Origin of the sequence: Pseudomonas sp. UBA5568, assembly GCF_002425525.1 — a bacterium.
In the GTDB taxonomy this organism is placed as follows: domain Bacteria; phylum Pseudomonadota; class Gammaproteobacteria; order Pseudomonadales; family Pseudomonadaceae; genus Aquipseudomonas; species Aquipseudomonas fulva.
Window position 1 is genome coordinate 225,668 of the sequence record NZ_DIMK01000054.1, and the last position, 43,655, is coordinate 269,322.

At 61.5% G+C, this 43,655-nt stretch carries 45 protein-coding genes, 1 pseudogene and 1 riboswitch (1 of these 47 cut by a window edge); of the genes and pseudogenes, 23 read left to right on the forward strand and 23 right to left on the reverse strand.

Features of this window, described 5'->3' with window-relative positions; translation table 11 throughout:
- A protein-coding gene (locus tag B2S33_RS18460; RefSeq protein ID WP_028687536.1) for an arsenic transporter crosses the window boundary here: on the forward strand, positions 1-229 show its end. 1,025 nt of this gene lie to the left of the window's left edge; only the last 229 of its 1,254 coding nucleotides appear in the window; the start codon falls outside the window, past its left edge; it ends in the stop codon at positions 227-229.
- A gap of 220 nt (positions 230-449) precedes the next feature.
- Complete coding sequence (locus B2S33_RS18465) at positions 450-755, forward strand: hypothetical protein (RefSeq protein ID WP_288650807.1); 306 nt, start codon at positions 450-452, stop codon at positions 753-755.
- A gap of 18 nt (positions 756-773) precedes the next feature.
- Here the strand turns inward: B2S33_RS18465 and B2S33_RS18470 are convergent, their stop codons facing one another.
- Complete coding sequence (locus B2S33_RS18470) at positions 774-2,396, reverse strand: ATP-binding response regulator (RefSeq protein WP_288650809.1); 1,623 nt, start codon at positions 2,394-2,396, stop codon at positions 774-776.
- Between the two features lie 115 nt (positions 2,397-2,511).
- Between B2S33_RS18470 and B2S33_RS18475 the strand changes: the two genes are divergently transcribed.
- Positions 2,512-3,126: a LuxR C-terminal-related transcriptional regulator gene (locus B2S33_RS18475; RefSeq protein ID WP_027915583.1), complete on the forward strand. Its 615-nt coding sequence runs from the start codon at positions 2,512-2,514 to the stop codon at positions 3,124-3,126.
- A 155-nt stretch (positions 3,127-3,281) separates the two neighbouring features.
- Entirely contained in the window at positions 3,282-3,452 is a 171-nt protein-coding gene (locus B2S33_RS18480; RefSeq protein WP_154665202.1) for a hypothetical protein, read from the forward strand.
- Between the two features lie 25 nt (positions 3,453-3,477).
- Here B2S33_RS18480 and B2S33_RS18485 read toward each other — a convergent pair whose 3' ends face one another.
- Together B2S33_RS18485 and B2S33_RS18490 are read right to left on the reverse strand one after the other, a co-directional pair.
- On the reverse strand, positions 3,478-3,747 hold the full coding sequence (locus tag B2S33_RS18485) for a DUF6555 family protein (protein ID WP_027915584.1): 270 nt from the start codon (positions 3,745-3,747) through the stop codon (positions 3,478-3,480).
- Positions 3,748-3,878: 131 nt separating this feature from the next.
- Positions 3,879-4,052, reverse strand: a pseudogene (locus B2S33_RS18490) (general stress protein); the annotation flags it as partial.
- Positions 4,053-4,371: 319 nt separating this feature from the next.
- Here B2S33_RS18490 and B2S33_RS18495 point away from each other — a divergent pair.
- Positions 4,372-8,511, forward strand: coding sequence for a CheR family methyltransferase (locus B2S33_RS18495; RefSeq protein WP_288650811.1), 4,140 nt, complete (start codon positions 4,372-4,374; stop codon positions 8,509-8,511).
- A gap of 90 nt (positions 8,512-8,601) precedes the next feature.
- Complete coding sequence (locus tag B2S33_RS18500) at positions 8,602-9,000, forward strand: NUDIX hydrolase (RefSeq protein ID WP_027915587.1); 399 nt, start codon at positions 8,602-8,604, stop codon at positions 8,998-9,000.
- 44 nt (positions 9,001-9,044) lie between these two features.
- Here the strand turns inward: B2S33_RS18500 and B2S33_RS18505 are convergent, their stop codons facing one another.
- Entirely contained in the window at positions 9,045-9,596 is a 552-nt protein-coding gene (locus tag B2S33_RS18505) for an ATP-dependent Clp protease proteolytic subunit (protein WP_027915588.1), read from the reverse strand.
- 186 nt (positions 9,597-9,782) lie between these two features.
- Between B2S33_RS18505 and B2S33_RS18510 the strand changes: the two genes are divergently transcribed.
- Genes B2S33_RS18510 through B2S33_RS18525 form a run of 4 tightly spaced genes read left to right on the forward strand, consistent with a single transcriptional unit; the run spans position 9,783 to position 13,634 of the window.
- Positions 9,783-10,700 (forward strand): DUF72 domain-containing protein, encoded by a 918-nt coding sequence (locus B2S33_RS18510; RefSeq protein WP_288650812.1) that lies wholly within the window; start codon positions 9,783-9,785, stop codon positions 10,698-10,700.
- The gene (locus tag B2S33_RS18515; protein ID WP_288650813.1) at positions 10,697-11,482 is read left to right on the forward strand and encodes an endonuclease/exonuclease/phosphatase family protein; all 786 of its coding nucleotides are present in this window, start codon (positions 10,697-10,699) and stop codon (positions 11,480-11,482) included. The genes B2S33_RS18510 and B2S33_RS18515 overlap by 4 nt, the downstream gene beginning before the upstream one ends.
- Positions 11,479-12,681 carry a cardiolipin synthase ClsB gene (clsB, locus tag B2S33_RS18520; protein WP_145279952.1) on the forward strand — a complete coding sequence of 401 codons (1,203 nt, stop codon included), beginning with the start codon at positions 11,479-11,481 and terminating at the stop codon, positions 12,679-12,681. The genes B2S33_RS18515 and clsB overlap by 4 nt, the downstream gene beginning before the upstream one ends.
- Complete coding sequence (locus B2S33_RS18525) at positions 12,681-13,634, forward strand: lysylphosphatidylglycerol synthase domain-containing protein (RefSeq protein WP_288650815.1); 954 nt, start codon at positions 12,681-12,683, stop codon at positions 13,632-13,634. Before clsB ends, B2S33_RS18525 begins: the two co-directional genes overlap by 1 nt.
- A 178-nt stretch (positions 13,635-13,812) precedes the next feature.
- On the opposite strand, the gene B2S33_RS18530 is transcribed toward B2S33_RS18525, so the two are convergent.
- Together B2S33_RS18530 and B2S33_RS18535 are read right to left on the reverse strand one after the other, a co-directional pair.
- Entirely contained in the window at positions 13,813-14,037 is a 225-nt protein-coding gene (locus B2S33_RS18530; protein ID WP_027915593.1) for a metallothionein, read from the reverse strand.
- Positions 14,038-14,039: 2 nt separating this feature from the next.
- The gene (locus B2S33_RS18535; RefSeq protein ID WP_288650816.1) at positions 14,040-14,498 is read right to left on the reverse strand and encodes a phosphotransferase system, HPr-related protein; all 459 of its coding nucleotides are present in this window, start codon (positions 14,496-14,498) and stop codon (positions 14,040-14,042) included.
- Positions 14,499-14,645: 147 nt separating this feature from the next.
- Between B2S33_RS18535 and ligD the strand changes: the two genes are divergently transcribed.
- Genes ligD through B2S33_RS18560 form a run of 5 tightly spaced genes read left to right on the forward strand, consistent with a single transcriptional unit; the run spans position 14,646 to position 20,268 of the window.
- A complete protein-coding gene (gene ligD / locus B2S33_RS18540) occupies positions 14,646-17,156 on the forward strand; it encodes a DNA ligase D (protein ID WP_288650818.1) in 2,511 nt (836 codons plus the stop codon).
- A 34-nt stretch (positions 17,157-17,190) separates the two neighbouring features.
- Positions 17,191-18,234, forward strand: coding sequence for an acyl-CoA dehydrogenase family protein (locus tag B2S33_RS18545; RefSeq protein ID WP_288650819.1), 1,044 nt, complete (start codon positions 17,191-17,193; stop codon positions 18,232-18,234).
- Positions 18,231-18,986, forward strand: coding sequence for a PIG-L deacetylase family protein (locus B2S33_RS18550; RefSeq protein ID WP_027915597.1), 756 nt, complete (start codon positions 18,231-18,233; stop codon positions 18,984-18,986). The genes B2S33_RS18545 and B2S33_RS18550 overlap by 4 nt, the downstream gene beginning before the upstream one ends.
- A gap of 11 nt (positions 18,987-18,997) precedes the next feature.
- Positions 18,998-19,597, forward strand: a complete 600-nt coding sequence (locus B2S33_RS18555; protein ID WP_027915598.1) for a class I SAM-dependent methyltransferase — start codon at positions 18,998-19,000, stop codon at positions 19,595-19,597.
- Entirely contained in the window at positions 19,594-20,268 is a 675-nt protein-coding gene (locus B2S33_RS18560; RefSeq protein WP_059184005.1) for a glycosyltransferase, read from the forward strand. The genes B2S33_RS18555 and B2S33_RS18560 overlap by 4 nt, the downstream gene beginning before the upstream one ends.
- A gap of 6 nt (positions 20,269-20,274) precedes the next feature.
- Here B2S33_RS18560 and B2S33_RS18565 read toward each other — a convergent pair whose 3' ends face one another.
- The 10 genes from B2S33_RS18565 to B2S33_RS18610 all read right to left on the reverse strand — a co-directional run bounded on the left by B2S33_RS18565 (position 20,275) and on the right by B2S33_RS18610 (position 28,709).
- Positions 20,275-21,135: a Ku protein gene (locus B2S33_RS18565; protein WP_288650821.1), complete on the reverse strand. Its 861-nt coding sequence runs from the start codon at positions 21,133-21,135 to the stop codon at positions 20,275-20,277.
- Between the two features lie 104 nt (positions 21,136-21,239).
- Complete coding sequence (locus B2S33_RS18570; RefSeq protein ID WP_027915601.1) at positions 21,240-21,827, reverse strand: nucleosidase; 588 nt, start codon at positions 21,825-21,827, stop codon at positions 21,240-21,242.
- Positions 21,828-22,046: 219 nt separating this feature from the next.
- On the reverse strand, positions 22,047-23,000 hold the full coding sequence (locus tag B2S33_RS18575; protein ID WP_288650822.1) for a class I SAM-dependent methyltransferase: 954 nt from the start codon (positions 22,998-23,000) through the stop codon (positions 22,047-22,049).
- Positions 23,000-24,346: an iron-containing redox enzyme family protein gene (locus B2S33_RS18580; protein WP_110606511.1), complete on the reverse strand. Its 1,347-nt coding sequence runs from the start codon at positions 24,344-24,346 to the stop codon at positions 23,000-23,002. The genes B2S33_RS18575 and B2S33_RS18580 overlap by 1 nt, the downstream gene beginning before the upstream one ends.
- A 21-nt stretch (positions 24,347-24,367) precedes the next feature.
- Complete coding sequence (locus B2S33_RS18585; RefSeq protein ID WP_028687524.1) at positions 24,368-24,565, reverse strand: hypothetical protein; 198 nt, start codon at positions 24,563-24,565, stop codon at positions 24,368-24,370.
- 60 nt (positions 24,566-24,625) lie between these two features.
- Positions 24,626-24,799: a general stress protein gene (locus tag B2S33_RS18590; protein WP_028687523.1), complete on the reverse strand. Its 174-nt coding sequence runs from the start codon at positions 24,797-24,799 to the stop codon at positions 24,626-24,628.
- A gap of 147 nt (positions 24,800-24,946) precedes the next feature.
- Entirely contained in the window at positions 24,947-26,230 is a 1,284-nt protein-coding gene (locus B2S33_RS18595) for an NTP/NDP exchange transporter (protein WP_288650825.1), read from the reverse strand.
- Between the two features lie 4 nt (positions 26,231-26,234).
- A complete protein-coding gene (locus B2S33_RS18600) occupies positions 26,235-27,143 on the reverse strand; it encodes an aldo/keto reductase (protein ID WP_027915607.1) in 909 nt (302 codons plus the stop codon).
- 82 nt (positions 27,144-27,225) lie between these two features.
- The gene (locus B2S33_RS18605; protein WP_027915608.1) at positions 27,226-28,113 is read right to left on the reverse strand and encodes a Dyp-type peroxidase; all 888 of its coding nucleotides are present in this window, start codon (positions 28,111-28,113) and stop codon (positions 27,226-27,228) included.
- 125 nt (positions 28,114-28,238) lie between these two features.
- Complete coding sequence (locus B2S33_RS18610) at positions 28,239-28,709, reverse strand: sterol desaturase family protein (protein WP_027915609.1); 471 nt, start codon at positions 28,707-28,709, stop codon at positions 28,239-28,241.
- Between the two features lie 394 nt (positions 28,710-29,103).
- Here B2S33_RS18610 and B2S33_RS18615 point away from each other — a divergent pair, with 394 nt between their 5' ends.
- Complete coding sequence (locus tag B2S33_RS18615) at positions 29,104-29,799, forward strand: MgtC/SapB family protein (RefSeq protein ID WP_059184010.1); 696 nt, start codon at positions 29,104-29,106, stop codon at positions 29,797-29,799.
- Positions 29,800-29,817: 18 nt separating this feature from the next.
- On the opposite strand, the gene B2S33_RS18620 is transcribed toward B2S33_RS18615, so the two are convergent.
- On the reverse strand, positions 29,818-31,398 hold the full coding sequence (locus tag B2S33_RS18620) for a sensor domain-containing diguanylate cyclase (protein WP_280077821.1): 1,581 nt from the start codon (positions 31,396-31,398) through the stop codon (positions 29,818-29,820).
- Positions 31,399-31,538: 140 nt separating this feature from the next.
- Between B2S33_RS18620 and B2S33_RS18625 the strand changes: the two genes are divergently transcribed.
- On the forward strand, positions 31,539-32,039 hold the full coding sequence (locus B2S33_RS18625) for a DUF4142 domain-containing protein (protein WP_280077822.1): 501 nt from the start codon (positions 31,539-31,541) through the stop codon (positions 32,037-32,039).
- Between the two features lie 7 nt (positions 32,040-32,046).
- A complete protein-coding gene (locus B2S33_RS18630) occupies positions 32,047-32,316 on the forward strand; it encodes a hypothetical protein (protein ID WP_059184013.1) in 270 nt (89 codons plus the stop codon).
- A gap of 100 nt (positions 32,317-32,416) precedes the next feature.
- On the opposite strand, the gene B2S33_RS18635 is transcribed toward B2S33_RS18630, so the two are convergent.
- Both B2S33_RS18635 and B2S33_RS18640 read right to left on the reverse strand, forming a co-directional pair.
- Positions 32,417-32,587 (reverse strand): DUF6021 family protein, encoded by a 171-nt coding sequence (locus B2S33_RS18635; RefSeq protein ID WP_165919237.1) that lies wholly within the window; start codon positions 32,585-32,587, stop codon positions 32,417-32,419.
- 53 nt (positions 32,588-32,640) lie between these two features.
- Entirely contained in the window at positions 32,641-33,630 is a 990-nt protein-coding gene (locus B2S33_RS18640; protein ID WP_027915614.1) for a DNA-binding protein, read from the reverse strand.
- Positions 33,631-33,888: 258 nt separating this feature from the next.
- On the opposite strand from B2S33_RS18640, the gene B2S33_RS18645 reads away from it, so the two are divergent.
- The 3 genes from B2S33_RS18645 (at position 33,889) to B2S33_RS18655 (ending at position 36,536) form a co-directional block, all read left to right on the forward strand.
- Entirely contained in the window at positions 33,889-34,494 is a 606-nt protein-coding gene (locus B2S33_RS18645; protein ID WP_288650829.1) for a helix-turn-helix transcriptional regulator, read from the forward strand.
- Positions 34,495-34,596: 102 nt separating this feature from the next.
- Positions 34,597-35,592, forward strand: a complete 996-nt coding sequence (locus tag B2S33_RS18650; RefSeq protein ID WP_033695114.1) for a threonine/serine dehydratase — start codon at positions 34,597-34,599, stop codon at positions 35,590-35,592.
- A complete protein-coding gene (locus B2S33_RS18655) occupies positions 35,589-36,536 on the forward strand; it encodes an ornithine cyclodeaminase family protein (RefSeq protein ID WP_288650831.1) in 948 nt (315 codons plus the stop codon). The genes B2S33_RS18650 and B2S33_RS18655 overlap by 4 nt, the downstream gene beginning before the upstream one ends.
- Positions 36,537-36,547: 11 nt before the next feature.
- On the opposite strand, the gene codA is transcribed toward B2S33_RS18655, so the two are convergent.
- From codA to B2S33_RS18670, 3 genes are all read right to left on the reverse strand, one after another.
- Complete coding sequence (codA, locus tag B2S33_RS18660) at positions 36,548-37,789, reverse strand: cytosine deaminase (RefSeq protein WP_027915618.1); 1,242 nt, start codon at positions 37,787-37,789, stop codon at positions 36,548-36,550.
- A gap of 139 nt (positions 37,790-37,928) precedes the next feature.
- On the reverse strand, positions 37,929-38,591 hold the full coding sequence (tenA, locus tag B2S33_RS18665) for a thiaminase II (protein WP_049695966.1): 663 nt from the start codon (positions 38,589-38,591) through the stop codon (positions 37,929-37,931).
- Positions 38,588-39,235, reverse strand: coding sequence for a TenA family protein (locus B2S33_RS18670; protein WP_027915620.1), 648 nt, complete (start codon positions 39,233-39,235; stop codon positions 38,588-38,590). The genes tenA and B2S33_RS18670 overlap by 4 nt, the downstream gene beginning before the upstream one ends.
- A gap of 82 nt (positions 39,236-39,317) precedes the next feature.
- A riboswitch (TPP riboswitch) is annotated at positions 39,318-39,434 on the reverse strand.
- A gap of 134 nt (positions 39,435-39,568) precedes the next feature.
- Between B2S33_RS18670 and B2S33_RS18675 the strand changes: the two genes are divergently transcribed.
- Positions 39,569-41,656: a putative bifunctional diguanylate cyclase/phosphodiesterase gene (locus B2S33_RS18675; RefSeq protein ID WP_288650834.1), complete on the forward strand. Its 2,088-nt coding sequence runs from the start codon at positions 39,569-39,571 to the stop codon at positions 41,654-41,656.
- A 62-nt stretch (positions 41,657-41,718) separates the two neighbouring features.
- Complete coding sequence (locus tag B2S33_RS18680; RefSeq protein WP_146251883.1) at positions 41,719-42,705, forward strand: site-specific integrase; 987 nt, start codon at positions 41,719-41,721, stop codon at positions 42,703-42,705.
- An 18-nt stretch (positions 42,706-42,723) separates the two neighbouring features.
- Here B2S33_RS18680 and B2S33_RS18685 read toward each other — a convergent pair.
- Positions 42,724-43,655, reverse strand: a 932-nt coding sequence (locus B2S33_RS18685; protein ID WP_288650837.1) for a glycerate kinase, incomplete at its 5' end; no start/stop codon positions are given.

Sequence of the window (43,655 nt, forward strand, 5' to 3'; positions counted from 1 at the left end):
CGGCTCCATGGTCGATATCGCCCACCTCCCTCGGCAAACTACCGCCGCGTTGCTGATTGGGGTCGACCTAGGTCCGAACTTGTCCATTACCGGATCCCTTGCAACCTTGCTCTGGCTGGTGGCGATTCGACGTGAAGGCGAGTCTGTCAGCGCCTGGCAATTTCTGCGCCTGGGGCTGCTGGTCATGCCGCCAGCTCTAGCCGCAGCGCTGTTGGCCCTTATGGTCTGACGCTCAACTGAGCATCCGATCACTGCTCGCCGCTGCGCACGCGCTGTCTAGGTCGGCACCCGCGAGGAAGGTGGCAAAGTGATCGCGAAGCGCAGGTGCCCAGTTTGCCCTTCAGGGTTAGGCGGCCGAGGGTGACCACTTGGCCGCTCTCGGAATGTTCCAGGACGGTATCCTTGATGCCGAGCCGCCATAGCACCAGCATGAAGGAGCGCAAGTCGACGTGAGGCGACCCCTGCTCGACCTGCTGATCGCCATTACCGGGGCTCTATTGGCCATGGCCGGCTGCCAAACGGTCAAGCCGTCTGATGACACCCTGAAGAAGCGTACCGAGTTCGTGCTCAACACCAAAGTGTCGAAAGTGGAAGATGTGCGCAGCGACAGCACCATCACCTACTACACCGCCACGACTGGCAAAGGGCGGTTCGAATGCCAGATGCCCAGTGGTGCACTTGTCGCTGCGGCGGGCATGGGCATTTATCAACCCACCCCCAGCTGCGTGAAAGAAGGCCAGACCGGCCGCCTGTGACCAGGGCTGCGGCCGCTTTCAACAGGGAGGCAATGTGGGCTCACCACAGAGCGTGCGCAGCATGGCTCGCAATTCGGCCGGGCGCACAGGCTTGGACAGCACTGCGATATCGCGACCCTGTACCGCGTCCTGTATTCGGTCCGGATCATGCCCCGTCATGATCAAGGCTGGTACAGCCCAGCCCCGCTCGCTGCGCAGCCGCTCGATGCAATCGACTCCGGTGGCGTCCTGGCCAAGGTCATAGTCGGCAACGATGACGTCACAGTCCTCATTCGAAGCGGCAGCAGAACTGTGCCCATCCACTTCGCACCCCCAGCGCTGCAACAGGGCCGACGTTGCCCTGAGCACGTTATGGTCGTCTTCTATCAGGCAGACTCGCAGGCCGCTGAGCAAACCTGCAGCGGCAAGCTCGTTCTCAGGCGCTGGCACTGTAGGTTGAGGCGTTATCTGCGCGAACCCCTTCAGGCTCACGGTAGTGCCGTGGCCGGGTCGAGATTGCAGGTGCACCTGCACGTCCATCAGCCGTGCAAGCCGACGAACGATCGACAGGCCCAATCCGACGCCCTCGACGTCCTTGTCGCGCACTTGCCTGACCCGGTAGAACTCCTCGAACACCAGCGTCTGGTGTGCAGGTTCGATGCCTCGCCCCTGATCACAGACCATGATGGCAAGACCTCCCTGGCAGCGTCGGACACCCATCAACAGTGGCCGTCCCGGTGCGTACTTGAGGCTGTTGGAAAGGACGTTCTGGACCATAGTCGTCAATATGCCGCGGTCTGCACGCGTCCAGTAGGCACAAGGCCGCACCCGTATTTCCACCCCCGCCCAGCGAGCAGCCTCGGCGTGCTCACGCGCAAGGGTCTCGAGAAAATCGCCCAGGGCAAAGGGCTCATGGCGCGGCTGCACACGCCCGTTGTCCAAGGTGTACAGGTCCAGAATCGAACGAAACAGCTGGGACACATTCAGCAGCGATCGATCAATGCTGTCCACCAGCCTGCGTTCCTCCTCGCCCAGCCGCGCCTCGCGCAGGCAAGCGGTGAACAGACTGATGGAGTGAATGGGTTGGCGCAGGTCGTGACTCGCCTGGGCCAGAAAGCGGGACTTCTCGAGATTGGCTGCAGCGGCCTGCTCCGAAGCTCGGCGCGTGCGTTCGAGCAGCAAGTGCGCATAGACGGGGATCACGGTGCTAGTGGTCAGCAACATCAGCACCAGAAAAGGGTTGGCCTGCCAGTAAGGCGTCAGTTGGTACACCGCAACCAAGGCGATCAGCGCCAGCCCGGTCGCGATGGCCAGGTACCGGGAGCCGAAACGCATGCCGTTGCCCAGGTTGACCCACACCATCACGGCATACAGGGGCAGCGCCGCCTCACCGCCGACTACCAGGCCGAAGCAGGTGCCTGTGTAGTCGTGCACCATGCCCAGCACCCGGCGCCACGGATAGTGCCCCGGCCAGCGTGCGATGGCCTGGCGCAGAAGCACCGATACCAGGAGAAAGACGACAATGTAGACGACCACCGGCACGTAGAGCGCAGCAGAGCGGTCCAGCAGAAAGACCAGCATCGCCACATAGGCGAAGGCGCAACTGCCAACGACCAGACGCAAGTTCGCTTGATCGAGCTCGTTGTTTTTATCCAGGGCCATGGCCAGAATCCTTTTCATCAGGCGGCTTTGCTCCCGTGACGGGGCGGCACGCACTTGCCAGGGCTGCTACGTTAACATGGCCCGATCGACCTGCGGCCAAAGGGAGTTGCCAAGCGTGACCAGTCGAATAATCGTGGCGGACGACCATCCGCTTTTCAGGGAAGCCATGGTGCGTACCGTCTACCGTGTGCTGCCAAGCGCCCATGTAGCTGAGGCCGGCAGCCTGGATGAGGTACTGCAGCTTGCCAGCGTCGGCGAGGCCCTCGACACCTTGATCCTTGACCTGCGTTTTCCGGGCCTGGATTCCGTCAGCCGCCTCGCCCAGCTCAAACGCCAACTGCCGCGCACGACCTTGATCGTCGTCTCGATGGTGGATGATCCGGTCATCATCGACCAAGTCATGGCTTGCGGCGTTGATGGTTTCATCGGCAAAAGCCTGAGCGCCGAGCAAATGGGCGCTGCGATCCTTGCCGTTCGAGCCGGAGAAGTGTTGGTGCGCTTCGCGCCCTCAGGGCTGCTGCCGGTCGCCAATGCCGACTCGGGTACCGAGCACCTGACTCAACGCCAACAAGACGTGCTGCGCTTGATCGCTCAGGGCAAGACCAACAAGGAGATAGCCAAGGCCTTGGATATCTCGCCCTTCACGGTGCGCATCCACGTTTCGTCACTGCTCAAGGCACTTAATGTCAGCTCGCGCACCGCTGCTGCCGTCAAGTACTCGGCCGGGTAGCACCGTTGGTCAGACCTGCGCTTGCCTAGACGGACTTCTACGCGTGCGGTGGTGCTCTGAACAAGTGAGAGGCCTGGCAATGGCTGTGCCCCTCACTCCTGTGTTGGCCCGCCGTCAGGGCGGGCCTTTTTTTAGAACCAGCGGAGGCGCGCGCAATGATGCAGAAACTGATGATGGGGGGCGGCAATGTCCAGGACGACTGGCCCGAGCTTGAGCAAGAGCAGCGCAATGATAAGGTCGATGACCCGGACACTGATCCCGGTCTGACCGATGAAGACCAGGATCGGCCAGGCGTGCCTGCCAGCGATCCCGAGGCGGGTGCGTGATCGGTTGATGATGCAGGCTGCGCAATCAGGCGGTGGTGGCAGGGTCTTCCAGGGACTGCCCAGGCTTGCTGCCTGATAGGCGCCAGGTCACGTCCGTGACGCCGTAGCGTTCGGCCATGGGCCGGCTGACCTTGCGGATTTTCTCGCGCCCGAATTTCGGAATGATGCCAATGCCTGCATCGCAGCTCGCCCAGTGCCAGGCTTCGGCGTTATCCAGGCGTTCAAGACGAATGATGAAGGTGCGGGGCTCGCCATGGAGCCGATAATCGATGATGTACAACTGGGGACTAGGCATCGCTGCACCCTCCTCTTTTGCGTGGATGACCCTGCGATGGAGTGCAGCTCGGCGATAAAGATTCAATCGAATATGCGTCATTGCTCCCAAGGGGTGCCTGGCACAGCCTTTGGCAGGCACCCAGGATGAGTTCAGCCACGCGCTTCGTTCGTTGCACTACGCCCGCCGCCGTGGCTGTTCTGACCACCCTTACGGCCAGCCTGCGAAGCGCGCTCACGGTCATTGGCGAAGTTTCCACCTGAAACCTGACCCCCTTTCTGCCCAGCACGGGAGGCCTTTTCGCGGTCATTGGCGAAATTGCCCGGGTTGGTTTCCTTGGTGCCGCCACGTTGACCGGTCGATTTTTGATCACGAGCCATATCGTTTCTCCTTGCGGTTCTGGAAGTGCGCATGGCACGAGGCCGCGCCCTTCATCAGAACCCGTGCGATGACAGGCTACTCAGTCCCAAGGCATGGATTGCAGATCGGTGGCGCGAATTGATTCTCTGGCCGAACACTTGCGGGCCAGCCATTAGCGCCTCGTAAAGGCGCTCGCGAATATCCTCGCGCGTTGCCTATAATGTCGCTCCTCCTGCCCCGCGACATGTCGATGGGCTGTCCGTCAGGTCTGTACAGGGCACCGCCATGAAGTCGACCGTTAACCAGCCCGCCGCGCCCCATCCTTCGAACCTGAGTCCTAGTCATCTCAATTTCCCGGTGGTGGGTATTGGTGCTTCTGCAGGGGGGATCGAAGCCATCTGTACCCTGTTCAGGCAGATGCCTGCCGACTCTGGCATGGCATTCGTCATCGTGCTGCACTTGTCTCCAGACCATCAGAGTGTCGCTGATCGAATCATTCAGGAGACCACCGGCATGCCGGTGAGCCAGGTAACGGCGCCGGTACCGATTGAACGCAACCATGTATACGTGATCTCCCCTGCCAATCGGCTGTCGACCAATGACGGCTATCTGCGTGTGGCACCCGCCAACAGGCGACGCGGTGACCATGTGGCGATCGACCTGTTTTTCCGTGACTTGGCCGACGTACACAAGGACCATGCCTTTTGCGTGGTACTGTCCGGCACCGGCGCAGACGGCGCCGTAGGGTTGGCGCGCGTCAAGGAGCAAGGCGGCGTCACTTTGGTGCAAAGCCCGGATGATGCCCAGTATGACAGCATGCCCAGGGCGGCCATCGAAACCGGGCTGGTCGACGTTGTGCTCCCGGCGGCAGAGCTTGCCCAAAAGCTGATGGAGCTGTGGCATAACGCACGGCAGGTCAACCTCCCACGCATCGAGGATGACAGCCTGCCGCCTGCGCTGGGTACCCGGGCGGGCGACCCGGAGTCATGCGAACCTTTGCTGGAAGAGATCCTGCTGCAACTGCGTAGTGCTACCGGGCATGACTTCCAGCACTACAAGCGCGCCACCGTGCTACGACGGATTGAGCGGCGCCTGCATGTCACGGGGCAGGCCGACCTGCGGGCTTACCTGCACTACCTCGAAAACCACAAGGAGGAATCCGCCGACTTACTAGCGGACATGCTCATAGGCGTCACCAATTTTTTCCGCGACCGTGAAGCGTTCGAAGCCTTGGAACGAATTGTCATGCCCCAACTGGTGGGCGAGCCGGACTCGGCTGACAACCCGGCAGAGATTCGCATCTGGTCCGCCGGCTGCTCGACAGGAGAGGAGTCCTACAGCCTGGCCATGCTGACATGCGAGCAGTTGGCCGTGGACCAACGTGCCAATAACGTACAGGTGTTCGCCACCGATCTTGACGAGCGCGCCATTGGCCATGCCCGCACGGGTTTGTATCCAGAGTCCATCATCACCGACGTGCCGCCATCGCGGCTGCGCCAGTTCTTCGTCAAGGAAGACCAGCATTATCGAGTACGCAAGGAAATACGCGAGAAAGTGCTTTTTGCGCGGCATAACCTGCTGTCCGATCCGCCCTTCTCGCAATTGGGCTTGATCGTCTGTCGCAATCTGCTGATTTACCTGGACCGCGAAATCCAGCGTGACATCCTGCGCATGTTCCATTTCGCCCTGCGCCCGGGTGGGTACCTGTTCCTGGGCTCGTCCGAATCGGCAGAGCTGGCTGGCGAGCTGTTTGCAGTGGTGGACAAGCGTAATCGCATCTACCGGGCGCGCGAGGTCGCCGGTGCCGGCACGCGTCCGGGGCGTCAGCTGCAAGGGGGTGATCTAGGCGCTCTGAAGCAGCCGGCCACCGCCAAAAGCAGAGCCCAGCGCAAGCCCTCCTATGCAGAGGTGCACCACCGCGCACTGGCGCGCCGAACCCCGCCGAGCCTGATCATCGACGGTGAGGGTACCATCCTTCATCTGAGTGAAGGGGTCGGGCGCTTCATGCAACTGGGCAGCGGTGAATTGAGCCGTAACTTGCTCAACCTGGTACTGCCCAGCCTGCGACTGGCGCTTCGCAGCACCCTGTTCCAGGCCCGCCAGGGCACCCATGCGGTCACCTCTCGCCCTGTGGACCTGGGCGAGGATGACCAGCGCTGCCAGGTAGAGATTACGGTGCAACCGCATAAGGATGAGCAGACAGCCGGCGAATACCTGCTGGTAGTGTTCGAAGAGCGCGCGCCCGATCCGTCATTGCCCTTGGTCGGTGCCATTCGCCAGACCGACAGCATGGTGCTGAACAACCTGGAGCGAGAGTTGCAGCGCACGCGCTTGCAATTGCAGGAGACCATCGAGCAGTCGGAGATCTCCAGTGAAGAGCTCACCGCCTCCAATGAAGAGATGCAGACCATCAACGAAGAGCTTCGCTCGGCCAGCGAAGAACTTGAAACCAGCAAGGAAGAGCTGCAGTCGATCAACGAAGAACTGTTGACCGTCAACTACGAGCTCAAGAACAAGGTCGAGGAGACCGACAAGGTCAATGACTACCTGCGCAACTTGATTGCCAGCACTGACATCGCCGCCGTGTTCGTCGACCGCAACCTGCACATTCGCTGGTTCACCCCGCGTGCGACCGACCTGTTCAACATGCTGCCGGTGGACACAGGCCGCTCTCTGCTCGACATCACTCATCGCTTGGATTACCCCGCTCTGGCAGATGATGCGCGTGCCGTGGTCAATGGCGAGCACATCATCGAGCGCGAAATCGGAGGCCAGGCCTACCACTGGCACCTGGCCAGGTTGCTGCCCTATCGCTCAAGCGAACAGAAGATCGACGGGGCCGTGCTTACCTTTATCGACATCAGCAAGAGCCGCGCGGCCGAGGAGCGTCTGCGACTTGGCGAGGAACGCATGCGAGTAGTCGCTGAAAGTACCCACGAATTCGCCATCATCCTGTTGGATGAGCAGGGCTTGATCACTGATTGGAACACAGGCGCCACATTGATCTTCGGCCATGAAAAGGCCGATGTGGTGGGCCGGCATTACCAGCTCATCTTTACCGAGGAAGATCGCCAGCACGGCATTCCCGAGCAGGAGTTGCAAAGGGCGCGCACCAACGGCCGTAGCCAGGATGAGCGCTGGCACATGCGCAATGACGATAGCCGCTTCTATGCCAGCGGTGAGATCTCGCGCTTGAAAGGCAATTCATTGCGTGGTTTCGTGAAGATCGCTCGTGACTTGACCGGGCACAAGCGCCTGCACGATGAACAGAGCAAGCAATTGGCCGAGTCGCAAAGCAGCAGCCACATGAAGGATGAGTTTTTTGCCATCATGTCCCACGAGCTCAAACACCCGCTCAACCTGATCCAGCTCAACGCCGAGATCCTGCGTCGTCTGCCTTCGATCGCCCACATCGCCGCTGCGAGCAAGGCGGTAGCCACCATTCGCGAGGCTGTCGCCAGCCAGGCGCGCATCATCGACGATCTCCTGGACGTGGCCCGTATCCGTACCGGCAAGCTCAAGCTCAAGACCGAAGCAGTAGACGTGGCTGCCATCGTCGAGGGTATCCATGGGGTTGTCGTCAGCGAGCAGCCTGACTCGGCAGTGGTGCTGGAGCTGCCTGCTGACCGTCTACCGCTGTTCATCGACGGGGATAGCACACGCTTGGAGCAAGTGATCTGGAACCTGCTCAACAACGCCCTGAAGTTCAGCCCGCCCGGTAGCGCCATTCGGTTGTCGCTCAGCCACGATGACACGCAGGTGTCGCTCAGCGTGATAGACCAGGGCATTGGCCTCACGGCAGACAGCCTGGAGCACATTTTCGATCTGTTCAGCCAGGCAGCGTCGCCGCTCGGGCACGCGGCTCGAGAGGGTCTGGGAATAGGGTTGTCGCTGGTCCGTCAGTTAGTGGAGGCCCATGGCGGAAGCGTAAGCGCGTACTCCGCAGGCCTCGGTCAAGGCTGTACGTTCACCGTCACTCTGCCCTTGTCCCAGAGTGGTAGAGGTGAGCAGCTTGCCTGCCAGCAACCTGAACGCATGGGTCGCCTTGATGGCTTGCACGTGCTGCTGGTGGACGACTCGCCCGAAGTGCTCGACGTCATGCAACAGCTCCTGGAAATGGAATGTGCGCAGGTAAGCGCATTCGCTGACCCGCGCCAGGCGCTCGAGGTCGCCAGGGACACGAAGTACGACGTCATTCTGTCGGACATCGGCATGCCAGTCATGGACGGCCATGCACTGATAAAGGCCCTGCGAAACATGAAGCACCTGCAGCACACGCCGGCCATCGCCCTGACTGGCTATGGGGCGAGCGCCGATCAGCACCGGTCGAAGCAATCAGGCTTTGATCGCCACCTGAACAAGCCCGTCGGCTATGACGAATTGGTAGAGGCCATCGAAAGCCTGCACGATTCGGTTCTCTACTGACCGTTCGTCGGTGAATTGTTACAGTTTTATGACTTTTTTACGGTTCTCGGCGACTAATTCCTCATAGGAATGTGATTCGCCGGAGTACCCATGAAATCTGCCAAGCCCCGCGCAACCATTATCTGTCGGCATGGCAAACACGCTCATAAATGGCTATGGGTTCGCAAGCAAAACGCCCCTTGGACGCTGCCAGGTGGCAAAGTTGAGCCTGGTGAGACGCCGCTTGAGGCGGCCCAGCGTGAATTGCTGGAGGAGACAGGTCTGCAGGCCCACAATTTCACGCTGCTGATGCGCCACGAGACGCCCCAGCGCATGCACTATGTCTTCGAGGCCGAGTTTGATGAAGCGCCCCAGCCTTGCGCCTTGCATGAGATCGCTGACTTTCAGTTCGCGCATTTCGAACACGTCAGCACGCTCAAGCAAGACATCAGGAAGTTGATTCGCTCGTTGCTCGAGTGTGACGCGGCTACTGCGGCGTCTGTTCGCTGACGCCCTCCTCGACTGGCTGCTATCTGGAGTACAGGCGTGCCGCTTTAGGCGTGCACGCTCCATTGACAGTCGCCCGCCTCAATCGGCAAATCGTCGATCGCATGAATCATCCCGCTGTCCAGAGCTTCTTGTGGGCCAAGGATCCGTGGGGCCGCCATCAGGTAGCGGGGCACGTCAAGCGCCTGCGCCGCGCCTTCCGTGCGCTGAGCCACAATTTGGGCGTACAGACGCAAGTCATAATCCAAGCTCATTGCATATTCGGCCATCCGAGAGTGGTCGATGGAACCGTGCAGCGTCCAGTGGAAGGGATGGAACAGGAACTTGCTGTAGGTGCACGCGGTGCGGCGCTCGCCGGCCAGAAACAGGATGTTGCCCATCGACTCGACCGTGCCAAGGTTATGCGTGTGCACAGTGACAGGCAAAGTCCGCAGGTAGTTGTACAAGGTAAACCCGTAGCTGCACTCGCCGCCCATGGTGGCGACATTCAGCTGCACCACCTCGGCCCCCTGGTTCACAGCCTTGGTACAGGTGTTGATCAGGTTGCCGCAGGTAGAAGAATTGATAGGGCCGGTGAAATGGATGATGTGTCTGGCCATGCGCACCTCCAAGAAGTGTCGATACAGAGCGTCGGTCACCACCCTGCCTGTCTAAAAATGGAATCGAGCTCATCTGCAAAGTTCAATTCCACCCCCGGCCACCGCCATTGATCAACTGCGCCTGAACCCTCCTGCCACTGCGCTGGTCGCAATGGTGAATGGAATGGAGATGCGATAGGAGGCAGCGTGAGCGAGGTACGCATTGGCATTTCAGGATGGCGATACGGCCCTTGGCGCAGGGATTTCTACCCCAAGGGCCTGCGCCAGGATGACGAACTGGCCTTCGCATCGAAGGCGGTCACGACCATCGAGATCAATGGCTCGTTCTACAGCCTGCAAACGCCCGAACGCTATCAAGCCTGGCATGACGCCACACCCGATGACTTCGTCTTCGCCGTCAAGGCACCGCGATACATCACCCACATCCGCAGACTCAAGGACATCGACACGCCATTGGCCAATTTCTTCGCATCCGGGCCGCTTCTTCTGGGCAACAAGCTCGGCCCGTTCTTATGGCAGTTCCCTGCCAACATGCGCTTCGACGCTGAGCGATTCGGTGCATTTCTGCAGCTGCTACCGCGTGACCGAGCCGCTGCCAAACGTAGCGCCAATGGCTGCGAGCAACGCCTGCAAGGTAACGGCGGTACGCAGATAAGCGGGAATGCACCCCTACGCCATGCGGTGGAAATACGTCACGAAAGCTTTCTGTGCGATCGCTTCGTGGAACTGCTGCGCCAGCACAACGTTGCCTTGGTGGTGGCCGACAGCGCGGGTAAGTGGCCTTACGTCGAAGACGTCACCGCAGACTTCATGTATATGCGCCTGCATGGCGATGTCGAACTCTATAGCAGCGGGTATACCGTCAGCGCGCTTCGCCGTTGGAAGAAACGTATCGAACAGTGGACTGAGGGAAGCCAGCCCGAAGACGCACATCTGATCGTACAAGGGCCGCCACCCCGGTGCCCAACGCGTGACGTGTACTGCTATTTCGATAACGATCAGAAAGTCCATGCCCCTTACGACGCGCGCCGACTGCTGGAAAAGATGCACTTGGACCACGAATTGATGACCGAGCCGGGCGCCGAGCCGGAGGTTAAGCTGTGAACCCTACACTCCCCGCGCCAAACTGCATCATCGACAAAATCACCGCCGTGCACCGCCTGAACGTGCTGACGCTCAACGTGCACAAAGGCTTCACCTTCTTCAACCGCCGCTTCATCCTGCCGGAGCTGCGCGATGCGGTACGGGCCACAGACGCCGACCTGGTGTTTCTCCAGGAAGTGCATGGCAGCCACAAGCAGCATGCGATCAGTCATCCCGCCTGGCCGGAGGCGCCCCAGTACGAGTTTCTGGCAGACAGCATGTGGCCGCAATTCGCCTATGGGCGCAACGCCGTCTACCCCCATGGCGATCACGGCAACGCCTTGCTCTCCAAATTCCCAATCGTAGGTTCAGAGAACCTCGACGTATCGGTCGAGGGAAACGAACAGCGAGGTCTGCTGCACTGTCAACTGGAGGTGCCGGGCCATGACGAGGTACATGCAATCTGTGTACACCTGGGGCTACGGGAGGCACACCGCCAGAAACAGGTGAGTTTGCTGTTCGAGTTGCTCGACCGCCTGCCTGCCAAGGCGCCCGTGATCATCGCCGGGGATTTCAATGACTGGCGTCTGAAGGCAGATGCCGTGTTGTCAGAGCGCCTGATTGAGGCATTTGGCGAGCGTTTCGGCTCGCCGGCCCGCAGTTTTCCCGCGCGCCTGCCGCTGCTTCGGCTCGACCGGATCTACGTGCGCAATGCCATGCCCCATGCTGCAAAGGTTTTATCCAACTATCCGTGGTCGCACCTGTCCGACCACGCCCCCTTGGCTGCGGAGATCAACGTGTGAAAAGACCTTGGGTCGATGGCAACAGCGTCGAGCTGTTGATCAATGGTGAGGCGTTCTACCCGCGAGTCTTCGAGGCCATGGGCCAGGCGCGCGATGAAATTCTCCTTGAGACATTCATCATCTACGAGGACAAGGTTGGCCATCAGTTGCAGCGTGCCCTGATCGAGGCAGCGCAACGCGGGGTTCGTGTCGAAGTGGTTGCCGATGGGTATGGCACCGCTGACCTGTCAGCTGAATTCATCGGAGCGATGACCGAAGCGGGGGTGAGGTTTCACTTGTTCGATCCCCAGCCTCGTCTGGCTGGCCTGCGCACCAACCTGTTCCGCCGCCTGCATCGCAAAATCGTCGTGATCGACGGGGAGCGTGCGTTCATTGGCGGCATCAACTATAGCGCCGATCATCTCGGCGACTATGGGCCGATGGCCAAGCAGGACTACGCCGTGGAGGTCACCGGTCCAGTGGTCGCCCAAGTGCATGCCGTGAGCCGTCGACTGATGTCGCCGGTGCTGGAGCCCCCAAGCGAGGTGCGCCCGGTTACCGACCCCACTGGCGACATCACCGCCGTGATGGTAGAGCGGGACAACGGCCAACGCAGCACAGCGATCGAAGCGTATTACCTCGAAGCCCTGCGTGGCGCTCGTAAGCGCATAGTGGTAGCCAATGCCTATTTTTTCCCAGGCTATCGCCTATTGCGCGAACTGCGTAACGCCGCGCGTCGAGGGGTTGAAGTGACCCTCATCATGCAAGGTGAGCCGGACATGTGGTGGGTGCGTACGCTGGCTCGCCTGCTCTACAACTACCTGCTTCGCGATGGGGTGCGGATCCATGAGTACTGCCGACGCCCCCTGCACGGCAAAGTCGCGCTGGTGGACGACGAATGGTCCACGGTCGGCTCGAGCAACCTCGACCCGCTGAGCCTGTCGTTCAACCTTGAAGCCAACCTGTTCATCCGCAGCCGCGCCTTCAACCAACAGCTCCACGACCATTTGCAGTCGCTGGCCAGCGAACAGTGCAAGACGGTCACCCTTGAGCGAATGATCCGCGGCTACTGGTGGCGGGCGCCGCTGATCTTCTTGAGCTTCCATGTCATACGTCACTTCCCGCGCATTGCCGGCTGGCTACCTGCGCATCGCAAGCGCCTGAAGACGCCAGGGCAAGCGGTGGAGACCCAAGGCAACCTGCACGGGGGCAACACCTGATGGAACGAAAACGTTGGCAAGTGTGGGCCAAGCGTCTGTTCACGGTCCTGTTCCTGATCCTGATCCCGGCGTTGTTGTTCACGCTGGCGCGCAACCTGGACTGGAACGAGGTACGTGAATCGCTGTTGACCTACAAGCCCGGCACATTGGCTGTCGGGTTGGTCATGGCACTGATGAGCTTCCTGATCTTCGCCAGCTATGACCTGTTGGCTCGTGCCTATACCGGTCACAAGTTGCCGGTGCGTCAAGTGCTGCCGATCGCTTTCGTGTGCTACGCCTTCAACCTCAATTTCACCACTTGGGTAGGCGGGGTCGCGTTGCGCTATCGGTTATATGTCAGGCTCGGGCTCGATACCCCCACCATCACACGCATCCTGACCTTGGGGCTATTGACCAATTGGATGGGCTACATGCTGCTGGCAGGCGGCGTGTTTGCAATGCGCCTGGTTGAGTTGCCGGCAAACTGGGCCGTCGGCACCACCGGGCTGCAGCTGATTGGCTTTGCGTTGCTGGCCATCTCGATCGGCTACCTGCTAGCCTGCGGTTTTGCCAAAAAACGCACTTGGCGCTGGCGCGAACATGAACTGACGTTACCCTCGCTGCGCCTTGCGCTATGCCAGGTGGCCTTGGGTGCCAGCAACTGGGCAATGATGGCGCTGCTGATCTTCTGGCTGCTGCCAGATCAGGCATTCTATCCCTCCATTCTGGGGGTGCTGTTGATCAGCTGCGTGGCCGGTGTAGTGGCCCACATACCGGCAGGGCTCGGGGTGCTGGAGACGGTATTCCTAGGCTTGCTCCAAGGACAGATTCCACAAGGCAGCCTGGTTGCAGCCCTATTGGCCTATCGAACCTTGTACTACCTGATACCGCTGGTGTTGGCGGTCATCACCTACCTCGTGCTGGAGAAGCGCGCCAAGGCCATGCGCCGGCAAGACTCGGCAGCACCAACGTGATTGATAGGTAAGTAGAGCAGGGATAGCGCAGATCCCGACTTAGCTCAGCTCCTTGGAGCGGTCTTGCCGGGGCGCCGGTGAGGCCGCGCCCACACACGGAAATTCGCTAGCTATCACAAACAATGCAAAGCAGGTTGAACAGGCCGGGTCTGCCCGAGCAGACCCGGCTCAATATCCCTCACGGCGAAATAGGATCGCTCGCAGGGAAAGTCTCATCCAGTGCATTGTCTACACTGGTTTCCTTCTTTTGCTCGACCTTGCCACAGGTACAGTCTGGCATGCGGCATGGCTCGCCGTTGCGGTGTCCGGTTGCACACGCTTCGCAACAGTAGGCCTTGCCATTCTGCGGCAAGGTGCTCACCGTGCAGGAACACTCGGTACAAGCGCAGCGTAATTCGCTCATGATCAGCTCCTTTCGTCTTCTTCAATTGCATCATCAGTCCACGGTTTCCCGTCAAGCGGGTTGGTGCGGGCCAGTTCTGCTTCGTCAAGGCCACGGCCGCCGCCGATTTCGATCGCGTCAACTTCGGTCAGGGCCTGATCGGCAGGGCCGCCATATCCAGGCTCATGAGGATCTCGGGCGCCGGTCTCATCCAGCAGCGTGTCCGGGCTCAGGTCGTCATCGGTGACGCCGTCCTCATGCAGGCTGTCGGTCAGTGCCTCGCCGCCGGTCAAGCCGCTCTGGCGCACCCGTTCCTCCGGAAACTCCTGCTCCACTTCACTTTCTGGCCGCTCATCACCTACCCGTCCCTGACGGTCATCAAGGCGATCACTGAAGTTCAGCTCATGCACGCTGCCCATTCGATCCTCGATGTCATCGATCTCGGTCGGGGTATAGGCTTTGGGTTCATCGTGTCTGGACATTACGCCTCTCCATCAGTTGGCTTACCCAAAGTCGACTGCTCTGCACCCAGGAAGATTCAGAGTTTTACGCGGCTACCGGCGGTTTTTTGAACTCCAGCGCTGTTCGCCACCTCCCAAGATCAAGACAGCGCAGGTTCCGGAGTTCCCATGGCCAAGCCCCTCGAGGAATACGCGCGCAAGCGCGATTTCAACGCCACGCCTGAGCCGAGCGGCAAATCCGGCCGCACCAAAGCGGCCCACGCATTACAGTTCTGCATTCAGAAGCATGACGCCAGCCATCTTCACTATGATTTCCGGCTGGAACTCGACGGCACGCTTAAAAGTTGGGCGATTCCAAAAGGCCCTTCCCTGGATCCGAAAGTCAAACGCCTGGCCGTGCATGTCGAAGACCATCCGCTCGATTACGCCACGTTCGAAGGCCATATTCCGGAAGGTCACTACGGTGGCGGCGATGTCATCGTCTGGGACCGTGGCGTCTGGGAGCCGGACGGTGATCCGCGTGAGGGGTACGAGAAAGGAAAGCTACGCTTTCGTCTGCAAGGCGAGAAGCTCGCTGGCATGTGGAACCTGTTCCGAACACGGCTGGCAGGCAAGAAAGAGCAGTGGATGCTGGTCAAGTCAAACGACAGCCAGGCCCGCAGTGAGGCGCAGTACTGTATCGTCGAGGAACAGCCCGACAGCGTGCTGAGCGACCGGACATTGACCCCCAAGCCTTCTGCGAAGACGGCCAAACGGGCTAAAAGTAAGCCTGCCCCGGCCAAGCAGGCCGCCAAGTCCAAGTCCAAGTCCGGTAAACTACCAGACCACCTACAGCCGCAGTTAGCCATGTTGGTCGATTCACCGCCTTCCGGGGAGTGGCGGTATGAGGTGAAGTACGACGGATATCGCATCCTTGCGCGCATTGAGGGCGATGATGTACGGCTCTACACCCGCAATGGTCATGACTGGAGCGCCAAAATGCCCGGCCAGGTCGCTGCGCTACGCGCATTAGGTGTGGACTCTGCGTGGCTCGATGGCGAGATGGTCGTCAATGACGATCAAGGGGTTGCAGATTTTCAGGCCCTGCAGAATGCATTCGATACCGCTCATGATGAACAAATTACCTATTACGTCTTCGACCTGCTGTTCCTGGGCGGCCAGGATCTACGCACCCTTCCCTTGCAGCAGCGACGCGACGCGTTGAAGCGTTTGCTCGAGCACAACACTGCGGACAACCTCAACTACTCCGCAGACTTCGACGAGCCGGTCGAAGCGTTGCTTGAAAGCGCCTGTACGCTGGGCCTTGAAGGCCTGATAGGTAAGCGCGCCGACAGCAGCTACACAGGCAAGCGCAGCGCCGACTGGATCAAACTCAAGTGCAAGCGGCGGCAAGAGTTCGTGGTAGTGGGCTATACCGACCCCAAGGGGAGCCGCAATGGGTTCGGCGCCTTGCTGTTGGCTCTGCACGAGGGCGACGGGGGCACGCTGCGTTACGCCGGCAAGGTCGGCACCGGCTTCAGTACCACCACTCTGGATACGCTGCACGCACGACTCGAACCCCTGCAGACCGCCAGCCCCCCTGTGGCCAACCCCCCCACTGGAGCCGAGGCCCGCGGTGTACATTGGCTCAAGCCCACCTTGCTGGCCGAGATCGCTTTTGCCCAGATGACGCGTGACGGTGTAGTACGCCACGCGGTATTTCACGGCTTGCGCGACGACAAGCCGGCCACTGCTATCGACCTGGAGCGCGCCATGCCGAGCAAGACCGTCCATAAGCGCAAGGCGGCCAAGGACACCGATACGCTGGGCGACCTGCGCCTGACCCACCCTGATCGCGTGATCGATCCCACCTCAGGCATGACCAAGCGCGACGTCGTCGAATACTACGCCCAGGTCAGCCAATGGATCTTGCCGCACCTCAAGCACCGGCCGGTTGCGCTCGTACGCGCGCCAGACGGCCTCGCCGGGGAACTGTTTTTCCAGAAGAACGCTGGTCAGCTGCACATTCCAAACGTGCGTACATACGACAAAGAGCAGGCCGGCCAAGCCGCCATGGTGATCAACCGCCCCGACACCTTGCTGGGCGCTGTGCAGATGAACATGCTCGAACTGCACACCTGGAACGCCACGGACACACACTTCGACCGGCCAGATCGTTTCGTGCTCGACCTGGATCCTGACCCGGCCCTGCCCTGGAAAGCGATGCTGGAGGCCACGCAGCTGACCTTGACCCTGCTGGACGAACTGGGTCTGAAGGTGTTCATCAAGACCAGCGGGGGCAAAGGTATCCACCTTGTTGTCCCGCTGACGAGAAAAGCGAGCTGGGACGACGTCAAGGATTTCAGTCACGCCATCGTCACCTACCTGGCAAAACTGTTCCCTGATCGGCTCACCGCGGTGTCCGGCCCCAAGAACCGTGTGGGCCGTATCTTCATCGACTACCTGCGCAATGGCAAAGGCGCCACCACGGTGTGTGCCTATTCGCTGCGTGCTCGCGAGGGCTTGCCGGTTTCAGTGCCCGTCTGGCGTGAAGAGCTGGCGCAGCTCAAGGGGGCCAACCAGTGGACCATCGCCACCGTTGGCGAGCGACTGGCCGATGCCCAGGACCCTTGGGCCGACATGAGCAAGACCCGTCAATCCATCACGGCGCGGATGCGCAAACAACTTGGCCTCACGTGATGGCCGACGTCTACCGCTACAGGGAGTTTCGCGCATGAGCATGCCTCAGGACCACGACCTCACCCCGTTGGACCGCTTGTTGCGCACGTACGAGGAGCGGCTGCAGCCCCTCAATGTCGATACCCAGTCACTCGAATTGATGAAAACCTTGCGGTCCCAGTGCCTGGACGTGCTACCGCGCCCGGGTCACGGCAGGACGCTGGAGCGCTGGCAGACGTTGTCGCGCGTGGCCGGCTGTGACCTGGCTTTGGCCAAGCTCTATGAGGGCCACACTGACGCTTTGGCGATTCTGGCCGAATGTGGCGCTGGCCATCTTGTAGGCGATGGGATCTGGGGTGTGTGGGCCGCAGAGCCGCCGGATGCTCGCGCCGTCGTTGCATCCAGAGACGGAGATTGCGTTCGCCTTGCCGGGAAGAAGGCGTGGTGTTCGGGCGCCTTGCAAATCGACCAGGCCTTGATCACCGCCTGGGACGAGTCGGGTCTACCGCAGCTGGTTGCCATCCGCTTGTCCAACCCAACCCTGGGTCTGAATATCGAGCACTGGCAGGCCGTAGGCATGGCAAGCACCGCCAGCGTCGAGGTCGAATTCAACGACACGCCGGGTATGCTGGTCGGTACGGCGGGCGAGTATTTATCAAGGCCTGGCTTCTGGCACGGCGGCGCGGGCATCGCCGCCTGTTGGTATGGGGCGGCCGAAGCGCTGGCCGACTACCTGCGCGAGCATTGCCGCAAGCCCAAACCGGACTCCCACGCCGATGCGCACCTGGGCGCCGTGGATGCCGCCCTGTGCGGCGCTCGGGCGGCATTACGTGAATGTGCCGCCTGGATCGATCGCAATCCAGGCGCCGATGCCAGTCTCATCGTGCAGCGCGTGCGCGCCCACGTCGAACACGCCGTGGAGCACGTCATGCGACATGTAGGCCGCGCGTTGGGCGCAACACCGTTTTGCCGTAATGCACACTTTGCGCGGTTGAGCGCTGACCTGCCAGTGTTCATTCGTCAGAGTCACGCCGAACGAGACCTTGCAGCACTCGGCGCGCAGATCGCACAGCTTTCTTCCGGAGCATGGCAGCTATGAGTGAAGACCTGATCCAGTCCAATGACGGCACGCCCTGGTCAGCGTGGCAGCACTCGGCCCACCTGGCCCGGGCCACCTGGGTCTCTGCCCAGCAGCTCTGCCCACCGGGTCGACGCCTGGTACTGATCGCCCCACATCCAGATGACGAGATTCTCATGGCCGGTGGTCTGCTGGCCGATTTTGCAGGGCGCGAAGAGGACCTGGTGCTGATCTCGGCGACCGACGGCGAAGGCAGCCATCCTGGCTCGACTCGCTGGACAGAGCATCGCCTGCGTCGCGACCGGCCGCAAGAAAGCCGCAAGGCCATCGAGCAGCTCGGGCTGGACCCCAAGCGCATCGATTGGCGCCGCCTGCACCTGAAGGACAGTCAACTGGCCAGGGAGGAAGCCTTTCTGGTTAGCCACCTGACTCAGCTGCTGCGCCCGGAAGATGTGCTGATGACAACCTGGCGCGGTGACGGCCACTGCGATCACGAGGCGGTAGGCCGGGCCGGCGCGCAGGCAGCGTTGGCGCGTAAGGCCCAGTTGGTGGAAGTCCCCGTATGGGCATGGCACTGGGGCCAACCCGAGGATCCACGTCTGCCCTGGGAACGTGCGCACCGCTTGCAACTCAATGAGGATCAGGTGGGGCGCAAGCGCAAAGCCATCGCTGCACACGTCAGCCAGTTCGAACCTGACGGTTGTACACCGCCGGTGCTACGCCCCAACTTGCTGGACTGCGTGCTACAGCCCTTCGAACTGGTCTTCTTGTAAAAGGATCTGCCATGAGTATCGATGCCCAATATTTTGCCGACCTGTATGCCGCCAATGAAGACCCTTGGGCTTTTCGTACCCGCTGGTATGAAAAACGCAAGCGCGACCTGGTCATGGCCAGCCTCCCCCGGCAGTGCTACGAGCGTGTGTTCGAGCCGGCCTGCGCCAATGGCGAACTCAGTGTGCTGCTCGCCGAGCGCTGTGCCGAGCTGGTGTGCCAGGACCTCGACCCGAAAGCCGTGGGCCTGGCCACTGATCGCCTGGCCGATATCCGCCACGCACGGGTAGAACGCGCTCGCCTGCCTGCCGACTGGCCGGGCGGGCGTTTCGATCTGATCGTGCTCAGCGAAGTGGGGTATTACCTTGATCCCACCGACTGGTTGCAGGTGATCGAGCAGTCTGTTGCCAGCCTGTCCTATGATGGAGGCCTGTTGGCGTGCCACTGGAAGCATCCAATCGCCGGGTGTCCGCAGGACGGGCGCGAGGTGCATCGGATGCTGTCCAAACACCTGCCGCTATACCCGGTGTTCTGCCACGACGAGGCCGACTTCATCATGGCCTACTGGTCCAACCAACCCAGCGTGGTAGACCTTGACGAGACGTGCGTATGATCGGCGTCGTCATTCCGGCACACAACGAGGCCCGGCGTCTGGGGCGATGCCTGAAGGCCGCCTCGGCTGCTGCCCAATACGCTGCGGCGGCAGGTCATCACGTCGCCATTCTGGTGGTTCTGGATCGCTGTACCGACGGCACCGCCGCCGTCGCACAGCGCCACGGAGCACACACCTTCGCGATCGAAGCTGGCAACGTCGGTATGGCCCGGCGCGCGGGTGCCGAATGGATGCTCGCGCGCGGTGCGACTTGGCTTGCCTGCACGGACGCAGACAGCCAGGTCCCTGCCCACTGGCTGACGGCACAGCTCGAATGCGGCGCTGAAGTCGTGTGCGGTACGGTCCACGTGAGCCACTGGCAGCCTTGGCAAACCGCTGCGTTGCGCAAACTCTATCTGAGCCGCTACGAGGCACGTGATGGTCATCGTCATATCCATGGCGCCAATCTCGGCGTGAGCGCACAGGCCTATCAGAGCGTCGACGGGTTCCAGCCTCTGGCGGCCCACGAGGATGTGCGTCTGGTCCGGGACCTGGAAGCGCTGGGGGTACCGATCAGTTGGTCAGCCGGGCACAGTGTGGCTACCAGCAGCCGACGCGAGTGTCGCGCACGCGAAGGGTTTGGCGATTACCTGGCCGGCCTGCAGGAGCACCTGCAGGCCAAGCACTTGTGACTGCCGTCAGGAAGCATTGCGCGTGCGTTTGGCGGGCCTCTTCGCTGCAGCAGGTTTCTTTTTGGAAGGCGCAGGGCCTTTGCCGCCGAGGCTGCGCTTGAGCAGCTCGGTGAGGTCGATGATATCTGCGCCCTTCTCGCCGCCGGTGTCCTCGCCTTTTTCCACCGTCTCGATCTTGCCCTTGCTGGCCTTTTCGGCAACCAGTTCCATGATCGTGTCTCGAAACGCGTCATGATACTCGTCCGGTGACCAGGTGCCGGCCATGTCTTCAACCAGACGTTTGGCCATATCCAGCTCTCGTTTGTCCACTTTGGCCTTGGTCACTGTAGTGTCCAGTTCGAGCGTGTCGAGCCCACGCACCTCATCTGGCCAGCGCAACGTGATCATCACCAGGGCCTCGTCCAGGGGCCGGATGAGTGCAAGGTGCTGGCGGGTGTGGAGTACGACTGTCGCCAAGGCCACTTTGCCGGTGGTAGCCAGCGTTTCGCGCAAGAGCGCGTAGACCTTGCCCCCACGCCGGTCAGGGCTCAGATAGTAAGGGGTATCGAAGTGCTGAAGGGGAATGTCCCCCGCATCCACGAACGAAAAGATGTCGATCGTCTGGGTGGCTTCCGGGCGCGCCTTGCGGATCTCCTGTTCACTGATCACCACATAGCGGCCCTTCTCGTACTCCACGCCCTTGACGATGTTTTCCTTGTCAATGTCCTTCCCAGTGACCTTGTTGATGCGCTTGTAGCCCACCGGGTCCATGCTGCGCTTGTCCAGCCAGTCGAAATCAACGCGTTCACTGCTGACGGCGGAATTGAGCGCCACGGGTATGTGTACCAAACCGAAACTGATGGCGCCTTTCCAGATTGCCCTGGCCATTGACATGCTCCCTGAGTGATCTGCTGATACCTCAAGTGACTGCGCTACTTGGGCAAAGGTTTAACCGCAGCGCTGGGTGGCTAACACAGCCATTGAACAGAAACTCAGCCAGGATTGAAGAGCACCCGCTTGAAGGCTTCGGCCGCCAAGTGCACCTGCACGGACCAGTCGCTGGCCGCATCACTCCCGGCATCGTCCGAGATGTATTTCAGACACACGAACGGGATGTTCTCGGAGCGTGCGATGAGCGCCAGCGCGTAGGCCTCCATGTCGACCACGTCATAAGGTGCATCACCGTGGCTGATCTCGAAGTTGTCCCCGGTGCCACAGGTTTCTACGGGTAAACCTGAAATGGCCAGCCCATGCTCGAGCACGACAGGGATGTCGGACAGCGGTGTTTCGTAGCGCGCAAACCCGAGGGGCGTGACGTCCATGTCACGCTGGACGAACCGTGTGCAGCACACCAGGCTGCCCTTACCATGCAGCCGACTGCCTGCCGAACCGAGATTGACGATGAGCCTGGGCCTGCGCGTGGTAACGGCGCGGGTAAGTGCAATCGCCGCGTTGACCTTGCCAATGCCGGTGAAGACCGTATTCATATGCCCGAACAAACCACCCGCCTCTGCCTCCAAGGCGAAGACGAACAGCGTGTCTTCAAGGGCTACACGTGGGAACAGCGGGGTCAGCATCATGGTTACGGTCCTTGGCACAACGGTGATGGATCCCGCTATTCTCATTGAACCGGTGGTGAAATCAAACACCTACGCACGAAGGCCGGACTGCCAAAGAGGCACCCGGCCAGAGTGCCCCTGCAAGCAGCGGTAAAGATGAAATGTGTGATGTGATACCGAACCCCGGAGACCGCTGTGCGCCCCATGGGGCACATCTGGATATCGCTCAATCCTGTACCATCACCGATTACGCGTAACCGTCAGTGCCACAGCCGCAATACGTTCGACTCGCTCATAGCCTGGCTCCAATAATTGCTCGCCGAACACGTCAGGGTCGATCTCTCGATAGACCCAGGAAAATTCAGGGCCGGCCAGTTGCTCGCGAACGCCTTCGAGCAAAGCGTCCTGCCCCTCAACGATGGCAACGCCGGTATAGAGCAACAGTGATCCTCCCACGGTCAGTCGCGCAAGGCTCTGCTCGATGATGCGACGCGACAAGTCAGCCCCAAGCGATCCTCCGCCATGACGATACGTGCGTTCCCCGTCATCAAGCATGTAGGGAGGATTGGCCACGATCAGGTCGAACTGACCCGTCACGTCCTGGAGAATATTGCTGTGTTGAACAGAGACATTACTGACGTCGGCGAGGGCTGTATTGACCGCAGTAAAACGCAATGCATTGGGATTGATGTCCACGGCGGTTACCTGTGCATGCTGCGCAGCCCGGGCGATCACCAATGCGCCCACCCCTGTGCCACAGCCGATGTCCACCGCACGCTCAATGCGCTTGAGGGTCGATTGCAGGTGATCCTGGATCACATGGGCGAAACGATAGCTGTCAGGGCCAAAGAACACCGCATCGCTGGCCTGCGTAGGGTAAGCCGAGTGCACCAGCATCACCCCGTCCAGGGTCGACCAACGGACGGTGCTGGCCAGCAGGTCTCGATGAGTGTTCACTACGCCGGCGGTTTTCATCAGGTCGAGCTCATCGTCCGACAGTATCGAGGCGGCAAACGGCCGACTCCAACCAAACACATCGCGGACGGTGCAGGCCTTCTCGGCGCCTGGCCGGGCGTTGACCAAAGCATGGGTTGCGGGTGTCACGCAGGTAAAATGATAACCATCGGCGCGAAGGCGCTTACCCAACTGGAGTAAGGCCTGGTCTGCGGCTGTCTGAGATGAATCGAGGGGCATCAGTGAGATCCTTCCTGGAGCAGGCCAGTGGCCTGTATGTAAGCCCGGGTCGCGACCAATCCTTCGGGCGTCGCATGTTTGTTGCCGGACATGGCACCGATCAGCGTATCCATGTCGTAGTCCGCAGTGCACGGCCGTCGATTACTCGACGTCTGGTCCTGCAATTGCAGGGCTGCCTCCCAGGTACCCGGTAGCACCCGGCGAATGCGCGATTGCGACCCTGCGGCGATCCAGTCGTGCCACAACTGCTTCTCGTAGGCGGTAAATACACCATACATGGGCGCGGTCGGCCCCTCGATCAGTTTCCACCAGCGGCTTTGCTCGGGAGCCTCGCCTCGGCGAATCCAGCCTTGGGCCTGCATGGCTTCAAGAAAGGCCGGCATGGCGCCTGGCTCGGCCAGCCACTGATTAATGGTGCGTTTTTGCAGACGGCAGTGGTCCGAATGCATGAACTGACCGAAATTGCGCTTGTGTTCCAGGGCCTGGAGCAGCTCTGCTTCCAAGTCGAAACGTGCGATGAGCGCAGGGGTGCTGATCCCCAGATCATTGAGCCGGTAGCCCCGACGGACGCGCTCATAAAAACCCGCCACGTCATCGGCCGGGCACAATTGGCGCAGCGCCTGGAGCGACAGATGGGCATGCCCGCTGGCGGCATTGTCGATGGTGACATGCAGCTGGAAGTAAAATCCGTCGATACCCAGCTCTGCCAATTCGTACGTTGTAATCAGCAGATGCAAAGGCGGCTGTTCATAGCCAAGGTTGTAGCCAATCACTTCGGGTAGATAGTCCTGGCCATACTCGCCGAGCGCCAATTGCAAGGATGCCTGCAAGTAGCGACCATCCTCCAGGTCCGGACGCTCCAGGCAGCCGAGCCGGCTCATCAGGCGCTGGTAGATTAATACATGGTTGCAGCGAGGATCACCGCTGCCCAGTTCTTCGAGGTACGTACGGATAAGACCGTGATAGCGTGGATCTTGCCATTCCCGCAAAGCACTGAACAGCCAGGCACCGTCTACAACCTTAGTGGGCTCAACTTGTTGCAGGAACCACAAGGCCTGGGCCCGGTTAGCAAAAAAGCGCCGCGGGCCGCCCTGCTTGCGCTGATCCAGATAGGCTTTGTAGCCCTCGGCCACACCGGCAGCGTGTTGCAAACTCCAGGCGTCGAGTTGCGCCGGATCATCTGGCAAGTCGTCAGGCATGTCCTGAGCTTGCTCCAATTGGGCATCAAGCCAGGCCCGGCTGCTGGTGTCATGGCCCTCGAGCAAGGCGTGGTAACGGTCCTTCAGGCTGGGGGCGACAGATGGGGCTTGGACCATCGCGGCGGTCTGGCGGGTCATGACCGTCATGGCATATTCCTCGTGCGCGTATTATTGATTGGCTTTCTGCCCTGTCATCGGCTCAGGGGCTGGCGCAGAACGGGGTGCAGCGTTTTCATCGGGTTTTTGCATCTGCAAGGACGGCTTGCTGGCATCGGAATCCTTGCCGGGGTGATTATTGTCGCGGTCAAAACAACCGCCGACGATGGTCAAGGCGCCCATCAGTGTGATCAGTGGGAATGTGCGCATGGCCGGCTCCTTGCTCGAGTAAACGCAGTGCCAGGCGGGCCTGGCACTGCAAGGCTTCACTTATGACTTGCCGCCTCTGCGGCCCGACTCGCTGGAGTGGCCAGCGTTTGCTTGGCCCCCCTTCTTGCCGGCTTCGGAAGCCTTCTCGCGGTCATTGGCGAAGTTGCCCGAATTTTTGCTACCGCCTTGGCTGCCCTGCTGGTTACCGCTACGGCTATTGTCTTTAGTGGCCATGATCTGAAACCTCTTATGACTTCGGAATGCACGGCGCCAATGCCGTACATGAATTGGGAGTCCGGACGTCCGCCAGGATTCGCATTATCGAGAAGGCTTCGGACAAACGGCGTTAAACAAGGGTATGCCCAATAGTTCGCGTCCCCGTCACCGGCCTGGCGTTTTGTCCCATCGGCCCTGCTGGCCACCTAGCCAATGACCGGTTGCGGCCCAGCTAACGGCGAGTGTCGCCCCGATCAACATGGCCACTTGTGGATGGTCCCCGATAAGGTCCAGGCCCCGCTTTATCCAACCGCTGACCGCGTCACCGCCTCGATACACCACGGTGTCGATGAAGTTCTTGGCCTTGTATTTGTCTTCGGCGCTGACCACCGTGAACAGCATCTCGCGTCCTGGCCGTACCAGGGCGTACTCGCCGGCACGCCGTACGACCATCACGATGACGAACAAAACGAAGACAGGTGACAAGGCCAAACATACGAACCCAGCGGCCATGACCAGGGGCACTGCGACCAGCAATACCCTCACACCCAGGCGTCGGGCGAGTCGACCGGTGAGAAACAGCTGCGTCAGAATAGCCAGTGCCTGAACGATTGCATCTATGGCGCCGAACACCTGCGTCTGGCGAGTGCGGTCGGTAAAGGTTTCACTGACGATGCGGGCCTGTTCGAAATAGAGGAATGTACTGACACTAGCCAGCAGCACGACGAACACGGCGATCCCGAGCAAATACGGCGTACGCATCACCGCCGCTGCGCCTGAAAACGGATTGCCACCCAGCGCGCGGCCTTCATGGGGGGCTTCGCGGGTCGGTAGAGGGTTAGTCGTACGCCAATGCTGCAACACCCAGGCGGCCAGTACGCTGCCCAGCAGCAGTATCGCCGCGAGCGTCAACAAACCGGGGTGTCCAAGAGGCGCCACCAGCAGTGTGCCGAGCAGCGGCCCGCTCAGCCCGCCCAGGCTTGCTCCTGCTGCCATTACACCGAACAGGCGCTTGCCTTGCTCGGTGCTGAACAGGTCGGCAAGCACACTCCAGGCCAGTGAGATACTCAGTAGATTGAATACCGACAACCAGATATAAAACGCTCGTGCCACCCAAGGCCCGTCGGGGTGGCGTGCCAGCAACGCGGCAAAGGCGAGCAAGTTGCAGATGAAGAAGCCATAGGTCCAAGGCAGTATGTACCGGCGTCGTACACGGGAGGCCAGCCAGCCAAACACAGGCAGGCATACCACAGTGGCGATGAAGGTACCGGTGAACAGCCATTGCAGGTTTTCGACACCACCGGCAACGCCCATGGTTTCACGTACGGGCCGCAGCATGAAATAACCCGTGAACAGCATGAAGAACAGCAGGCTGCCTGCCAGAACGGCTGGCGCCTCCCCGGGCCGCATGTCCAGCATCCGCTGCAGGCGCTGCCGCCACGTCACCATGATGTCAGGAGAACTGCTCGATGAGCGCTTGCTGCTGCGCTTGGGTCAGCAACGGGCCCTGCCCTGCCTTGAGCTGGTCCAGTTGACGGTCCAGTCGGCCAGTAGCCGGTATGACGGCGGTGACCGCCGGGTGGCTGAGGGCGAACTTCAGGAACAGCTGTGCCCAGCTACCGATGCCCTGCTCCTGTGCCCATTCTGGAAGCGCGCGGTCCTTGACCGTGGCGAACAGACGACCGTCATCGAAGGCGCGGTTGATCAGCACCGCCACACCCTTGTCACGGCACAGGGGAAGAAGCTCACGCGCAGCGCCGGGGGCATTGACCGCGTAGTTGATCTGGATGAAGTCCAGGGCCTGGCTGCGCACGATTGCGGCCACTTCATCGTGCCCAGCGTTCAGATAGTGGGTAATGCCCACATACCGCGTCTTGCCCTGTTGCTTGAGTTCACGTGCATAAGGTAACTGCTGCTGCCAGTCACGCAAGTTGTGCACCTGTAGCAGGTCCACGCTGTCCGTGCGCAGGCTGCGCAGCGTGCCGGCCCATTGGGCCTGGGCATCTGCGCGGCTGTTGGCGGCGATCTTGGTGGCAATGAAGCACTGGCGGTGCCACCCGCCTTCGTCGAGCAACTGCCCCAGGATACTGTCTGCTCCGCCATAATTGGGAGAGGTGTCGATCACCCGCCCGCCACCTGCGAAGAAGGCTTCAAGCGCTTGATACAGCTGCCGATAGTCCGCTGAGCCTGCCGCGACTTCGAAGCTGCCTGACGTGCCAGCGCCGATCACCGGCAGTCGCTCATCCGTTGACGGGATGGGGCGCGACAGCATGCTCGCCGGTGCAGCTGCGCTCAGCCAGGGACTGGCGGCCAGCAGACCGATCGCAGCGCCTGCACGTAGGACTTCCCGACGTCCATACATAGGAACTCTCCGGTAACACAGCGGAAATATCCAATGCTAGTTCTTCATAGACGCCTTGCGATCATCTTGTGTATCTGGATGTTTAACGCTCAGCCTGCAACAGCAGGCGCAGATCCACAACATCGTGCGTCATCGGCGGGCACCAGTAATAGCCTCCGGTTAGCGGGCGGGTGAACTGATACAGAGCATCGATCACACCGTCTTCCATCCCACTCATGCGGCGCAACTGGACCTCGAACGAGGTGAAAGACGTACCCAAGGCCACAAATGCCAGTCCCGCACCGCGGGTGTCAGCCCAGGAAACCGAGCGACGCACCATGAAAGCTTCGGGCGCGTAGCTTTCCTGGGCAGTACGCTTCACATGCGCTGACTCGGGCGCATCATCCAGCTCTTCGTTGTCGCTGAGGCGACGGCCGATGATGTTGTCCTGCACCTGCTGAGGCAGCGATTTGAAATACTGCATGTCGTGCTTCCACAGCTGAAATGCGGCGAAGCTCGACCCCTGCAACCCTGGCGCACCTTCACCCAGGATGGCGGCCTCGATGGCGTCATCGCCACTGGGGTTTTCCGTGCCGTCTTCGTAGCCGGTCAGATCCCGGCCGCCTTGGTGAAGGAAACCATCAACGTGATCAACCAGCGCGAACGCCGGGCTTAGAAGGCGCTCCAGCGCCTGGGCCTGCAGATACAGGTCCCCGCGTTCGTCACCCCGCAACCATAGCCACAGCGCGTGCTGGGTACTGGGGTTCTCGACCGCGGCGTCCAGCAGCGGGAACGGGGTCAGGCCTTCGACGTGAGCGTTCAGCGCTTTTGCCAACGGCGCGCCCACACCCAGTGTCACGCGCAGGCCGTCGACATGGCCCAGCAAGGCGTCTAACGCCGCAGGCACGGCCTCGGTTGACTCGATGGAAAAGAACAGGTGACGCGCGTGCACCGGCACGGGCGTGGCAAGCAGACCTTGCTGATACGACATGAAGAGCGAGTCCTGGGCTGAAAAGCGCGCATGCTACTGCGCAGACCCAGACAGTGCAATGTATGCCCGGATCGGTAGGATCGCGGGGGAACTCGCTCAGCTAAAGCGCCTGTGCGCGTGAGATCTCAGTGACCGGCGTCCCTGTTGCGCCGCAGCTCGCGCACCAGGCGCTTTAGCGGAGGTGCGTAGAAAAAACCGAACGACACACCACCCTCGCGCCCTTTGACGGCATGGTGCAACCGATGGGCGCGGTGTAAGCGCGTCAGGTAGCGCCCCACCGGGCGCATCTTGCGCGGCCAATGACGGTGAAAAAAGCCATCATGCGCAATCACGTACAGCGCGCCGTAAGCCGCCACCCCGCCTCCGACCCATTGCAATGGCGCGTGCCCGGCCTTGCCAACCGCCACCAGTGCCAGCGAAATGACCGCCAGTGCCAGCAGGTAAACGTCGTTGGTTTCAAGCACGCCCAGGTGGGGTTCGTGGTGCGAGCGATGTAGCCACCAGCCCCAGCCATGCATGATGTACTTGTGCGCCAAGGTGCCGACACCCTCCATGGCCACCAGTGTGCCCAGCAGGACGAGGATATTGAACAGCATGAATCAGCCCGCGACGGTCCGTAAAAAGCAAAAGGTTAACCATTGAACGTGGATTTTTCCATCGTACCCGCCGGCTTGTCAGGCTTTTCCGGATGAAGCCATTGTCATGTTTTTACCCTTGACCTGATCAAGGGTCGGGCTTATCGTCCGCGCCGCACTTTTGCATTCATCAACAGGAGCCCTGCATTGGACACTAGCCCCAGTCGCTTGCGACAGGCCCACGCAGCGCGCTAGCCAGTCAGTCTCCCATGCTGCCTGGCCGAGTTGCCAAGGTAGCCGATGCACAGCATCGCCCCCTCCTTTCCCGTGGTCCTTTCGCATCTCTGGTTGTTACCACCGCGCCCTCCTGAGTGATGGCGTTGAAGCGGGCCTGTGCCCGCGGAAGAGGTTTGTTATGGATTGGAACGTATTCTTGCTGCGTGTCAGCACCGCCCTGCTGCTAGGGGCCTTGATCGGCGCCGAGCGTCAACTGCGTCAGCGCTTGACTGGCCTGCGCACCAATGGCCTGGTCAGCACGGGTGCCTGCCTGTTCGTGCTGATGACCCAGACGGTCCCGGGCATGGCACCTACCGATGCCTCCCGGGTGGCGGCCTATGTGGTGTCGGGCATCGGTTTTCTGGGCGGCGGCGTCATCATGCGTGACGGCTTCAACGTGCGTGGGCTGAACACCGCCGCAACGCTATGGTGCACCGCGGCCATTGGCGTGTTGTGCAGCTTGGGGCTGCTGCTCGAAGCAACCTTGGGTGCAGTGGTCGTGCTGTGCGCCAACATCTTGCTGCGCGATATTGCCCAGCGCCTCGACCGCCAGGAGGTGGTGCCTGCCACGGAGGTGGAGCAGCAGTTCGAGGTGCGTATCGTCTGTCGAGCCCAGGATGAAATTCAGGTCCGCAGCTTGATGCTGCACAGCTTCGGCGAGACTCAACTGCGCCTGCAGTCCTTGCATAGCGAGGACTTGGCAGACCCGGCCCGGCTGGAGGTGCGCGCCCAGCTACTGGGTACCTCACAGGCGCCAGCCCAGTTGGAGCGGCTGGTCAGCCGGGTCAGCTTGGAGAAAGGCGTCAGTTCGGTACGTTGGCAACTTCAGGCGTGAGGCCAGTGCCTGCCGGGGCTAGGCCGGGCTGCCCGCATCCCCATGCCGTACTTCAGGATCAGCAACCGCGTAGCGGTCCCGGCCCTGGCGCTTGGCTTCATACAGGGCCGCATCTGCCGCTTCCAATAGCTGCTGCGCACTCTGTTCACTGCGCGCGGGTTCCGCCACCGCAATACCCGCACTGAATGAAACAATCCCAAGTGGGCTGCCCGCATGCACCATCATCTCCTTGCGCAGGGCTTGCTGCAGCGACTCGACAAACGCCTTCGCTCCCCGTACATCCGTGTCGGGCAACAGCAAGGTAAATTCCTCGCCCCCGTAGCGTACCGCCAGGTCTGCCGGACGCTGGGCAGCCTGGCGCAGCAGTTCGCCAACGCGCTGCAGGCACTGATCGCCTGCCCCATGTCCGTAACGGTCGTTGTAGGCCTTGAAGTGATCCAGGTCGAGCATCACCACGCACACTGGGTACGCCTGTCGTCGGGCACGGCGCAGCTCGGCCTCGAACACCGCGTCCAACCTGCGACGATTGCCCAACCCTGTCAGGCTGTCGGTCAAGGCGAGGGTCTTGAGCGTCTGGTGTGCCTGGTGCAGGGCGCGCTCGATCACGATGCGTTCGCGCACCTGGCGCAGGACCACCCAACCGAACAACGCAAGGACCATGACCAGCACCAGTAACACGAGCAGCGATTTGATCGCGTCCTGGCGCCAGGGGGCGATGATCGACTCGCGAGAAAGGCCCGCTTCGACCACCAGTGGGTAGCTGGCCAAGGCTCGGTAGGCATACAGGCGCGGCGTGCCGTCGACAACGGCTACCGCTTCGACCAACCCCTGGGGAGCGTATGGCAGGTGGTGTTTGAAAATGTCGCTGTTGGCCAGGTTGCGTTCAAGCAGCGGCTCGACGAATGGACGCCGCACCAAAATCGTACCGTCGCGCTTGGCCAACACCAGCGCACCTCGCTCGTCGATCTTGAATTCTCCGTAGTAACGCACGAACCAGTCGACCTTGATGGTGCCAAGCAGTACCCCCGCAAAACGTCCATCCGGGTAATTCAGACGCCTTGAAATAGGTACGATCAGGTCACCCGTCGAGCGGCTGCGCACCACTGCACCGATACGAATGGCGCTGTCAGGATGGTCGCGGTGATAGATGAAGTAATCACGGTCGCCATTGTTAGCAGCTGGTGGCGTTGCCGACCGGTCCGTGACGAGCCAGCGACCGTGGCTGTCGTAGATGAACAGGCCGTGAAGTTGCGGAATGATGCGTACTTGCTGGCTGAGCAGCCCATGCAGGCGCTTGCGATCCAAGTGCTCGAACCCATCGCCCTCCACCCGCTCCACCAGCGCCGCGCTGATTGAATCGACCTGGCGAATGGCGTCCTCGGCATGCTGTGCGGTGGCCTGGGCCAGATTGGTCACCATGTTCGCGGCATTGTGGAACGCGTCCCGGTAATCACGCCAGATTCGCCAGCCCTCTACGGCTGCGAACGTCGTCATGACCACCAACATGAACGCCAGCACCAGGCGAAACAGGGCCACCGCTCGCCCCTGGCCCGCCAGCGCAAGGGCTGTCTCTTCGTCGGTCTGCCTGGCGCTTCGCATGCACATCCCCTGCACGTTCTTCGTCAACGCAGTTGACCACTACCACACCCTGATGATGCAAAAAAGATGAAACCTTTGGCCTGCGCGCGCCCTCAACAGTACGCGACACTGATGTCGCGCCATCGTTTAAGGAGTGAAACATGAGCAATCTCTTCATCAAGCGCGTCGGCCTTTCCATGGTGCTGGGCATGGCTTCGGTTCACGCCTTTGCTGCTAGCTCGGACGACTTCGTAGACGCGGCTACCGAAGCCGGCATCGCAGAGATCGTGACCGGTAAGCTTGCCCTGGAAAAGAGCCAGAACACTGAGATCAAGACCTTTGCCCAGCATATGGTGACCGACCATACCAAGGCCAACCAGGAGCTGGCAGACATCGCGAAAAAGCTGGACATCTCGGTACCCGATGACGCGGCCATCACCGACAAAGTGAAGAAAGTGATTCTGGAATGGCGTGACGAGTCCTTCGACAAGTCCTACGTGAACAATCAAGTCGATGCTCACGAGAAAACCGTCGAACTGTTCAAGAAGGAAGCCGCTTCTTCGGACAAGGCTGAGCTCAAGGCATTCGCTGCCAAGACCTTGCCTACCCTTGAAAAGCACCTGGAAGAAGCCAAGGCACTGCAAACCCATCACGGCAAGTGAGGCAAGCATGAGTAACGACGCACTGAAAAGCGAAATTCTGACTCGACTCAACCATGCTCACCCTCATGGCCTGGGCAAGGAGCTGCTGGACAACTACCGCGGTGAAAAAGCCGTGGCCGGCATGCTGAAATCGCTGCAGGACGATGGCCTGATCCACGATGGTAGCGTAAGTGTCGATGCTGATCATGAGGTGACGCTCAACTACCCGATCAAGCTCTCGGCCAAGGGTGTCGAGGCGGCCAAGCAGGCTGAAGGGGACAAACAGGCGCAAGCCTGACGTTCACTGGTCACCGCCGACAAAGCCCGCCCTGATATGGACGCATCATGTAAAAGGCCCTGATCTTAGCGACCAGGGCCTTTTGTTTGGTACGTGTCTTTCAGGTGTTCTTCTCTACATCCCGTGGCGGTTTAGCGGGGCCTTGCGGGTCCACCTGAGGATCATCGAGGTCAGGAGAGTCAGGGTCAAAGCCAAGATCATCCGGTTTCTCGGCATCGTCAGTCGAGTGAGGCCCGTGCTGCGTGCCGTGGGTTGTGCCTTGTTCGCTCATGCGGTCTTCTCCAAATGGCTGTCTAGGGAAGAAAGCCGGTGCGCCAGAAAGTTTTATTTATCTTCGCCATCCCGTAGCTGGTCTTGACACAGGCGCAGCGACGCTTGGTTCTCGGCCAACGCCCGCTCCAGCGCTTCAAGCTTGAGCGCCTGGTCCCGACACGACGCCCTACTGTCCTCCAGCACTCTGGCCTGCACATCCAGTTGGCGGCGTAGCTCGTCGCTCCCCCCCTGGGCCTGCGCCAGCATCGTGCGCAAGCCTTGGATCTGGGCGTCGCGCTGCTCAAGCAGCTGCTCCTGAGCCCGCCGTTCGTTGCTCGCCTGGCGGTTCTCGCCCAGCAGGCGCTCGTTATCACGGTGCAGGCGAGTGAGCTCGTCTTGCTTGACGATCATGGCCTGCTGTAACTGCCGTACCTCGACCTGCATCTGCTGCAGTTGAGCCTCGTGACGACGCTGCTCGTGCTCGCGCTGCTCGCGGCTTGCAGTGCGGTAGTGCTCAAGCGCATCGCGGGCGTGCCGGTGCTTGTCTTCCAGGGATTTGACCTGCTCATCCTTATCTGCAAGGCGCACCTGCAGTTCCCCCAAGGACTGGTTGAGGCTGGCGCTGCGCAGCTGCTCAGCCTGCAGCGTACTGAGGGTGCTGCTGAGTTTCTCCGATTCCGCGCGCAAGGCGGCTGCATCGATTTCGTGCTGTTGTTCAGCCGCTGCAAGCGCTTGCTGGGCTTTCGCCAAGGCCACTTCGAGCGCTTCACGCTGCTCGGTGAACACGCTTTCAGCGCGCTCGATCACCAAGTCCGCTTCGTCTTGCAGCTGCGTCGCCAACTGCCCTACCAGGCGGCTTAGCACCTCGCTGATTGGCGCGCCGCCCTCGGAGGGCATTGGTTGCTGACCGTTGAGCTCCTTGAGGTAGCGGTGAATGGTGGTTTTCGAGCCCGTGTTGCCTAGCTCGATGCGGATGGCATCGATACTGGGGTTCTCCCCCCTTGCGATCAGTGCCTGCCTGGCCTGTTGCACAACCACCTTGTTGATCCCGCCACGTGCCATACGCGCTCCTACGATTTCGTAATGTTGTATGTACTATGTAATTACATACTGATTTTGTTAGTTATTAGCCGGAAACACAAGACCTAGCTAACATGGAATAATCACGGCTTATCGAATGTGATACCGATTTTCAGCCCATCTTGAGCGTAATCAGCGCAGGTTGGCGTACACCCTGTGCTCGCGTGCCATACGGCGCCTTGTGCGAGCGAGCTCCCAGGGCCACCATAAGCGCTTCCTAAAAATGCACAGTGGTCCCGCATGTCGCTCGAGAACTACCAGGCCATCGCCGAAAGCATCGCCCTGCTGCTATATCCACACGCTGAAGTCGTCGTCCATGACCTGCAGACCCAGACGGTGGTGCATATCGCCAACAACATCTCCAAGCGAAGCTTGGGTGATGACTCGGCGATCGCCGAGGATCTGGGCGACCTGCTCGGCGGTGCCAAGCTGGGCCCTTATGAAAAGTTGAACTGGAACGGTCAGAAGGTCCGCTCCATCAGTACGGTCTTGCGTGATGAGCAAGGTGACGCGCGGCACTTGTTGTGCATCAACCTAGACCTGTCGGTGCTTGAAAACGCCCGCCAAGCGTTGGAAGCGTTCTTTCAGATGGGGCGCTTGGTCGAGCAGCCCCAGGCGCTGTTTCGTGATGACTGGCAGGAGCGCATCAATACCTTCATGCATGGCTGGCTCAAGGCGCGCACGTTGTCTCTGCAGACACTGCAGATGAAGGACAAGCGCAGTCTTGTTCAGGCTTTGCACGCCGAAGGCGCATTCGAAGGCCGAACTGGCGTGGACTATGTGGCCAATGTGCTGAACATGGGACGTGCGACGGTTTACAAATACCTGAAGGCGCTCAAGGCATGACGAATTTGATGCCGAGGCCTGCTCCGCGCTAAAAGAAGTGTTTGCAAGACTATAGACAACAGGTCTACCGTAGACGAAAATTCCATACGGAACCTGAAACTCATGTCCAATCCTGCAACGCCAACCGTTTGCGAAACTGACCTCGATGCTCTGTTCGAGGCAATCAAGCATGCTCATGCCGCATTGCGGCCAGCCGTGAGCACTACCCCGCTGACGCGCAGCCAGCCTCTATCGGCAACGACTGGCGTGGACGTATGGCTCAAGTGCGAACACCTGCAACCCACAGGTTCCTTCAAGTTTCGCGGGGCCAGCAATAAAGTCAGGCTTTTGCCAGAAAGTGCACGTGAACACGGCGTCATCGCCGCCTCGTCCGGCAACCACGGCCAGGCGCTGGCCCTGGCCGGCAAGACCGCCGGGGTTCCGGTGACCCTCTACACCACCACGACGGCGTCCACCTATAAAGTCGAAGCCATGCGCAACCTCGGCGCTGAAGTGATCTGCCTGCCGACCGACCCCTTGAGCGCGGAACTGGAAGCGGCCAGGCAAGCCCAGGCCAAGGGTGTGCCTTTCGTATCGCCCTATAACGATCTGCAGGTGATCGCCGGCCAGGGCACCATCGGTATGGAGCTGTTCGAGCAGGCGCCGGACCTGGACGCCGTGTTCGTCGCGGTGGGGGGTGGCGGCATGATCGCCGGCATCGGCGCTGCCCTGCGTACCCTGGCACCGGGTGTCGATATCATCGGCTGCTGGCCCGAGAATGATCCAGCCCTCGAGCAGTCGCTCAAGGCCGGCAAGATCGTCGAGGTCCCTGCCAGCGCCACGCTGTCCGACGGCACGGCGGGCGGTGTCGAGCCCGGCGCCATCACCCTGCCCCTGTGCAAGGCCTTGCTCACCGACACCGTATTGGTCAGCGAAGCGCAAATACGCGCCGCCATGCGCGACATCGCCAGTAGCGAGCGCTGGATCATCGAAGGCGCGGCAGCTGTCGCCGTGGCCGCCATGAAAAAATGCGCGCACCGATACCAGGGCAAGCGTGTGGCCGTGGTGCTGTGTGGGCGTAACATCGCCTTGGATACCTTCCTCGAGGCCGTGAAATGAAGCTGATCGCCAAGCCCCAGATCCTGACGAGCCTGGACACCGAGCGAGCACTGAGGGCTATCGAAGAGGGTTTTATCGCCTATTCCGCTGGCAACGTCCAGGTACCGCCCGTGCAAGCATTCACCTTCGCCGAAACCAACGGGGATTGCTGCATCAAGTCAGCCTACAAAGCCGGCAGCCCCACGTTCACTGTCAAAGTGTCCACCGGCTTTTACGACAACCCGTCCAACGGCTTGCCGAGCAACGACGGGCTGATGATGGTCTTTTCGGCCCACACCGGCCAGCCGCTGGCCCTGCTCCAGGACCAAGGCTGGCTCACGGCGATGCGCACAGCACTGGCGGGGCGGATCGCGGCACGGCTGCTCGCGCCGTCTCAGGTCAAGGCCATCGGCATACTGGGCACAGGCATGCAGGCCAGGATGCAATTGGCGCAGTTGCGCAGCGTCACCGACTGCCGCCAGGTGATCGTCTGGGGGCGTCACGCCGAGGCACTAGGTGCTTACATCGCGATGGCGCGAGGACTTGGCTTTACCGTGCGCAGTACACTGGATGCCGCAGAACTGGCCGGCCTTGCCAATCTCATCGTTTGCACCACCCCTTCGCGCCAGCCGCTGTTGCAGGCGCACTGGATACAACCAGGCACTCACATTACCGCTGTGGGTGCGGACGGGCCTGGCAAGCAAGAGCTGGACCCTGCGCTGGTCGCCAGGGCCGACCGCGTGGTCGTCGACTCCGTCACTCAGTGCACCCAGTACGGCGAAGTGTCCCATGCGATCGCAAAAGGCCTGATCACAGCTAGCCAACTGGTCGAACTTGGAACGCTGCTGGCAAGCCGAGACCATGGCCGGGAGTCTGATGACCAGATCACGTTGGCCGACCTGACCGGCGTCGCCATCCAGGATGCGCAGATCGCCGATTGTGTGCTGGCGGCCATCGGCGCCTGAAAGCGCCGGGTTCAAAATTCGCGCTGTACCTGCGCAGGCCGGCGCCGCATCAGTACCTTTCCATTGCGCACCGACACCAGCGCGTGGCCTTGGCTGCGCACCATCTCGTAGTCGTCCGGAGCCGAGAGCAGCAGCAGGTTCGCAGGGCGACCGGTCTCGATGCCATAGCCCTCACCCAGGTTCAAGGCGCGCGCACTGTTGTCGGTGATCAGGTCCAGGCAGCGCTGCAGGTCCTGATAGCCCAGCATGTGACAAATGTGCAGGCCCGCCTCCAGTACTCGCAGGATATTGCCGTTACCCAAGGGGTACCACGGATCGACGATCGAGTCCTGGCCGAAGCACACGTTCATGCCCGCGCGGTCGAGTTCGGCTACGCGGGTGACCCCGCGACGCTTCGGATAGGTGTCAAAGCGCCCCTGCAGATGAATACTCTCCGTGGGGCATGACACGAAGTTGATGCCTGACAGCTTCAGCAGCCGAAACAGCTTCGAGCAGTAGGCATTGTCGTACGAACCCATGGCCACGGTGTGGCTGGCAGTCACCCTTGCCCCCATCTGCCGGACCCGAGCATGTTCGGCCAGTACCTCCAGGAATCGCGACTGCGGGTCGTCGGTCTCGTCGCAGTGCACGTCCACCAGGCAGCCAGTGCGTTCTGCCAAATCCATCAGGAACTGGATCGACGACACACCCTGCTCACGGGTGTTCTCGAAATGGGGAATGCCGCCAACCACATCGGCGCCGATGGCCACCGCCTCGGTCATCAATGCGCGGCCATCAGGGTAGGATTCAATACCCTCCTGAGGAAAGGCAACGATCTGAAGGTCAACGTGATCACGCACTTCATCGCGGACCTCGACCATGGCCTTGAGTGCCACCAGGCCGGGCTCGGTAACGTCCACATGCGTGCGCACATGCTGGATCCCATGATCGACCAGCATGTCCAGGGTGGTCTTGGCCCGGGTCTTGATGTCTTCATGGGTGGTGCTCTGCTTGCGCTGGGCCCAGCGCTCGATCCCCTCGAACAACGTGCCACTCATGTTCCACTCAGGCTGCCCGGCCGTCAGGGTCGCGTCGAGGTGGATGTGGGGCTCGACGAAAGGTGGTACCACCAGGTTCTGGCCGGCATCCAGGTCAGCGCCGGCCACGGGCAGCACGCCCGCGTCCTGCGCGGTGATCGCGCCAATACGCTGGCCCGCCAGCTCGATGCGAAACAGGCCAGGCTTGCCACGCAGCCGTGCATTGATGATGTTCATGCTGTCCTTCCTCGTCCTGGATCGTATTCGAGCGCTGCGGGCCAGTCGCGGCGTTCATCCGCACCCAGCCCTTGTGCACCACAGCTTGCCAGCCAATGGCGCACGGAGCCAGTGGCGATCCAGGCATGGGGCTGCCCCGTCACGCCATGTCCAGACCCATCTGCCAGAAATCGGCCTCGAGCCGCGAAGCTTGGGCAAAGATCGCGGCCAGTTCGGCAAACCGCTGATCCGTCATGCTGCGGGCCGCCAATGAATCCAGATGGGTGCGTGCAGCTGCTGCGACGGCCTGGTAGCCGGCACCGGCGTATTCGCCGATCCACTCGCGATAGGGGTGCTCGGCCAGGTTGCCGATACGTGCGGCCAGGGACTGCCCGATCTCGGCGTAGCCGATTACACAGGGCGCCAGCGCCACGTGCAGCTCCAGCAAGTCGCCAGCAGCACCGCAGTCCAGTACATACCGCGTGTAGGCCACGGTGGCCGGATGCTCGGGGGCGGCCTCGATGTCAGCCTGGCTCAGGCCCCAGCGTGCGCACAAACGCACGTGCAGGTCGGTTTCGTCGAGAATCGCTGCGAGCCCCGCCTGAGCGGCACGGATATCGGCGGGCCGCCTGCTTTTGTAAGCCGCCAGCGCCCAGGCGCGGGCAAACTGAATGAGGAAGAGATAGTCCTGCACCAGATAGGCCCGAAATGCGGCTTCACTCAACGTACCATCGCCCATCTGCTGCACGAATGCATGGTCCACGTAACTGTGCCACTGCGGTGCAGCGGCCTGCTTGAGCCGATCGAAAATGTCCATGTTCATTGAGCCTCCGGGTAGATGGCGTCGAAGAAGGCCAGCTCCAACGCCACGGTGCGCTGGTGAAAGTCTTGCGCCACGGCGGCCTGCTGAGGGCCGACGCGATCCAGTTCGGCGTGCAGGAACGCCACGAAAGCCTGGAAATCCGCATTGTCGTGCAGGGTAATCCATTCGGCGTGGATGAAGCGCGGCGGCAGGGGCTTGGGCGCGCGCAGCGCCCAGTCCAGGTAAAGGCCTTCGGCGACGTTCAGCACTGCCAGCGCTGCGGCATACGAGCGGGTGGCGGCCGCTTCGCGCATGATGGCCTTGAAGGCCGCCGTGGGCACCGTGTCCATCGGCGCTTCACGCTGCGCCGGGCTGACACCCAGCGCCTGGAACGCCCGCAGAAAGTAGGTGTTCTCCTCGCTGCTGATCATGCCCGCGAATCGCCCCAAGCGCAGGCGCGCCTCGAAGGTGTCGGCACTGGCAATGGCGGCGCCCAGCAGCATCAGGAAGCTGTCCAGAAAGCGATGATCCTGGACCAGGTAGTCGATCATGATCGGGTCAGGCAGGCTGCCGTCACACAGTTGAGTCACGAAACGATGGCCCGTGGCGGCGGCCCATGTCGCCTCGCTCTGGCGGCGCAGGGTCTGGGTGAAACCTTCGGTCATGGCGCTGTCCTTGGTGGAGGTGGCAGCGAGACCTGGACAATCGTCATGAATGGGGTCTCGCCTTGAGACCGGCAGAAAGGCAGGTGGAATTGCACCCCATCCCTTCGCCGGCATTATCCGGATCAGGTTCGAAGGGTCACCGCGCTGCACCAGGCTCAGCGGTTTCTCAGCCCGTTATCGGGCTCCCCTTGGTAGCGGCAAGGTATACCCGACTTGACCCGCGGCTGTCATCTTTCGTGCAGGCATCGCTACAGGCTATTTGCCATTAGTCATGGCCCTGTCATGTTGCTGTCGTAGTGTCCGGGCCTCACCCAAGGCCGGGAAACACTGCAATTGACACGACGTTCACTCTCGTCGGCGAGCCTGCTCAGGCCTCTGATCCTGCTGCTGTGCGCTGCCTCGTTGGCCTTTCTGTGGGGGGTGCATGTTGCGCAGAAATCCACTGCTCGGCAGGACGCCCTGATCAACCGTGGCAGCGAACATCAGCGGCTGGCCAACCTGCTTGCCGAGAACGTCAGCCAATTGCTCGACCGTGCCCAAGCAGTTACCGACGGCGCAGCGTGTGCGACCGCCTCCCAGGTACTCAGGCCCTCGCCTGAGCAATCCAAAGCATGCACTACGTCGGTTGCAGTGCACCTCGCCGCCCAGCCCTTGGCGCAATTGCTGCAAGAAGTGGAGCTGGGCGACTCGACCCGCGTGAGTGTGTGGCAGGCCGACGGCACGGAAAGCCTTCGCTTTGGCGATCGCGGCTTGGTGCCGATCACTGCTGCCTTGCAGCCGCCACTGCCAACTGACGGCCCCCCTGCGGGCGTGCTGACCCAGTACCTGGAAGGTGACGCTTACCAGAGCGTATTCAAGCGCCGGCCCGAGCATGGCTTTACCCTCATCATTGGCCAGCGCGAGAACGAGATCACCGGGGCCGTCGACGCGGCCTATGCCCGGCAGTTCTGGCTGACCCTTGGCATGACGCTGATGATCCTGGCCAGCCTGGCTTGGACCCTGCGCCTGCTGCGCAAGCGTCAGGACGCCTTCACGGCGCTGGAGCAAGCCCAGCACATCAACCAGCAGCTGATCGGGCGCTTGGAGGATGCACACCGGCGCAGCAGTCATGCCGCCGCCACCGATCATCTCAGCGGCCTGCACAACCGTCGTCAATTCGTCGAAGTGGCAGGTGCTGCGCTGATCCATCAGCGTGGCAGGCGGCAACTGATGGCCATCCTTTTCATCGACATGGACCGCTTCAAGTCCATCAACGATTCGCTAGGCCACAAGGTCGGTGACCTGCTGTTGCAGGCCGTGGCCGGCCGCATCCAGCGCTTGCTCGAACCCGGCGATGAAGCCTCGCGCTTTGGTGGCGATGAGTTTGTCGTGCTGCTCGCAGGCGAGCGCAGCGAGGAGCAGATCGATGCCTGGGTACGCGAACTGGTGCGCAGGCTGTCGGCCACCTATGCCCTGGATGGCCAGGAGGTCAATACCAGTCCCAGTATCGGGGTCAGTATCTGCCCGCGCGATGGCCAGGACATCGACAGCCTGGTGCGCAGCGCTGACGCGGCCATGTATTCGGCCAAACAGGCAGGCCGCGCGCAGTACCGCTACTTCGACCCCTCCCTGAACGTGGCCGACATCCAGGCATTCACCCTGGAGCAAGCTTTTGGCACGGCACTGGCAGGCAGGCAATTCGTCCTGCATTACCAAGCGCAGATCGATCTCGATGACCACCAGGTCGCAGGCTATGAAGCGCTTGTGCGTTGGCAGCATCCGGAGTTCGGCCTGCTCTACCCCGACCGTTTCATCGCCCTGGCCGAACGCAGCGGCTTTATCGTCGAGCTGGGCTGGGAAGTGCTGCGCCTTGCCTGCGAGGCCTTGTCGGCCTGGCAGATGGAAGGCCGACTGGTCCGTCTGGCCGTCAACGTATCTGCCCTGCAGCTGCTTCAGCCTGACTTCGCCGCGCGTCTGCTCAGTCACCTGAGCGACCACGGCATTGCGCCCGAGCACCTGGAACTGGAGATCACCGAAACCACCATCCTCGACCCAGAGGGCCCGGCAATCGAGCATTTGCATCGCCTGCGCCAGGCAGGCATCGGGATCAGCCTGGACGACTTCGGCCGGGGCTATGCAGGCTTTGCCCATCTGCATGCACTGCCCCTGAGCAAGCTGAAGATTGATCGATCCCTGATCGCCTCGCTCTCCAACAGTCCGGACGACAGCCCCATCGTGGCCTCCACCATCATCCTGGCCAAGCGCCTGGGCCTGGTGGTGGTGGCCGAGGGCGTGGAGACCCGCGAGCAGGTCGTGTGCTTGCGCCTGGCGGGGTGCGATGTTGCCCAAGGCTATCATTTCAGTCGGCCCCTGTCCGCCGCGCAACTGCGTGACTACGCGCCCTTCAGGGGTGAGGCGCAGCCCCTCGCCGCGTTGCACTGAAGCCAGGCACTGAATGCAAGCCCCTGGCTAACCCTTGGTGCCAACACGCCTCAGGGGTTAAGGTGGTACCACTGCACCCACCCGCCGACGCCCGCACCATGACCGATATCGAGCGCTACCTGCGCGCCGCCACGCGTGACAACACCCGCCGCAGCTACCAGGCGGCAGTGGATCATTTCGAAACCCAATGGGGCGGTTTTCTACCGGCCACCGCCGAAAGCATCGCCCGATACCTGGCCGACCACGCCCAGCAGCATGCGGTCAGCACCCTGCGCCAGCGCCTGGCGGCCCTCAGCCAGTGGCACATCAGCCAAGGCTTCCCCGACCCCACCAAAGCGCCGGTGGTGCGCCAGGTACTGCGGGGCATCCGCACGCTTCATCCCACCCCGCCCAGGCAGGCAGCACCCTTGTTGCTGCAACATTTGCAAACGGCCGTGACCTGCTTCGAGCAAGAGGCCCGCCAAGCACAGGCAAGCCACGATGTGGCCGGGCTGCGCCGCGCCCGGCGCGACACGGCATTGCTGCTGATAGGGTTCTGGCGTGGCTTTCGCGGCGATGAACTGGCACGCTTGCGGGTCGAACACATCCAGGCCGAAGCGGGCGTGGGTATCACGCTGTTCGTGCCGCGCAGTAAAGGCGACCGCGAGGCACTGGGCGTACAGCATCGCACCCCTGCCCTCAAGGCACTGTGCCCGGTAACGGCCTACCTGCAATGGGTGCAGGTAGCCGGCATCGCCCACGGCCCCGTGTTCCGCAAGCTCGACCGCTGGGGCAACCTCGGTGACCAACCGCTCAACAGCAACAGCCTGGTGGGCCTGCTGCGGCGCATGTTGACCCGCGCCCAAGTGCCAGCAGCGCTGTATACCGGTCATTCACTGCGTCGCGGCTTTGCCACCTGGGCCAGCGCCAATGGCTGGGAGCTCAAGTCGCTCATGAGCTACGTGGGCTGGAAGGATGCCAAGTCCGCGCTGCGTTACATCGATTCGACGCAACGCTTCGGTGACCTGGCCCTGTTGCCCAGCGCACCCCTGCCGGTGCTGGCACCCTGAGCTGCGCCCTTTATTGGCTCAGACGCGCTTGACGCAGGCCCACAGCCGACCGATGTCGCATGCGCGGGCTTGAAGCAAGCGGGCGGTGTCGCGGCACGCCTGGTCCAAGGTCATGGGCCCATCCACTAGCGCAAAGGCGGCATCTACGCCATGAGCATACAGCTGCTGGTAGCCCTCGCCGAGCATGCCCGCCAGCACGATCACCGGCACGCCATGACGCTTGGCGACCCGGGCCACCCCCATCGGCGTCTTGCCGCGCAGGGTCTGGGCATCGAAGCGGCCTTCCCCGGTCACCACCAGGTCTGCGTCCCTGACATGAGCTTGCAGGCCCGCCAGTTCGGCCACCACTTCCACACCGGCTCGGAACTGGGCACCCATGAAGGCCCTGGCCGCAAAGCCCATGCCTCCGGCGGCGCCGCAACCTGGGTAATCGCGCACATCCTGGCCCAGCAAGCGGGCGCAGTGGTCGGCGAAGTGACCGAGCGCCTGGTCCAAGCCCTGAACCTGCTGCGCGCTGGCACCCTTCTGCGGCCCGAATATGGCCGATGCGCCTTGTGGGCCGCACAATGGGTTGTCGACATCGGCCGCCACTTCGAACTGCACGTGCGCCAGACGCGGGTCCAGCTGGCTGGCATCGAGCCGCGCCAGGTCACCCAGGGCCAGGCCACCCTCGGCCAATGGTTGATCGTCTGCATCCAGCAAACGCAGGCCCAAGGCGCGCAGCATGCCACTGCCAGCATCGTTGGTGGCACTGCCGCCGATCGCCAGCACCACGCGCTGCGCGCCAGCGTCGAGCGCCGCGGCAACCAGCTCGCCGGTGCCCCAGGTGCAACTGCGGCAAGCGTCGCGCTGCCCAGTGGGCACCTGTTGCAGGCCGCTGGCCTGGGCCATTTCGATGATTGCGGTGCGGCTCTGGGGCAGCCAGCCCCAGCCTGCCTCAACAGCCGTGC

Excerpts from the sequence above, each read along its gene's own strand:
- B2S33_RS18505 (WP_027915588.1), bottom strand. The coding sequence starts at position 9,596 with ATGGCCAGACACATCATCCATTTCACCGGCCCTATCAATTCTTCTACC.
- B2S33_RS18535 (WP_288650816.1), bottom strand. The coding sequence starts at position 14,498 with ATGTCCAGACACGATGAACCCAAAGCCTATACCCCGACCGAGATCGAT.
- B2S33_RS18575 (WP_288650822.1), bottom strand. The coding sequence starts at position 23,000 with ATGCCCCTCGATTCATCTCAGACAGCCGCAGACCAGGCCTTACTCCAG.
- B2S33_RS18590 (WP_028687523.1), bottom strand. The coding sequence starts at position 24,799 with ATGGCCACTAAAGACAATAGCCGTAGCGGTAACCAGCAGGGCAGCCAA.
- B2S33_RS18580 (WP_110606511.1), bottom strand. The coding sequence starts at position 24,346 with ATGACGGTCATGACCCGCCAGACCGCCGCGATGGTCCAAGCCCCATCT.
- B2S33_RS18625 (WP_280077822.1), top strand. The coding sequence starts at position 31,539 with ATGAGCAATCTCTTCATCAAGCGCGTCGGCCTTTCCATGGTGCTGGGC.
- B2S33_RS18630 (WP_059184013.1), top strand. The coding sequence starts at position 32,047 with ATGAGTAACGACGCACTGAAAAGCGAAATTCTGACTCGACTCAACCAT.
- B2S33_RS18655 (WP_288650831.1), top strand. The coding sequence starts at position 35,589 with ATGAAGCTGATCGCCAAGCCCCAGATCCTGACGAGCCTGGACACCGAG.
- B2S33_RS18500 (WP_027915587.1), top strand. The coding sequence starts at position 8,602 with ATGAAATCTGCCAAGCCCCGCGCAACCATTATCTGTCGGCATGGCAAA.
- ligD (WP_288650818.1), top strand. The coding sequence starts at position 14,646 with ATGGCCAAGCCCCTCGAGGAATACGCGCGCAAGCGCGATTTCAACGCC.
- B2S33_RS18650 (WP_033695114.1), top strand. The coding sequence starts at position 34,597 with ATGTCCAATCCTGCAACGCCAACCGTTTGCGAAACTGACCTCGATGCT.
- B2S33_RS18480 (WP_154665202.1), top strand. The coding sequence starts at position 3,282 with ATGATGCAGAAACTGATGATGGGGGGCGGCAATGTCCAGGACGACTGG.
- B2S33_RS18640 (WP_027915614.1), bottom strand. The coding sequence starts at position 33,630 with ATGGCACGTGGCGGGATCAACAAGGTGGTTGTGCAACAGGCCAGGCAG.
- codA (WP_027915618.1), bottom strand. The coding sequence starts at position 37,789 with ATGAACATCATCAATGCACGGCTGCGTGGCAAGCCTGGCCTGTTTCGC.
- B2S33_RS18470 (WP_288650809.1), bottom strand. The coding sequence starts at position 2,396 with ATGGCCCTGGATAAAAACAACGAGCTCGATCAAGCGAACTTGCGTCTG.
- B2S33_RS18595 (WP_288650825.1), bottom strand. The coding sequence starts at position 26,230 with ATGGTGACGTGGCGGCAGCGCCTGCAGCGGATGCTGGACATGCGGCCC.
- B2S33_RS18620 (WP_280077821.1), bottom strand. The coding sequence starts at position 31,398 with ATGCGAAGCGCCAGGCAGACCGACGAAGAGACAGCCCTTGCGCTGGCG.
- B2S33_RS18670 (WP_027915620.1), bottom strand. The coding sequence starts at position 39,235 with ATGACCGAAGGTTTCACCCAGACCCTGCGCCGCCAGAGCGAGGCGACA.
- B2S33_RS18600 (WP_027915607.1), bottom strand. The coding sequence starts at position 27,143 with ATGTATGGACGTCGGGAAGTCCTACGTGCAGGCGCTGCGATCGGTCTG.
- B2S33_RS18570 (WP_027915601.1), bottom strand. The coding sequence starts at position 21,827 with ATGATGCTGACCCCGCTGTTCCCACGTGTAGCCCTTGAAGACACGCTG.
- B2S33_RS18610 (WP_027915609.1), bottom strand. The coding sequence starts at position 28,709 with ATGCTGTTCAATATCCTCGTCCTGCTGGGCACACTGGTGGCCATGGAG.
- B2S33_RS18645 (WP_288650829.1), top strand. The coding sequence starts at position 33,889 with ATGTCGCTCGAGAACTACCAGGCCATCGCCGAAAGCATCGCCCTGCTG.
- B2S33_RS18615 (WP_059184010.1), top strand. The coding sequence starts at position 29,104 with ATGGATTGGAACGTATTCTTGCTGCGTGTCAGCACCGCCCTGCTGCTA.
- B2S33_RS18545 (WP_288650819.1), top strand. The coding sequence starts at position 17,191 with ATGAGCATGCCTCAGGACCACGACCTCACCCCGTTGGACCGCTTGTTG.
- B2S33_RS18485 (WP_027915584.1), bottom strand. The coding sequence starts at position 3,747 with ATGCCTAGTCCCCAGTTGTACATCATCGATTATCGGCTCCATGGCGAG.
- B2S33_RS18555 (WP_027915598.1), top strand. The coding sequence starts at position 18,998 with ATGAGTATCGATGCCCAATATTTTGCCGACCTGTATGCCGCCAATGAA.
- B2S33_RS18565 (WP_288650821.1), bottom strand. The coding sequence starts at position 21,135 with ATGGCCAGGGCAATCTGGAAAGGCGCCATCAGTTTCGGTTTGGTACAC.
- B2S33_RS18635 (WP_165919237.1), bottom strand. The coding sequence starts at position 32,587 with ATGAGCGAACAAGGCACAACCCACGGCACGCAGCACGGGCCTCACTCG.
- tenA (WP_049695966.1), bottom strand. The coding sequence starts at position 38,591 with ATGAACATGGACATTTTCGATCGGCTCAAGCAGGCCGCTGCACCGCAG.
- B2S33_RS18585 (WP_028687524.1), bottom strand. The coding sequence starts at position 24,565 with ATGCGCACATTCCCACTGATCACACTGATGGGCGCCTTGACCATCGTC.
- B2S33_RS18530 (WP_027915593.1), bottom strand. The coding sequence starts at position 14,037 with ATGAGCGAATTACGCTGCGCTTGTACCGAGTGTTCCTGCACGGTGAGC.
- B2S33_RS18495 (WP_288650811.1), top strand. The coding sequence starts at position 4,372 with ATGAAGTCGACCGTTAACCAGCCCGCCGCGCCCCATCCTTCGAACCTG.
- B2S33_RS18560 (WP_059184005.1), top strand. The coding sequence starts at position 19,594 with ATGATCGGCGTCGTCATTCCGGCACACAACGAGGCCCGGCGTCTGGGG.
- B2S33_RS18525 (WP_288650815.1), top strand. The coding sequence starts at position 12,681 with ATGGAACGAAAACGTTGGCAAGTGTGGGCCAAGCGTCTGTTCACGGTC.
- B2S33_RS18550 (WP_027915597.1), top strand. The coding sequence starts at position 18,231 with ATGAGTGAAGACCTGATCCAGTCCAATGACGGCACGCCCTGGTCAGCG.
- B2S33_RS18605 (WP_027915608.1), bottom strand. The coding sequence starts at position 28,113 with ATGTCGTATCAGCAAGGTCTGCTTGCCACGCCCGTGCCGGTGCACGCG.